At 68.8% G+C, this 56,381-nt stretch carries 56 protein-coding genes and 1 pseudogene (1 of these 57 running past the window's edge); 28 read left to right on the top strand and 29 right to left on the bottom strand.

Translation table 11 applies throughout. The features are described from left to right. Positions 1-297: the start of an AfsR/SARP family transcriptional regulator gene (locus D0D37_RS06225; RefSeq protein WP_116199556.1), read on the bottom strand. 2,829 nt of this gene lie to the left of the window's left edge; the window shows 297 of its 3,126 coding nt (coding positions 1-297); the start codon lies at positions 295-297; the stop codon falls past the left edge of the window. A 123-nt stretch (positions 298-420) separates the two neighbouring features. Here D0D37_RS06225 and D0D37_RS06220 point away from each other — a divergent pair, with 123 nt between their 5' ends. Then, the gene (locus D0D37_RS06220; RefSeq protein ID WP_116199555.1) at positions 421-1,902 is read left to right on the top strand and encodes an FAD-dependent monooxygenase; all 1,482 of its coding nucleotides are present in this window, start codon (positions 421-423) and stop codon (positions 1,900-1,902) included. A gap of 8 nt (positions 1,903-1,910) precedes the next feature. Next, positions 1,911-2,573 (top strand): SGNH/GDSL hydrolase family protein, encoded by a 663-nt coding sequence (locus D0D37_RS06215; RefSeq protein WP_116199554.1) that lies wholly within the window; start codon positions 1,911-1,913, stop codon positions 2,571-2,573. On the opposite strand, the gene D0D37_RS06210 is transcribed toward D0D37_RS06215, so the two are convergent. The 4 genes from D0D37_RS06210 to D0D37_RS06195 form a co-directional block, all read right to left on the bottom strand. Further along, positions 2,574-3,413 (bottom strand): SDR family oxidoreductase, encoded by an 840-nt coding sequence (locus D0D37_RS06210; RefSeq protein ID WP_116199553.1) that lies wholly within the window; start codon positions 3,411-3,413, stop codon positions 2,574-2,576. Continuing rightward, complete coding sequence (locus D0D37_RS06205; RefSeq protein WP_116199552.1) at positions 3,410-4,342, bottom strand: patatin-like phospholipase family protein; 933 nt, start codon at positions 4,340-4,342, stop codon at positions 3,410-3,412. Before D0D37_RS06205 ends, D0D37_RS06210 begins: the two co-directional genes overlap by 4 nt. A gap of 69 nt (positions 4,343-4,411) precedes the next feature. Beyond that, positions 4,412-4,753 (bottom strand): GGDEF domain-containing protein, encoded by a 342-nt coding sequence (locus D0D37_RS47790; protein WP_279630259.1) that lies wholly within the window; start codon positions 4,751-4,753, stop codon positions 4,412-4,414. 59 nt (positions 4,754-4,812) lie between these two features. Next, complete coding sequence (locus tag D0D37_RS06195; protein WP_116199551.1) at positions 4,813-5,718, bottom strand: LysR family transcriptional regulator; 906 nt, start codon at positions 5,716-5,718, stop codon at positions 4,813-4,815. Between the two features lie 126 nt (positions 5,719-5,844). Between D0D37_RS06195 and D0D37_RS06190 the strand changes: the two genes are divergently transcribed. Further along, complete coding sequence (locus D0D37_RS06190) at positions 5,845-6,834, top strand: NADP-dependent oxidoreductase (protein WP_116199550.1); 990 nt, start codon at positions 5,845-5,847, stop codon at positions 6,832-6,834. Between the two features lie 225 nt (positions 6,835-7,059). Here D0D37_RS06190 and D0D37_RS06185 read toward each other — a convergent pair whose 3' ends face one another. The 7 genes from D0D37_RS06185 to D0D37_RS06155 all read right to left on the bottom strand — a co-directional run bounded on the left by D0D37_RS06185 (position 7,060) and on the right by D0D37_RS06155 (position 14,712). Further along, complete coding sequence (locus D0D37_RS06185; RefSeq protein WP_116199549.1) at positions 7,060-7,464, bottom strand: hypothetical protein; 405 nt, start codon at positions 7,462-7,464, stop codon at positions 7,060-7,062. A gap of 9 nt (positions 7,465-7,473) precedes the next feature. Beyond that, positions 7,474-10,863, bottom strand: a complete 3,390-nt coding sequence (locus D0D37_RS46465) for an ICP22 family protein (RefSeq protein WP_162834098.1) — start codon at positions 10,861-10,863, stop codon at positions 7,474-7,476. Then, a complete protein-coding gene (locus tag D0D37_RS06175; protein ID WP_116199548.1) occupies positions 10,863-11,195 on the bottom strand; it encodes a hypothetical protein in 333 nt (110 codons plus the stop codon). Before D0D37_RS06175 ends, D0D37_RS46465 begins: the two co-directional genes overlap by 1 nt. A gap of 1 nt (position 11,196) precedes the next feature. Then, positions 11,197-11,454, bottom strand: coding sequence for an acyl carrier protein (locus D0D37_RS06170; protein WP_116199627.1), 258 nt, complete (start codon positions 11,452-11,454; stop codon positions 11,197-11,199). Next, positions 11,447-13,054, bottom strand: a complete 1,608-nt coding sequence (locus tag D0D37_RS06165) for a fatty acyl-AMP ligase (protein WP_116199547.1) — start codon at positions 13,052-13,054, stop codon at positions 11,447-11,449. Before D0D37_RS06165 ends, D0D37_RS06170 begins: the two co-directional genes overlap by 8 nt. 90 nt (positions 13,055-13,144) lie before the next feature. Then, a complete protein-coding gene (locus D0D37_RS06160) occupies positions 13,145-14,344 on the bottom strand; it encodes an RNA polymerase sigma factor (protein ID WP_116199546.1) in 1,200 nt (399 codons plus the stop codon). Beyond that, positions 14,341-14,712, bottom strand: a complete 372-nt coding sequence (locus D0D37_RS06155) for a YciI family protein (RefSeq protein ID WP_116199545.1) — start codon at positions 14,710-14,712, stop codon at positions 14,341-14,343. The genes D0D37_RS06160 and D0D37_RS06155 overlap by 4 nt, the downstream gene beginning before the upstream one ends. A gap of 117 nt (positions 14,713-14,829) precedes the next feature. Here D0D37_RS06155 and D0D37_RS06150 point away from each other — a divergent pair, with 117 nt between their 5' ends. Then, positions 14,830-15,597, top strand: a complete 768-nt coding sequence (locus D0D37_RS06150; protein ID WP_116199544.1) for a methyltransferase — start codon at positions 14,830-14,832, stop codon at positions 15,595-15,597. A gap of 6 nt (positions 15,598-15,603) precedes the next feature. Here the strand turns inward: D0D37_RS06150 and D0D37_RS06145 are convergent, their stop codons facing one another. Continuing rightward, entirely contained in the window at positions 15,604-16,350 is a 747-nt protein-coding gene (locus tag D0D37_RS06145; RefSeq protein WP_116199543.1) for an alpha/beta fold hydrolase, read from the bottom strand. 79 nt (positions 16,351-16,429) lie between these two features. On the opposite strand from D0D37_RS06145, the gene D0D37_RS06140 reads away from it, so the two are divergent. The 5 genes from D0D37_RS06140 to D0D37_RS06120 all read left to right on the top strand — a co-directional run bounded on the left by D0D37_RS06140 (position 16,430) and on the right by D0D37_RS06120 (position 19,857). After that, the gene (locus tag D0D37_RS06140) at positions 16,430-17,023 is read left to right on the top strand and encodes a TetR/AcrR family transcriptional regulator (protein WP_116199542.1); all 594 of its coding nucleotides are present in this window, start codon (positions 16,430-16,432) and stop codon (positions 17,021-17,023) included. Between the two features lie 113 nt (positions 17,024-17,136). After that, positions 17,137-17,427 carry a hypothetical protein gene (locus tag D0D37_RS06135; protein ID WP_116199541.1) on the top strand — a complete coding sequence of 97 codons (291 nt, stop codon included), beginning with the start codon at positions 17,137-17,139 and terminating at the stop codon, positions 17,425-17,427. A gap of 153 nt (positions 17,428-17,580) precedes the next feature. After that, on the top strand, positions 17,581-17,991 hold the full coding sequence (locus tag D0D37_RS06130) for a hypothetical protein (protein WP_116199540.1): 411 nt from the start codon (positions 17,581-17,583) through the stop codon (positions 17,989-17,991). After that, positions 17,988-18,584, top strand: coding sequence for a DUF3558 domain-containing protein (locus tag D0D37_RS06125; protein WP_244223405.1), 597 nt, complete (start codon positions 17,988-17,990; stop codon positions 18,582-18,584). Before D0D37_RS06130 ends, D0D37_RS06125 begins: the two co-directional genes overlap by 4 nt. A gap of 1 nt (position 18,585) precedes the next feature. Next, positions 18,586-19,857: a hypothetical protein gene (locus D0D37_RS06120; RefSeq protein ID WP_116199539.1), complete on the top strand. Its 1,272-nt coding sequence runs from the start codon at positions 18,586-18,588 to the stop codon at positions 19,855-19,857. 790 nt (positions 19,858-20,647) lie between these two features. Here the strand turns inward: D0D37_RS06120 and D0D37_RS06115 are convergent. Continuing rightward, entirely contained in the window at positions 20,648-21,181 is a 534-nt protein-coding gene (locus D0D37_RS06115; RefSeq protein WP_208719820.1) for a hypothetical protein, read from the bottom strand. A gap of 183 nt (positions 21,182-21,364) precedes the next feature. Here D0D37_RS06115 and D0D37_RS06110 point away from each other — a divergent pair, with 183 nt between their 5' ends. After that, positions 21,365-22,411 (top strand): LysR family transcriptional regulator, encoded by a 1,047-nt coding sequence (locus D0D37_RS06110; protein ID WP_116199537.1) that lies wholly within the window; start codon positions 21,365-21,367, stop codon positions 22,409-22,411. 791 nt (positions 22,412-23,202) lie between these two features. Here D0D37_RS06110 and D0D37_RS06105 read toward each other — a convergent pair. The 4 genes from D0D37_RS06105 to D0D37_RS06090 all read right to left on the bottom strand — a co-directional run bounded on the left by D0D37_RS06105 (position 23,203) and on the right by D0D37_RS06090 (position 25,297). Continuing rightward, complete coding sequence (locus D0D37_RS06105) at positions 23,203-23,568, bottom strand: DUF427 domain-containing protein (RefSeq protein ID WP_116199536.1); 366 nt, start codon at positions 23,566-23,568, stop codon at positions 23,203-23,205. A gap of 94 nt (positions 23,569-23,662) precedes the next feature. Beyond that, positions 23,663-24,379, bottom strand: a complete 717-nt coding sequence (locus D0D37_RS06100) for a S1 family peptidase (RefSeq protein WP_116199625.1) — start codon at positions 24,377-24,379, stop codon at positions 23,663-23,665. Positions 24,380-24,549: 170 nt separating this feature from the next. Then, a complete protein-coding gene (locus D0D37_RS06095) occupies positions 24,550-24,909 on the bottom strand; it encodes a hypothetical protein (protein WP_116199624.1) in 360 nt (119 codons plus the stop codon). Between the two features lie 22 nt (positions 24,910-24,931). After that, entirely contained in the window at positions 24,932-25,297 is a 366-nt protein-coding gene (locus D0D37_RS06090; protein WP_116199535.1) for a hypothetical protein, read from the bottom strand. Between the two features lie 317 nt (positions 25,298-25,614). Between D0D37_RS06090 and D0D37_RS06085 the strand changes: the two genes are divergently transcribed. The 5 genes from D0D37_RS06085 to D0D37_RS06065 all read left to right on the top strand — a co-directional run bounded on the left by D0D37_RS06085 (position 25,615) and on the right by D0D37_RS06065 (position 32,151). Beyond that, a complete protein-coding gene (locus D0D37_RS06085) occupies positions 25,615-27,999 on the top strand; it encodes a class III lanthionine synthetase LanKC N-terminal domain-containing protein (RefSeq protein WP_116199534.1) in 2,385 nt (794 codons plus the stop codon). A gap of 387 nt (positions 28,000-28,386) precedes the next feature. Beyond that, on the top strand, positions 28,387-30,753 hold the full coding sequence (locus D0D37_RS06080; RefSeq protein ID WP_116199533.1) for a sensor histidine kinase: 2,367 nt from the start codon (positions 28,387-28,389) through the stop codon (positions 30,751-30,753). Between the two features lie 42 nt (positions 30,754-30,795). Then, the gene (locus D0D37_RS06075) at positions 30,796-31,221 is read left to right on the top strand and encodes a roadblock/LC7 domain-containing protein (protein WP_116199532.1); all 426 of its coding nucleotides are present in this window, start codon (positions 30,796-30,798) and stop codon (positions 31,219-31,221) included. Next, a complete protein-coding gene (locus tag D0D37_RS06070; RefSeq protein WP_009071595.1) occupies positions 31,218-31,583 on the top strand; it encodes a DUF742 domain-containing protein in 366 nt (121 codons plus the stop codon). The genes D0D37_RS06075 and D0D37_RS06070 overlap by 4 nt, the downstream gene beginning before the upstream one ends. Further along, positions 31,564-32,151, top strand: a complete 588-nt coding sequence (locus D0D37_RS06065) for a GTP-binding protein (protein WP_067583957.1) — start codon at positions 31,564-31,566, stop codon at positions 32,149-32,151. The genes D0D37_RS06070 and D0D37_RS06065 overlap by 20 nt, the downstream gene beginning before the upstream one ends. An 88-nt stretch (positions 32,152-32,239) precedes the next feature. Here D0D37_RS06065 and D0D37_RS06060 read toward each other — a convergent pair whose 3' ends face one another. Continuing rightward, a complete protein-coding gene (locus tag D0D37_RS06060) occupies positions 32,240-33,613 on the bottom strand; it encodes a tryptophanase (protein WP_116199531.1) in 1,374 nt (457 codons plus the stop codon). A 45-nt stretch (positions 33,614-33,658) separates the two neighbouring features. Continuing rightward, positions 33,659-34,756, bottom strand: coding sequence for a tryptophan dimethylallyltransferase family protein (locus D0D37_RS06055; protein ID WP_244223404.1), 1,098 nt, complete (start codon positions 34,754-34,756; stop codon positions 33,659-33,661). Between the two features lie 332 nt (positions 34,757-35,088). Here D0D37_RS06055 and D0D37_RS06050 point away from each other — a divergent pair, with 332 nt between their 5' ends. Together D0D37_RS06050 and pcaB are read left to right on the top strand one after the other, a co-directional pair. Further along, entirely contained in the window at positions 35,089-35,628 is a 540-nt protein-coding gene (locus tag D0D37_RS06050) for a DinB family protein (RefSeq protein ID WP_116199530.1), read from the top strand. 308 nt (positions 35,629-35,936) lie between these two features. After that, complete coding sequence (gene pcaB / locus D0D37_RS06045) at positions 35,937-37,292, top strand: 3-carboxy-cis,cis-muconate cycloisomerase (protein WP_116199622.1); 1,356 nt, start codon at positions 35,937-35,939, stop codon at positions 37,290-37,292. Between the two features lie 78 nt (positions 37,293-37,370). Here the strand turns inward: pcaB and D0D37_RS06040 are convergent, their stop codons facing one another. Both D0D37_RS06040 and D0D37_RS06035 read right to left on the bottom strand, forming a co-directional pair. Continuing rightward, positions 37,371-37,904, bottom strand: coding sequence for a DUF4383 domain-containing protein (locus D0D37_RS06040; RefSeq protein WP_116199529.1), 534 nt, complete (start codon positions 37,902-37,904; stop codon positions 37,371-37,373). Between the two features lie 172 nt (positions 37,905-38,076). Continuing rightward, on the bottom strand, positions 38,077-38,523 hold the full coding sequence (locus tag D0D37_RS06035; RefSeq protein ID WP_116199528.1) for an anthrone oxygenase family protein: 447 nt from the start codon (positions 38,521-38,523) through the stop codon (positions 38,077-38,079). Between the two features lie 91 nt (positions 38,524-38,614). Between D0D37_RS06035 and D0D37_RS06030 the strand changes: the two genes are divergently transcribed. Together D0D37_RS06030 and D0D37_RS06025 are read left to right on the top strand one after the other, a co-directional pair. Next, positions 38,615-39,193 (top strand): TetR/AcrR family transcriptional regulator, encoded by a 579-nt coding sequence (locus D0D37_RS06030; protein ID WP_116199527.1) that lies wholly within the window; start codon positions 38,615-38,617, stop codon positions 39,191-39,193. A 119-nt stretch (positions 39,194-39,312) separates the two neighbouring features. Continuing rightward, complete coding sequence (locus tag D0D37_RS06025) at positions 39,313-40,197, top strand: serine hydrolase (protein WP_116199526.1); 885 nt, start codon at positions 39,313-39,315, stop codon at positions 40,195-40,197. A 3-nt stretch (positions 40,198-40,200) separates the two neighbouring features. Here D0D37_RS06025 and D0D37_RS06020 read toward each other — a convergent pair whose 3' ends face one another. After that, positions 40,201-41,418: an alpha/beta hydrolase gene (locus D0D37_RS06020; protein ID WP_116199525.1), complete on the bottom strand. Its 1,218-nt coding sequence runs from the start codon at positions 41,416-41,418 to the stop codon at positions 40,201-40,203. 155 nt (positions 41,419-41,573) lie between these two features. After that, positions 41,574-42,536 carry an alpha/beta hydrolase gene (locus D0D37_RS06015; RefSeq protein ID WP_116199524.1) on the bottom strand — a complete coding sequence of 321 codons (963 nt, stop codon included), beginning with the start codon at positions 42,534-42,536 and terminating at the stop codon, positions 41,574-41,576. A 165-nt stretch (positions 42,537-42,701) separates the two neighbouring features. Here D0D37_RS06015 and D0D37_RS06010 point away from each other — a divergent pair, with 165 nt between their 5' ends. From D0D37_RS06010 to D0D37_RS06000, 3 genes are all read left to right on the top strand, one after another. Next, positions 42,702-43,175 (top strand): MarR family winged helix-turn-helix transcriptional regulator, encoded by a 474-nt coding sequence (locus tag D0D37_RS06010; RefSeq protein ID WP_116199523.1) that lies wholly within the window; start codon positions 42,702-42,704, stop codon positions 43,173-43,175. 49 nt (positions 43,176-43,224) lie between these two features. Further along, entirely contained in the window at positions 43,225-44,073 is an 849-nt protein-coding gene (locus tag D0D37_RS06005) for an SAM-dependent methyltransferase (protein WP_116199522.1), read from the top strand. A 73-nt stretch (positions 44,074-44,146) separates the two neighbouring features. Continuing rightward, a complete protein-coding gene (locus tag D0D37_RS06000; RefSeq protein WP_208719818.1) occupies positions 44,147-44,629 on the top strand; it encodes a hypothetical protein in 483 nt (160 codons plus the stop codon). On the opposite strand, the gene D0D37_RS05995 is transcribed toward D0D37_RS06000, so the two are convergent. Continuing rightward, positions 44,593-45,522, bottom strand: coding sequence for a patatin-like phospholipase family protein (locus tag D0D37_RS05995; protein ID WP_116199521.1), 930 nt, complete (start codon positions 45,520-45,522; stop codon positions 44,593-44,595). The genes D0D37_RS06000 and D0D37_RS05995 overlap by 37 nt on opposite strands. 112 nt (positions 45,523-45,634) lie before the next feature. Here D0D37_RS05995 and D0D37_RS05990 point away from each other — a divergent pair, with 112 nt between their 5' ends. The 4 genes from D0D37_RS05990 (at position 45,635) to D0D37_RS05975 (ending at position 49,495) form a co-directional block, all read left to right on the top strand. Further along, positions 45,635-46,177 (top strand): PadR family transcriptional regulator, encoded by a 543-nt coding sequence (locus D0D37_RS05990; RefSeq protein WP_116199520.1) that lies wholly within the window; start codon positions 45,635-45,637, stop codon positions 46,175-46,177. Between the two features lie 2 nt (positions 46,178-46,179). Next, positions 46,180-48,186 (top strand): NADPH-dependent 2,4-dienoyl-CoA reductase, encoded by a 2,007-nt coding sequence (locus tag D0D37_RS05985; RefSeq protein WP_116199519.1) that lies wholly within the window; start codon positions 46,180-46,182, stop codon positions 48,184-48,186. 29 nt (positions 48,187-48,215) lie between these two features. Further along, complete coding sequence (locus D0D37_RS05980) at positions 48,216-49,184, top strand: prephenate dehydrogenase (RefSeq protein WP_116199518.1); 969 nt, start codon at positions 48,216-48,218, stop codon at positions 49,182-49,184. Positions 49,185-49,249: 65 nt separating this feature from the next. Beyond that, positions 49,250-49,495 (top strand): antitoxin, encoded by a 246-nt coding sequence (locus D0D37_RS05975; RefSeq protein WP_116199517.1) that lies wholly within the window; start codon positions 49,250-49,252, stop codon positions 49,493-49,495. Between the two features lie 119 nt (positions 49,496-49,614). Here the strand turns inward: D0D37_RS05975 and D0D37_RS05970 are convergent, their stop codons facing one another. Then, a complete protein-coding gene (locus D0D37_RS05970) occupies positions 49,615-51,573 on the bottom strand; it encodes an FUSC family protein (protein ID WP_116199516.1) in 1,959 nt (652 codons plus the stop codon). Between the two features lie 74 nt (positions 51,574-51,647). Here D0D37_RS05970 and D0D37_RS05965 point away from each other — a divergent pair, with 74 nt between their 5' ends. Next, positions 51,648-52,094, top strand: a complete 447-nt coding sequence (locus D0D37_RS05965; RefSeq protein ID WP_116199515.1) for an SRPBCC family protein — start codon at positions 51,648-51,650, stop codon at positions 52,092-52,094. An 85-nt stretch (positions 52,095-52,179) separates the two neighbouring features. Beyond that, a complete protein-coding gene (locus D0D37_RS05960) occupies positions 52,180-52,938 on the top strand; it encodes a polysaccharide deacetylase family protein (protein WP_116199514.1) in 759 nt (252 codons plus the stop codon). 175 nt (positions 52,939-53,113) lie between these two features. Here the strand turns inward: D0D37_RS05960 and D0D37_RS05955 are convergent, their stop codons facing one another. From D0D37_RS05955 to D0D37_RS47785, 3 genes and pseudogenes are all read right to left on the bottom strand, one after another. Beyond that, positions 53,114-55,702, bottom strand: a complete 2,589-nt coding sequence (locus tag D0D37_RS05955; protein WP_116199513.1) for a CHAT domain-containing protein — start codon at positions 55,700-55,702, stop codon at positions 53,114-53,116. Between the two features lie 53 nt (positions 55,703-55,755). After that, a complete protein-coding gene (locus D0D37_RS05950) occupies positions 55,756-56,241 on the bottom strand; it encodes a carboxypeptidase regulatory-like domain-containing protein (RefSeq protein WP_116199512.1) in 486 nt (161 codons plus the stop codon). Further along, positions 56,238-56,381, bottom strand: a pseudogene (locus D0D37_RS47785) (RNA polymerase sigma factor); the annotation flags it as partial. The pseudogene D0D37_RS47785 and the gene D0D37_RS05950, both read right to left, overlap by 4 nt.

Genomic DNA, 56,381 nt, shown 5'->3' with positions numbered 1-56,381 from the left:
AGCGGCGTCCACGGTCAGCCGGTAACCACCTCCGACCTGCGTGACTTCGCCGGGCGAACCGAGGGCTCGACGTAACCGGGAGACGAGAGCCTGCAGGGCGTGCACGGGATCGCCGGGCAGGTCCGCTCCCCAGATCGCGTCGACCAGGACGCTCTGTTCGACCGTTCGCCCGCCAGCCAGCGCCAGCCGCGCGACCAGGCGCTGCAACCGGGCGCCGGGGACAGCCAGTACGGCCTCGCCCCGCATCACCTGAAACGCCCCGAGCAGCGTGACTCGAAGCCGCGCGCTCCCGTCCATTCGACGATCTTCGCGCGAACACCCGCGTCAGCGCCATGTGCCCTCGGGTGAGCGCCGTGTGCGGGCCGTGTGAGCGGCCGTCGGCAGGGTGGCCGTATCGAACGCGAACACAGGGGGTTTGCCATGCATGACGCAGTGATAGTCGGGGCCGGGCCGGTCGGTCTGTTCCTGGCCTGCGAGCTTGGTCTCGCGGGCAGTTCGGTCCTGGTACTCGAACGGGAGCCCGAGCCCGGTTCCCAGTGGCGGACGGCACCGCTCGGGATGCGCGGTCTGTCGGCCACGTCGATCGAGGCGTTCCACCGCCGCGGGATGCTGCCTCCGCTGATGGCGGCGTCGGACCTCCACGACCCGCCCGGCGAGGAGCGGGCGCGCACGGTGGGCCATTTCGCCGGAATGGTGCTCGACCCGGCCAAGGTCGATCTCGATGCGTTTCCCTACCGGCTGCCCAGCTCGCTGCCCGGAGGCATGATGACCAACCTCGACGCGATCGAGGCGGTGCTGTCCGAACAGGCGGGCAAGCTCGGGGTCGAAATCCGGCGTGGGGCCGAGGTTTCCGCTGTTGCGCAGGACGAAAACGGCGTGATCGTGCGGGCTGGCGAGCAGGAGTACGCGGCGCGCTGGGCGATCGGCTGCGACGGCGGGCGCAGTGTCGTGCGCGGGCTGGCGGGTTTCGAGTTCGTCGGCACCGAACCGCAGTTCACCGGCTACACCATGTTCGTCGACCTCGCCGATCCCGAGAAGCTGAGCCCGGGATTCAGCCTGACGCCGACCGGCATGTACGTCCAGATGCCCACGCCGGGGCACCTCGGCGTCCTGGACTTCGACCGTGGTGCGTTCGACCGCACGCAGCAGCCGAGCCTGGAGCACCTCCAGACCGTGCTGCGCCGGGTGTCCGGCACCGACGTCACGCTGACCGGCGTCCGTCTCGTCTCGACGTTCACCGATCGCGCGATGCAGACCACGACGTATCGGCGCGGCCGCGTGCTGCTCGCTGGCGACGCCGCGCACATCCACTCCCCGCTGGGCGGTCAGGGACTGAACACCGGCATCAGCGACGCTTTGAATCTCGGTTGGAAGCTCGCGGCGGTAATCCGCGGGCAGGCGCCGGAAACGCTGCTGGACAGCTACACCCGCGAGCGCCATCCGATCGGTGCCTGGGTGCTCGACTGGACTCGGGCTCAGGCAGCGGCGATGCGGCCGGACGCGCACGGGCAGGCGGTGCAAGGCGTCCTCCGCGACTTGCTCGACACCCGCGACGGCACGACCTATGTGTACGGGAAGATGTCCGGCTCTTCGCTCCGCTACGACCTCAGCGGCGAGCATCCGCTGATCGGCCGTTATGCCCCGTATTTCCAGCTGACAGGCGGAATTCGTCTCGGCGACCTGATGCAGGACGGTCGCGGCGTCGTGCTCGACTTCAGCGCCGACCAGCAGCTGCGCGAGGCGGCGGGCCAGTTGCGTTATGCGGCCGGTACGGCGAAGGACGATCTCGGATTAGGCGCCGTGCTTGTCCGGCCGGACGGCATTGTCGCGTGGGCGGGCGACGGCGACTTTGTCCGGGAATCTTTTGAGCAGGCCAAAAATCAGTGGTTCGGCGAAAACTAGGAGCGGACATGACCATCACTCTTCGCCCGGGAAGCACCGTGCTGTTCACCGGCGATTCGATCACCGACTGCCAGCGAAACGAGAGCGAAGACGGTCTCGGATTCGGCTACCCGCTGCGGATCGCGGGCGAATGGGGACTCCGTCACCCGAAGCGTCCGGTGACCTGGCTGAACTCCGCGATCGCGGACAACAAGGTAATGGATCTCGAATCCCGTTGGCAGACCGACGTTCTCGACGCGCGTCCGGATGTGGTGTCGATCCTTGTCGGTATCAACGACGTCGGCTGGCATTCGTACGATCCGGACGGTTACGTGATTACCGCCGAGGATTACGCGGCCGGTTACGACCGGCTGCTCGCGCCGCTGGCCGAATCCGGAGCCGAGTTGATCCTCATCGAACCGTTCCTGTTGCCGATCAGCGGGGACATCGAGGTCGGCGATATGCACCTCGGTGTCGCGGAACGGAAGAAGTGGCGCGTCGACCTGGACCCGAAAATCCAGGCGGTGCGCGAACTCGCCCGCAAATACAGCGCGCATCTACTGGCTGCGGACGGCATGTTCGCCGAACTTTCCGCGACGACCGGCCCTGAGTACTGGGCCGCGGACGGCGTCCATCCGACTCCGGCCGGGCACGCGGCGCTCACCGCGGCTTGGCTGCGCCTGGTCGCCTGACTATCGCCGAGATCCTTGCTGTGCCTCGAGATTCGCCCGGTACGCCGTCCGCTCCGGACGGTCCGACTGCAGCGCGCGGTCGTCGCGGACCAGCCGCCGGATGCGGTTGAGGACCGGCTCGGGCGTGACTCCCGCAGCCGCCGCGAGTACGCCGACGTAGCCGGGAACGGCGATTTCGGCGCGGCGGTTGTGCACCGAATCGACGACCGCCCTGGCGACGTCTTCCGGCTGCACCTTCGGGATCGGCCGCATGTCCAGGCCCGAGGCGAGCGCGGTGTCGACGGCCGAGGGCAGCACGGCGCTGATGCTGACGCCCGCGTCCGCGAACTCCAGGCGGATCGCGGCCGTCAGCCCCACGACGGCGAACTTGGTGGCGTTGTAGACGGCCAATCCCTTGACCGGGAACTTGCCCGCCAGCGACGCGACGTTGACGACGTGACCGAAACCGCGCTCGACCATGCCGGGCAACGCCAGTTTCAGGCCGTTGAGGACACCGCCGAGGTTGACGTCGATCTGCAGCCGGTCGGTGGCGCCGGAGAGTTCGAGGAATCCGCCGTTCGGCATCAGGCCAGCGTTGTTTACCAGCACGTGCAACGGTCCGTGGGCTTTCTCAGCCGCGGCGAGGAAGGACGCGAACGAGTCGCGGTCGGCGACGTCGAGGTGATGAGCGGTGCCGCCGATCGTCCCGGCAGTCTCCTCGGCGGCCGCCTTGTTGAGGTCGCCGATCGCGACGCGCGCGCCCTTGCTCGCGAACAACTTGGCGACGGCGCGGCCGATCCCGGCACCGCCGCCGGTGATCGCGACGGACGCGCCGTCGAGGTCGATCTTGGGGTAGTTCATCGGGTCGCTCCTTGCTCGATGGCTGCGCGCACGCGCGCCGGGGTCAGGGTGCGGCAGGCGCGGAGCACGTCGGCGCGACGGCGCAGGTCCATGAAATTCGGGCCCATGACGTCGAGTTCAGCCTGGCCGGGTTCGATCCGGAGCACGCGGATGCCGGCGGCGCGGAGCTGTTTGACCTCGGCGTCGACGCGCCGGGTCATCGCGCGCCGAGCGAGTCGTTCGACGCGAGCGAAGCCGCGCCCGCGTGCGCCGCCGGAGGTGGACATCGGCGGGATGAGCACCACCTCCTCGACGCCGGCCGGGAGGACGAGGTCGGCGGAGGTCGGCGAGACGGTGCCGCCGTCGACGTACTTGCGGCCATTGACGGCGACCGGCGGGAACCATCCCGGAATGGCCCAGGACGCGGCGATGGCGGTGCCGAGGCTCGTGCGTTGCGAATTCCCGAACGCGACCCGCTCCCCCGTGCGGATGTCGGCTCCGACAAGCCAGGTCCGCGGATGGTCGACCCAGCCGTCGGCGTTGGCCAATGCGGTGCCGAGATCGCGCAGCCATCCGGCGTCGCCACGGCCTCTCGGCAGCACTCCGGCGAGCCCGGCCAACAGGTCGGCCCGGCCGCGCAGCGCCGCAGCGGTGAGGCCGAGACCAGGCCAAACCGGCGTCGGCACCGGGGGCAGCATGCCCGGATGCTGGGCGAGGTGGTGCACGACGCGCTCGTCGGCAGGCTCCCCGCGCAGGGCAGCCAGGATCTCGCCGACCCCGATGCCCGAGCCGAGAAACACCGCCATCTCCGCGCCCGCCGACGTCCCGACCAGGACATCGGCGCCGCGCGCGTCCCACCCCAGCCGATCCTCGACCGCCGCGAGGGCGGCCGCGGTCCAGGCGAAGCCGAGCGTGCCGCCACACCCGAGCACCAGTGCGCGTTTGGTCATCGGCCACCTCTGCGGAATCACGTGTCAGTGGCGGAACCGTATGTCATTTTCGCGGCGAAGGCAATGCGGTCAGGCGAGGTCGGCGCTGCTGACGACCTTGTTGCGGCCGGTGTTCTTCGCGTTGCAGAGCGCCTGGTCGGCCGCGTGGACGAGGCGATCGACGACGGAACCGGCCTCGGGGTAGGTCGCGATGCCGATTGAGGCCGAGAGCCCGTCGATCGCCTTCGTGCCGTTCAGGTCGGGCACCTCCACGATGAGCCGCTCGATGGCTTCGCGGACGCGTTCGGCGACGACCCGGACGCGTGCTTGGCGGGTGTCGGGCAGCAGAACCACGAACTCCTCGCCACCGAACCGGCCGACGGAGTCGAGTCCCGCGTCCCTGCAGTCTGACCGCCGCGCGGAGGGGCACAACCTCCGTTCGGGCGCGCGGGAACTGTCAAATTCCCGGGGACGATGGTCTTTGTCAGGGATCAGCCCGGACGCACGTTTTCCTTGCCCGCATGCACCTCGGCGACCGCCCGCAATTCGCGTACCAATTCGCGTACCGCGAGGGATTGTGCACCGGCGTAGGTGGCGACGTACCCGATCCGCCGCGTGGGCGGGTCGGCGATCGGCGTCACGGCGACGCCCGGCGGGATGGCGGCGAGGGTGAGCTTCGGCAGCACAGCCATGCCGATCCCTTGCGCCACCATGGAAAGCACCACCCCGTCGTCGGCGACCTCCATTTTCGCCGAAGGCAGCCAGTCCTGCCGAGCCCACCAGGACCGCGTGTAGGAGGAGCAGTTTTCCGGCCAGTCGAGCAGCGGCAGACCGCGCGGATCGGGTTGGTTGCCCGGGTTTACCAGGAAGTACGGCTCCCGGAACAGTTCTCCGGCGACCAGCCCGGCAGGCGGGGTTTCGTCCTCGCCGAGGGTGGCGATGGCGACGTCCGCGCGTCCGTCGGCTACCTCGCCCGCGGTGCCGCGGCCCAGTTCGGGGACGATCAGGACCTGCGGGTTCAGGCCGGAATGCTTGGCAGTCAAGCGTTCCAGCGCGGCGGGCAGGAGGTGTGCGGCGGCGCTGCGGAAAGCGGCGATCCGCAGCGGGCCGGTGAGGGTTCCGGCTGCCGCGCCCCGGGCTTCGGCGCGGAGAACGTCGAGTTGGCGCAGGACCAGCCGGGCGTGCACGAGCGCGCGGGCACCGGCCGCGGTGGGGCGGGCACCGGTGCGGCCGCGGTCGAAGAGGATGGCGCCGACCTTGCGTTCGCAGGTTCGGACTGCGTGCGAGACCGCGGACTGGGTAAGACTCAGTTCGGCGGCAGCGGCGGTGAAGCTGCCGGTCCGCTCCACCGCGAGCAGCAGGCGCAGCTCGCCGGGCGTGAGGTCGACAGCATCCATGCGGCCAGCCTAGCCGCGGCCATGAGCGAGATTCATGGATTGGCGCGGTCCATCGATCCAGCGGTCTGCCGCGACGGTTTCCGGCAGCCTAAGTTGCTGGTCAGCGCCGTTTACTAAGGAGATCCCGTGTCCCTGACCGCCGTCCGCCAGGTCCGCCGCCCCGAGGATGCGCCGAGCGCCGCCGACTTCGAGTTCGTCACCCAGCCGCTGCCGGACCTCGCCGACGGCCAGGTACTGGTCGAAAACCGCTACCTGTCCGTCGATCCGTACATGCGCGAGTTCATGGAATGGGGCGGCTGGGAGCTGGGCGCGGGTTTGGAGGGACGCACGATCGGTGAGGTCGTCGAGTCGAAGGAACCGACGCTGCCGATCGGCACGACAGTGTTCCATCGGCACGGCTGGGCTACCCACGCCGTCCTCACCAGCGCCGACGTCCGGACGATCACCCCGGCGGATGGCGTTCCCCTGAGCGCCTACCTCGGCGTTCTCGGCGGGACTGGGCTCACCGCGTACGTCGGACTGACCCGGATCGCGCAGGTCCGCCCTGGGGACGACGTGTTCATCTCCGCGGCGGCTGGCGCGGTGGGCAGCGCGGCCGGGCAGATCGCGCGGTTGCTCGGCGCGGGACGGATCGTCGGCAGTGCGGGATCCGCCGCGAAGGTCGAGCACCTGACCCGCGACCTCGGTTTCGACGCCGCCTTCGACTACCACGACGGTCCGGTCGCCGACCTGCTCGCTGCGGCGGCACCGGATGGAATCGACGTCTATTTCGACAACGTCGGCGGCGATCACCTGGCCGCCGCGATCGACGCCCTGCGCGAACGCGGCCGGGTCGCTTGGTGCGGTTCGGTCGCGCAGTACAACAGCCTGCGCACGCCGCCGAGTGCGCCGCACAACTTGTTCGACGTCGTCGGGAAAAGCCTTCGGATCGAAGGGTTTCTGGTGCGCAATCACCTGGATGCGCGCGAGGAGTTCGAGGAATTCCTGGTCCCGCACGTCCGCAGCGGGCGGGTGCTCGTGAATGAGACTGTGACAGAAGGGTTTTCCAGCATCGTGGACGCGTTCACCGGGATGCTGCACGGAGAGAACATCGGGAAGATGCTCGTTCGGATCTGACCGCCGGACCAAGCCGCCACGCTCGACGTCCCGCGCGCGCTGCACAATATGTTCGACGTCAGCCGCGGAAGCCTTGGCATCGAAGGATTTCTCGTCCACGACCACCTCGACGCGCGCAAGAAATCCGAGGAACAACTGACCCCGACACACCCGCAGCGGGCAGGTGCTCGTGAACGAGTCCGACCGCCGGGAGGGAGCCGCGAAGCCCCCTCCCGGGTCAGGACCTCAGTCGCGCCAACGGTTGTTGAGGAAGGCGTCGTCGTCCTCGTCGTCTTCCGCCGGGCGCGGGCGGCGCGTCGGGCGGCGCGGGGTCTCGCTCCGCGGGGCGGGCTGGTTCGGAGTCACCGCGAACGGGGACGCCGAACCGGGCTCGTTGCCGAACTCGTCCGAATCGAAGGCCGACGGCGGTTCGGTGCTCGGCCGGTCCGTGCTCCACCCGGACTTGGTCTTGCGCTTCCCCAATTCCCGCCGGTGCTGGACGTACCGTTCGGCCGCCTGCGCCTGCTTCGTCATGTACTCCTGGGACTGCGCCTTGACCTCCTCGGCCTTCTGCTCGCGCAGCGCCCGGCGATCAGCCTGCTCCCGGACCAGCGCGTCCAGTTCTGCCTTCATCGCGGCGGATTCGCTCATGCGTCTCTCCTACCTGGTCCGGATGATCGGCGCGTCGTCGTCATCGTCGAGTGAACCAGTGATCCGGCTGGCGGGCTCCACGAGGTTGTCGAAGACCGCGCCCTCCACCCGGTACGCCGCTCGCCGTTCGGTCTCGCCACCGCCGCCACCGCCGCCGTGGCCGCCGCCCATTCCGCCCATGCCGGGCATCCCGCTGCCGCCGGAACCCGGCTGGCCCGAGCCGCCGGGGTGGTCGCCCGCCGGTTGCGCGAAACCGCCGCCGGTTTGGGTGCCGGCTACCGGCGTGCTGTCGACCCCGACCATGGGCCCGCCGTGCAGCGGAGCACTCGGGGCGCCGGCCGGCACGCCTGGACCGCCGGTGTGCGAAATCTCCGGACCGGGGCCGCCCTGGATCGGGTGGCCCGGCGCCCCGCTCGGGACGCCGTGGTGCAGCGGCTGGGCCGGACCGTCCCCGGGATGTCCTGGGGCGTCCGAATTCGAGATCCCCGGGCCGCCGCCGGCCGGATGCGCCGGATCGCCTGCCGGATGCCCGCCGAACGGGTCGCCGGTGTGCGAGATCTCCGGGCCCGGCCCGCCCTCCACCGGGTGCACCGGGTGGCTGCTGCTGGGCGAGGCGCCGCCGTGGCCGTTGCCGTCGGGTCCCTTGTGGCCGCCGGGTCCGTCGCCGCTGTGCTGACCGGGACCGTCGCCCGCGTGGTGCCTGCCGGTGGTGCCGTCGGGCATCTGCGGGCCGTGGTCGATCTCGTGCACGCCCTGCTTCTTGTCCTCTTCGCCGAGCGTGTAGGTCGTCGGGTTGCCCTTGCCGTCGTCGACCGTGACGACGGTCGGCCCGTTCGGCCCGTCCGGACGCTCGGCGGTGATCTTCGTGTCGCCGTCCCGCAGGTGGACCTTGCCGTCCGCGCCGGGGTGGTGGACCTCGTCGCCGTGCTGCTGGCCGTCCCCGCCGTCGTGCGCGGACTTGTCGTCGGACCAGTCGATCTTGAAGTCCTTGGCGGGCCCGGAACCCTCGCCGATCTTGATGTCCATCTTGCCGTCGTGGTCCGGCTCGGACATTTCGAAGGTCTTGTCGCCCTGCTTGACCTTCAGGACATCCCGGTCGTCATCGTCGTCCGGTTTGCCGTCGTGGCCCTTGTCCTCGCCGGGCTTGCCGTCGTGACCCTTGCCGTCCTCGTCCGGTTTGCCGTCGTGGTCCTTGTCCTCGCCCGGCTTGCCGTCATGGCCCTGGCCGTCGTCGGGCTTTCCGTCGTGATCCTTGTCTTCGCCCGGCTTCCCGTCGCCGGGCTTGCCGTCTTCGCCGCCGGGGCCGCCGTCGGCGGGATCGGTCTTGATCGGCGGGCCGTCGACCGGACCGCCGCCGCCGGGGGCACCGCCGCCGCCCTTGTCGCCGGGAACCTTGTCGCCAGGGCTCTTGTCGTCCGGGCCCTTGCCGTCGGGACCCTTGCCGTCGCCGCCGGTCGAACCGGGTTCGCTGCCGCCGGGTCCGCCGAGCGGGCCGCCGCCGTGGCTGCCCTGCGAGTCCTTCTTCAGCGCGTCCATCGCGGCCTCGGCCTTTTGCTTGGCCTCGGCCTGAGCCTTTTGCTTGGCTTCTTGCTCGGCCCGCTGCTTGGCCTCTTCGTCGGACTGGGTGTGGTCCTGTCCGCCGCCGGAACCCGAACCGCCGCCCGAGTCCGAACCTCCCGGACCGGAACCGGAGCCGCCGCTGGAACCGCCGCCGGGGTCGGTCTTGATCGGCGGGCCGTCCACCGGACCGCCGCCGCCGGTCCCGCCGCCCGGGCCCCCGCCGAGCGGGCCGCCGCCAGGAGAATCGGACGGAACGTCGAGGTCGGGAACTTTCCCGCCGCCACCGCCCGAGCCGGATCCGCTGCCGGACCCGGACCCGCCGCCGGTACCGCCTCCAGTGCCTCCGCCGATGCCGCCGATCCCGCCTCCGCTGCCACCGCCAGTGCCACCGGAGTGATCGCCCTGCGGCGTGTCCGAACCGGACCCGCCACCGGTTCCCCCACCGGTACCGTCACCGGGACCGTTGCCCTGGCCACCGCCATAGCCGTTGCCCTGACCGCCGCCGTAGCCGTTGCCGTTGCCCTGACCGTTGCCGTTGCCGCCGCCAGGACCCTGACCGCCGCCCTGGCCGCCACCGCCGGGACCCCCGCCGCCAGGACCCCCGGGACCACCAGAACCGCCCGAGCCACCGGAACCGCCGGCCCCGCCGTCCTTGGCGCCCTGGAACTTGTTCTTGATCTTGCCCATCTCTTTGTCAAGAGCGTCGTAGGCCTTGTCGACGAGGTCCTTGGCGTCCTTGCAGGCCTTCTCGAAGCCCTTGTAGACGTTGTCCCACATGTCGGGGTTGAACTGGTTCATGATCCACTGCTTGGCGAGGTCCTTGCCGTGGCTCTGGATCTCGTCGTCGTCGCAGCAGCCCTGGTCGTTGAGGGTGTTGACCAGGTTGGTGCCGAAGTTGTAGTCCATCCAGCCGGCGATCTGGGCCAGGTCGTTGACGCTGCCGTGCTCGCCGTTGGCGACCGCGATGACCTTCTGCGCCATCGTGTAGTCGGCCTTGCCGACCTGGTCGCGGTACAGGGCGATGACCTGGTCGGCCTTCCCCTTGCACAGGTCGAACAGCGTCTTCGTGGTGTGCAGCGTCACTTCGCTCGCGTGGCTGAGGTCTTCCCCCAGCTTCGCGGCCTTCTTCTGGATGCTCTCGTTGTACTTGTCCGACGCCGCGTCGGCTCCGGCTCCAGTCCAGGTCCCGAACAGGGTGCCCAGTTCGGTGCCGGTATCGGTCAGCGTCGCCTTCACGGTTTCCGAGCCGTGCTTGAAATGCATGGCGTCGTTGACGAAACCCTCGAAGCTGATCCCGCGCTGCTCGTCGAACGGACCGCGGATGTCCTTGTCGAGGTCGAGCTTGCGGGTGTTTCCCTTGCAGTCGTCGGGGATCTTCTCGAGCAGCCCGCCGAAGGTCTCGAACACCCTCAGCGCGGCCGCCGCCGGGTCGAAGAGTTCATCCGACGTCTTCGTGCCGGTGGCCCCGGCGTCCTCGCCCTCGCCGGGTGCGGGCGGCTGCTTCTTGCCGAGGTCGTCCTTGCCCTGGTCGACCGCCTTTTTCTTCTCGTCCTGGTTGTAGCTGTTCTGCTGGCCCTTCTGCCTGGCCTCTTCGTAGACCTGCTCGAGCGGCGGAGCGCCGCCCGGCGCCGCGAACGGGTTCTTCGGGATGGGGATGAACGTGCGCCCGTACGACTGGATGTACTTCGCGACGTCCTTGCCCTCATCGCCTTCGGGATGCGGGTGCTCGTGCACCCACGCCCGGAGCAGGCTGTCCTTCAGCTCAGGCGGCACCGCCGAGTTGTCGAGAAGCTTCTTGACATCCGGCCACGTCTTCGGCTGCTGCTTGTCGTCCGCCATCAGAGGATCCCGTCGACGCCGTTGCCGGTCTTGTTAATGGCGCCGGACTGGTCGTCCTCGTTCTTGCCGTAGGCAGAACCGGCGGTGCTGATGTTCGTGCCGAACGAGCCGAGCGCGGTGCTGTAGCCGGAGAGCGCCCCCCACAGCTGCTTGGTCCCCTCGAGGTACTTGTCGGCGTGCGCTTGGTGCACCCGGCCGAATTTCTCCTTGGTCAGCTCGGAGTTCTCCAGGTCCGGATTGTCGTCAAGCAGCTTCTCCGCCAGGTCGCCGATCTTCTTCGACGCCTTCGACAACGCTTCGGTTGTCGCGGTGTACCCGCCCCCACCGCTCATTTCAGTGCTTCTCCTCAGCTCGGCTTACTGCCAGGGCCTCCGCGAGCACGGCCGCCACGGATTCCACGTCGGTGAACCGATCGAGCTGGTCCAGATCGATCGACACGTCGTAGTAGACCTCCAGCGCCGCGAGAAGCCGGATCCGGCCCTTCGAGTCGATGCCGAGTTCCTCCAGGGGAGCGTCGGGCACGACGAGGGCCGGGTCGAGCCGGAAGGTGTCGCTGACGACCTTCGTGACCTCGGCGCAGTGATCACCCACGGACGCCACCGTAACGCGCCTTGGCGGCCGACCGGGCGACCTTCCCGCTGGAAGTGCGCGGAAGTCCGCCAGAAGGGACCAGGTGTACCGCACGGAGCGTGAGATCGTGCTCTCTCGACACCGCTCGCAGCACGGCCCGGGTCACGTCTTTGACCTCGGCTTCCGCGCCGCGGGCCCATTCCGCGACCACCATCGCGCCCTCGCCCTGTTCGTCGGCGACGCCGAACGCGGCGACCCGGTCGCGGCGGATCGCCGGATGCGCCTCGCCCGCCGCCGCCTCGAGGTCCTGCGGGTGGAAGTTGCGGCCGTCGACGACGATCAGGTCTTTGAGCCTGCCGGTGATGTAGAGGTCGCCGCGGTGCATCACCCCGAGGTCGCCGGTGCGGAGCCAGCCGTCGAGCCCGTCGAGAACGCCGCCGAACGAGTCCGCGTCACCGCGCCCCCAGTAGCCGCTCGCGACGTTCGGGCCGTGCACCCAGATCTCGCCGACCTCGTCCTCGGGCTGCTCGTGTCCGTCGTGGACGATCCGGACAAGCTGCCCGACCGGCCGTCCCACCGACATCACCGGCTGGCCGTCCGCCGTTTCGACGGCCCGGCCCTGAGCCAGGGCTTCCCGGTCGAGCACCGCGCCGCGCGGCCCTTCGTCTCCCGCGCTCGCGACGTACACCGTTGCCTCAGCCAGCCCGTAAGACGGACGGTGTGCCTCCGGACGGAACCCGCGCGGACCGAACACCTCGTGGAAACGTTCAACCGTGCGCGGCCGGACAGGCTCGGCGCCGTTGAGCGCGACCCGGACGTCCGAGAGATCGAGGTCGTCCTCCGCGCCGGCGTCGGCCGCCAGGTCGTAGGCGAAATTCGGGGCCGCGGTGAAGACGGCCGGGTAGTCCGAGAGCTGGCGCAGCCACCGTTGCGGCCGGTGCACGAACTCCGCCGGGGACATGAACACCGACCGTCCGCCAACGTAAACGGGCAGGCACAGCAGCTGGATCAGGCCCATGTCGTGGAAGAACGGGATCCAGCCCGCGCAGGTCGTCTGCTCATCCGAGGCGTAGGCCTGGCTGGCCTGCCAGCACGCCGCGACGATCGCCCGGTGCGGGATCACCGCGCCCGCCGGTTCGCGCGTCGACCCCGAGGTGTACTGCAGGTAGGCCGGGCTTTCCGGGTCCACGCGGACCGGATCGACGCCCGGTCCGGACAGCTCGTCCACCACCACGAGGTCGCCGGGATCGCTGAACTCGCGCACCTTCGCCGCGACGGCGGACGACGTCGCCCACACTCGCGCGCCGGAGTCGGCGAGGACGCCGGAGAGCCGGTCGGCCTGCGCGCGGTTGCCGGGCAGCATCAGCGGAACGGCGACCATTCCGGCGGCAAGAGCGCCGAAAAACGCCAGCGGATAAGCGAGTTCCTGCCCGGCGAGGATCGCGACGCGCTCGCCCGGTTCCGCGACGCGGCGCAATTCCCCGGCCACGATCCGGACTTTCGCGGCGAACTCCGCCCACGTCAGCGCGTGCTCGACGCCGCGAGTGTGATTTTGGTGGGTGAACAACGGCCGTTCGTCGTCCGCGCGGGCGAACAGCCGGTCCACGATCGAGACGCGCATGACCTCGTCAGGCACGCTCGCAGACGTCCGGGACACGCAGCGCAACCTACTCGAACTCGAGACCGGGTCGCGAGCCCGGTCGCGGAGAATTCATTCACGTACCTGGGCGGCCCGGGACTCCAGATAGCGCTTCTCCGCGATACTCGCCGTCGCCTTGGCGGCCAGCCGGTAGTTTTCGTACGCCCCAGGCAGATCCCCGGCTTTCTCCAGCAAATGCGCCCGCACCGACAGCAACCGGTGATGCCGCGCCATTCGCTCTTCACCGTCTAATGTGGACAAGAGCGCGAGCCCGGCCCGCGGCCCCTCGGTCTCGGCGAGCGCGATCGCACGGTTCAGCGTGACGACCGGGTTGGGCGCGATCCGTTCCAGGATCAGGTAAAGCGCGTGCACCTGCCGCCAGTTGGTCTCCTCCGCCGTCTCCGCGTCGGCGTGCGTCGCGGCGATGGCCGCCTGCAGCTGATACGGGCCAAGGTCCGAACCGGCGAGCGACGCTTTCGCCAGCTCAGTGCCCTCGTCGAGCATGGCGCGATCCCACGTCGAACGGTCCTGGTCGGCCAGCGGCACCAGGTCTCCGGACGGCGTCGTGCGGGCGGTGCGGCGGGCGTGGGTCAGCAGCATCAACGCGAGCAGACCGGTCACTTCGCTGTCGTCCGGCAGCCGCGCGTGCACCATCCTGGCCAGGCGAATCGCCTCGGACGCCAGGTCGGCGCGATGCAGGTCGCTGCCGGACGACGCGGTGTAACCCTCGTTGAAAATCAGGTAAAGCACCTGCAGCACGACATTCAGCCGCTCCGGGCTTTCCGTCCCCGGGAACGAGCTGCCCGCCGCCTTGATCCGCTGTTTGGCACGGCTGATCCGGGCAGCCATCGTGCCCTCCGGTACCAAAAACGCGCGGGCGATCTCGGCGGTGGTCAGCCCGCCGACCGCCCGCAGGGTCAACGCGGTCTGCGACGCCGGGGTCAGCGTCGGATGGCAGCACAGGAACAGCAGGAGCAGCGTGTCGTCGGTGTCCGGCACCTCGGGCGCGTCCTCGACGGCGTTCGCCAGCTCCCGCTCGCGGCGTGCCTGGTCGCTGCGCAACTGGTCGACATAGCGCCGGGACGCGACCGTCGACAGCCAGCCGCGCGGATTGTTCGGCACGCCTTCGACCGGCCACTGCTGAGAAGCGGCGAGGACGGCCTCCTGCACCGCGTCCTCGCAGCCCTCGAACTGGCCGTATCGGCGCACCAACACGCCAAGGACCTGCGGCACGAGTTCGCGCAGCAGGTCCTCGACGGCGGGAGGCTTCACGCGTCCAATTGTCCTTCCGAGAACATCACCTGGCGGACCTCGACCCCGAGCCCTTCGATCGCGGCGTCCGGGATCTGCGCGGCCAGCTCGATCGCGCGCTCCTTGGTCTCGACGTCGAGCAGGTAGTAGCCGCCGAGGAATTCCTTGGACTCCAGGAACGGCCCGTCGGTGACCACCGGCTGCCCGCCGCGCACCGAGACCACCACGGCCTGTGACGGATCGGCCAGTGCCTGCGCGGCGATCAGCTCGCCGGACTTCTTCGTCGACTCCATGAACGCGGTGACGCCGTCGCCGAGGGCTTCCTTCTCCTCGTCGGTCAGCGCGTCGAGGACGGACTGGTTGATGTGCAGGCTGATCAGGAACTTCATCGTCGTGCTCCTCGTGGTTTCGGGGTCTTTCGGGGAGTAGTCGGAGGCGCGGGCGGGTTCTGGACATGCACTTTATGTGACGCGCGTCACTGCCGGGTCGGGCGCAGGATGAACGGCATGGAGACCGACGCCTGGGCCGCGCTGGCGAGTCCGTTCGTGGAAGGCGCGTACGCGACCGTCAAAGGCCGAGTTCGCACGTACGTCCTGCATCAGCAGCTCTTGGCGCACCTGCCCCCGCCGCCCGCCACGGTGCTCGACGTCGGCGGCGGGGCCGGGCATCAGTCGTTTCCGTTGGCGCGCCTGGGTTACGACATCGTCCTGCTGGATTCGTCCGACGCGATGCTGTCGAAGGCTGAGGAACGGCTCGCGGCCGAAACGGCTGAGGTTCGCGAGCGAGTCCGGCTGATCCGCAGCCGCGGCGAGGACGCCGTCGGGGCGGTCGCTGGCCAGAAGTTCGACGCGGTGCTGTGCCATGGCGTGCTGATGTATGTGGACGATCCCGTGCCGATGATCGACGCGCTGTGCGCCTGCGCGGCGCCGGGCGGGATCGTCTCGGTGATGGCGCTCAATGCCGAGACGCTGGCCGTCCTCCCCGCGCTGGAAGGGCGGTGGAGCGACGCGCTGACCGCGTTCGACGCACGCGGCGAGCGAGGCGTCCTCGGCGTGGACACGCGCGCCGACACGGTGGCGGGACTGTCGCAGCTGCTCGTCGGGCAAGGAGCTGAACCGCTTGCCTGGTACGGGGTTTGGCTGTTCGCCGACTGGATGGACCTGGCCCCGGAAGAGAGCCGGATCGCCGAGATCGCGGAGGTAGAGCTGGAGGCGGCGCGACGAGATCCGTACCGGCGGATGAGCCGGGTGTTCCATCTCGTCGCGCGCACCTGAACTGTCCTATTCGGACGCTTCCCAGAACTCGGTGAGGATTCGCGCGCCCTGGACCGGGTCCTGCGTCATCCACCAGTGCCCGAGGCCCTCCAGCACCGCGACCTTCGCCCCGGCCCGCTCGGCCGCGCGGCGGCGCTGCTCGTCCGTCCCGACGAAGTGGTCCTCGGTCGCCAGCACGACGAGCCCCGGACGCTCCGCCGCGCGTTCGAGATTCCGGCCGAACTCCGCGATCGCCGGCTGCGCCGCGGACCGGTACAGCGGGAGCACCGCGCGCGCCATGCTGTCGTTCATCCCCTCGGCGACCTTGGCGGCCACCGACTCGTGCATTCCGCCGCTGACCAGGCGTTCAGCCCGCTTGTCCACCGGCGCACCGAACATCGCCGCGACGGCTTCCTCGCCGACGCCCGGTTTCTGCCACCCCTGCGCGAGGTCGTGCCAGACGTAATCCGGATCGAACGCGCCCGCCGTGTCGCTGGCCCAGCTGCGCACCAGCTCGGGGCGCGCCATGACGGCGTTGAGCACGTGCGCGCCGCCCCAGTCGTGGCCGACGAGGTCGACCGGTTCGGGGAACTTCTCCAGCTCGGCGATCAGCCAGTCGCGGTACTCGATGGCGGTCGCGCCGAACCCGTCGGGCCACGGCGCGCCGAATCCGGGCGGGGACAGGCACACGACCGGCCGGTCGCCCAGTTCGGCGAGCAGACGCTCCCACACCGCGGCGGTTTCCGGATTGCCGTGGACGAAAACTGCGGTCATCGGATTTCCTCCCTCTCGTCGCTCCCACTCTACGCATACTTGCTTGTCAGCTGGCAAGTATGTTGTAGAGTTTCTTCCCGTGACCACACGCCGCACTCAACAGGAACGCCGCGACCAGGCGGCGGCCGCTTTGCTGGAAGCCGCCGCCGAACTGGTCGTCGAGGAAGGCGTGCGCGCCGTGACGCTGGCGCGCGTCGGCGAACGCGCCGGGTACAGCCGCGGCCTGGTCACCCACCATTTCGGCGGCAAACAGGCGTTGCTGGAACAACTCGCCCGCACCACGCAGACCGGTTTCGTCCCCGGACTGGACTCGCTGCCGCCCGGCCTGGACCGGCTGTTGCGGCTGATCGACGGCTACCTCGCCCAGCTCAGCGAGCCGGACGTGCTGAGCCGGGCGTTCCTGGTGCTGTGGGCGGAATCCATGACCGCACCGGAGCTGGCCCCGATCTTCCGCGAGCGTGACCAGGCCTTCCGCGCCGACCTGCGGCAGGAGATCTCCGCAGGCATCGCCGAGGGCGCCATCCGGGCGGAGGTCGACCCTGAGCAGATCGCCGTGGCCATCGTCGGACAGCTCCGCGGCATCGCCCTGCAGTGCCTGCTCGACCCGGCCGCGGTGAAACCCGCCGAACTGCACCACTGCGCCGCCGAAGTGTGGAAACGAGCGCTGTCCTAGCCCACTGTCCGTGAGGGGAACCCTGAGGGACTCTGATTCCCTCAGGGTTCCCCTCACGGCACTTCAGAGCTGCGGCGCGCCTACTGTTCCCCGCGGACGACCTGCGCGTCACCGTGCTCCGCGACGAACCGCACGTGCTCGCGGTTTCGACGGAACATCCCTTGCCTGCCAAGGATTCCGTCGGAGCAGCTGATCCCGCAGACAAACTGAAAATGGTCGCCGAGGGCCAGGCCGTGGCGGTCCCGCCCCTGACCGACCGCCGAATCCGCGCCCGACCCGACCTGACGGCGGTCGCGATCGACGGGATCGACCCGTGCCAGATCGTGGTAGCCAGCCGAGCCGCCGACGAAAACCCGCTGCTCCCGGACGTCCACCGGGCCGCGGTACGGCATTTGTCGGCCTGAACTGCGCATTCTTGGATTACCATAGAAATTGCGTCTAGAGCATTAATGTCTAGCCGCGTTCCGCATTTCGGAGAACGTCACACAGGCAGTGAGTGATCAGCTACTTTGTTAGCTGTCTGCATTTGATGACACCGAACATGGGGAGGGCTTCGCGTGTGGGAGGACGTCGAGTTCTCGGTCTTTCACCCGTGGGAATCCCAGCCCCGCCAGGGCGGGTTCTCGCTGGACGTCGGTGCGGCGAAGGGGATCCTTCAGGATCTGCTGGAGTACCAGGACCGGCTTCTTTCCATGAAGCGCAAAGTCACCGCCCTGTGCGCGATGAAGCCGCCGTCGAAGGACCCGTCGACCACGGCGATGCACGTCGCGATGGTCGGTGACGGCAACGGAAAGCAAGGTGCGTTCTCCTACGGAGGCGGGCACATCGACTTGCAATTGCGCTACGTCAACGAGCTAGCCGACCGGATCCGGAAAGCACTGGCTGCGATCGACCAGAACGAGCAGGACCAGACCAAGACCGTCCAGAACGTCAACCCCGGTGCTCACTCTCCAGGAAAAATCGGATGAAACTGCGCACGACAGTCGCGATGCTCGGCATCGCGGTCCTCGCCGCCGGCTGCTCCACGCCCAAGGACGGCACCGCGACCCCTTCGGCACCGGCGACACAGAGTTTGCCCTACGGCGGCGCGCCGAAGGTCGAAAACCCGCTGCCGGACAACGCGCTCTCCGGCGATCCGTGCCAGGCGCTCACCCCGCAGCAACTGACCGGCCAACTCGGTTCCGCAGTGCCAGGGAAACCCGACACTTCCCCAGTCCGCGCCTGTGACTGGATCAGCCCCGACACCCACGGGTTCATCGGCCTGTCGTTCTTCGACAAGCACAACGACGGCCTCAGCAACGTCTACGTGAACGTCCGTCCGCAGATGAAGCGCTTCGACGTGCTCCAGCCCATCCAAGGCTTCCCCGCCGTCGCCTACAGCACCCAGCCCGGCCCGAATTCCCAGACCTGCGACGTCAACGTCGGTGTCACTGACCAACTGTCCTTCGCGGTCGAGGTCACCCCAGGCGGCACCAAATTCGGGAACGTCGACCCGTGCCCGCTCGCCGCCGACGTCGCCAACGACGTCATCACCACGTTGAAGCAGAAGGCCGGGCGGTGACATGAAATTCTGGGAGCCGATCAAGCAGTACCTCGACCAGCACCAGGAACTGACGGTGCCGATCGAGGACATCGTCCAGCAAGTGCAGGCTTCAGAACCCAGCGGCTGGCATGAAGGCGTGACCATGGCTCGCGAGCTGGCCACCGAGCAGGAAGCGCTGAGCCAGGATCTCTCCGGAACGCTGACGAAGCTGGAATCGTGCTGGAGCGGCGAGGGCGCGGATCTGGTCAGCGAACGGCTGCGCAAGGTCCGAGCCTCGGCGATCGACGCGCACCAGGCGTTCGCGGCCAACGAAAACACCCACGCCACCGGTATCGCGATGCACGAGAACCTGCGGAATCAGCTGACGCCGATCCCGCCCGCGCCCAAGGGCAGCCCGACGCCCGCGGCGGGTCTGATGAACGCGGACGTCATGTCCAAGCTCCTCGAGCACGACAGCGCGCAGCAGAAAAACGTTGAGACGTATGAGAAATACACGTTGGAGAGCCAGGGGAATACACAGCAGCTGAAGGTCGACTACGGCAAGATCGGCGCTTACGACGGCGGCGACGTGACCATCCAGCAGCACCCCTCCACCGAGGCAAAACCCCAGCCCGGTCCGGCTGCTCCCGAGCAGCATGCACGAGGCGGAACTGGCTCGACGTTCGATCCGGGAACTGCGCACAGCAGCACTTCCCAGCACAGCTCCTCGACCGCGAATGGCTTGCCTGGCAGGGAAAACGACCACACAAGCACCTCTGGATACACTCCGCCACCGGTCTCCAGCCCGAACGTGGACAACCCGTGGCACGGCGGAACGAGGACCCCGTCGGCACCCGGCCCGGTGAACGAATTCGGCATCACGCCCATCAACGGCCCCAGCGACGGCCGTCTAGGCGACATCTCAGAACGCCTAGGCGGCGGTCCCGGAAGCTCCGGTCGCACTGGCGGCGGTTCCGGCAGACTCGGCGGCTCCGGACGTCCCGGCAGCGAAGGCGGCCCCGGCCGTCCAGGCCCTGGCGGCGGTTCCGGTCGACTGGGCGGTGAAGCAGGCCCCCGATTCGGAGCCGGTGCGAGCGAAAGCGCGGCTTCCCGACTCAGCGCGGAACGTGGCGCCCCCGGCGGAAAGGGGTTGTCCGGCGCGGCAGCACCCGGCGCCCAACGCGGCAAGAACGAAGAAGACGAAGAGCATGAACGCAAGTACGTTCTAGATGTAGACCTCTTTGCCGATGATGGCACCGCAGTCGATCCGGAAACCGGTATGCGCCCGACGCCGCCGACTCTCGGGGCGTAAACCCGTTGCCTCGGCGGGCCTAGATCGGCTCGCCGGGTCAACTCGCGGCGGTCAATGGAGTGCGATCGCCGCTGGTCAGCAGATGGCGTACCTCGACGGCCCGCTCTCGCCTCGCTGCCGGATGGACTGGTACCGCCTGGTCGCCCGACGACCTGATCCTGCCTCGCCTGGCCAGGTCCCGCGGCCAGGTCCCGCGGCCAGGTCCCGCGGCCAGGTCCCGCGGCCAGGTCCCGCGGCCAGGTCCCGCGGCCAGGTCCCGCGGCCAGGTCCCGCGGCCAGGTCCCGCGGCCAGGTCCCGCGGCCAGGTCCCGCGGCCAGGTCCCGCGGCCAGGTCCCGCGGCCAGGTCCCGCGGCCAGGTCCCGCCTCGCCGCCCGGCAGGCGGCGAGGCGGGCCTCCCCCTCAAACGGCACTCCCTCCATCGCTTCCCTCTAAGCGATGCCCCGACGGTTGCCCCTCGAGCGTCTCCTCACGCGTTCCCTCTTGAGCGTCGCCCGTCCGGCGTCGGCGCTCGACCGTTGTCACTCAAGCGGTCGTGCTCAGCGGTGTCCGGCTTCGGAATCCGTCCCCTCAAACGGACCCGCCCCGAACACCCCCGCCTCGCGAAGCGCCGCCCCTCCGGCAACGTCCTTGCGCGAGCCCTCGAAACGCTCTCCTCACATAGCTGCCGCTGAGGCAGTCATCGCCCTCAAGCACGGCCCCTCGACACACGGCAGCTCGGCTTCCGCAAGCGGCACGACCCCTCAGACGTGCCGACCGCAAAACACCGCGTTTATCGAGCGTCCGAGAACTTCAGACCGCGAAAGCCGCGGCCTTCCGCGCGACAACCGCGTTCTTCCGCGCCCGGACTGCCCGGTTGGCCCCGGGCAGCCACTGCACTACGAGCACCGCCAGCAGGCTCAGTGCCGCGACGGCGTCGAAGGCGTTCAGCAGCGCTGGGTTCAGGTCGATCAGGTCACGCAGGCCGAGACCGATGCCGAAGACCGCAAACACGGTCAGCACCACTCGTGCCCAGTTGTGCGCGGCGAGGACCATCACGGCCGACACCAGGGTTACCAGGCCGATGACCAGCCAGATCGCCGCGCGGCTGTTGAATGACGACATGGCGATTCCGGTCAGGTCGTCGGCCGTCAGCAGGCCGCTTGAGGCCAGCTCTTTGCCTTCGGCCTGCAGGTATTCCTGCACGGCGGGGCGAATCAGGCCCTCGCCTTGCACCAGCACCATCGCGCCCCACGCCAGCCCGCTGAGCGCGCCGATCAACCCCAACCCCCCGCCGAGGAGCAGGGTGCGGGAACGGCGCGCACCGGTGGAACTGTACGAACTCACTTCTGTCGAACTCCTTGGATCAGATATCGAATCAAGCGTCACGCAGTTTCTCGCCGACTGCTTGCGCCGTCCACTGGTTCACGGATAAAATCTGTAGATTTTTTGAACTGGCCGCGAGATCAGAAGAGCCGGGTTAGGCTCTCTGTCGTCCTCGAAGAGAATGCAGAAGGCGAGTCCTGCCAGATGTCCGCTCCCAGCCCGTTCCGGTCGCCGTCGTTCAACGTGCTCAGCAGGCTCCTGCGCTCGTCACCTGCCCTGCTCGACACGACGTTCGACCAGCTGCGCACGCTGATCACGGTCGCGGAAACCGGAACCGCCCTCGCCGCCGCCCGTACGCTCGGCCGCGACCAGTCCAGTGTGCAAAAACAGCTCGACACTCTCAACCGCAATTTCTCGGAATTGTGCGGAGAACCATTATTGCACCGTCAAGGCCGCGGCCGCGACGTTCTTTTTACCGACACTGGGCGCGCGGTCGCGCAACAGGCTCGCCGCACCCTCACCGAATGGCTGGACACCATTCACGAATGCCGTCGCGAACTCGGCGGAACGCTCACCGTCGGCGCGACTCGTTACACCCTCGGGAGCCTGGCGCACGCCGGCGATCTCGTGGCAGAGCAGTTCCGCGCTCGCGACATCGAACTGAACGTGGTGCACGTGCGCACCAAAGACCTGATCGACCGGCTGCTGGCCAAGGATGTGGACCTGGTCTGCGGCAGCGTCGTCACGACCAACGCGCTCGACTCCGTCGACGTGCTGGAATGGCGGCGCAGCGGCCTCGGCATCCTGACCAATATGGACACTCCGAAGCCCGGCGAGTCCGTGCACACCAGCGAATTGCCGACGTTGCCGCTCGTCGTCCCCAGCGGCGGCGTGATCAACGACTTCATGCGCGGCTGGTTCGGCTCCGACTACCGCAACCGGCTCGACATCGTGGCCGAGATCGACTCCGCGCAATACGGATTCGAACTGCTCCGCTCCGGCCTGATCCGCGGCTGCATGCTCGTCACCCAAGGGCTCGGCGAAGCCGCGGGCGAAAACCGCCTGCACGCCGCCTCCGGATTGCGCACAATCACCCTCGTCGACGACATCGAGCCGAAACTCGAACTGCTCGTCGGCGTGTTCGCCCGGCGCGGCGAGCGCTCCTCGTACCCGGACAGCCATCCGCTCAACCTGCTGTGGAACGCGCTGCACCAGGCTGGGGAAGCCTCCTGGCTCGAAGTCGACCGCTGACCTGACTCCGGGCCAGGGGCATCGGCCAGCCGAGAACGGCACCGAAGCAGAAGCAGCTCCGAACCGGGACGGGCGATCAATCGGAGTTGACCCCGGGCCACGGGCGGCACTGAACCAGGGCAGCCACGGGGCAAGCAAATGAGCCCCGCAACCGCGATCGGCACCAGGCCAGGAACAACTCCGAATCCGGACGGGCAACCCGCCGGAATCAGCACCGAACCAGCGGCGGCCACGAGCCAGGATCAGCAGCGAGCAGAGATCAGCACGGAACCAAGACCAACTCCAAATCGGGCGGGCAACCAGTCGGAGTCGAGCCCGAACCACGCTCAGCCACGAACCGAGATCAGCAGCCAGCCGAGATCAGCGCGAAACCAGGAACGACTCCGAACCGGGACCGCAACCAATCGAAGTTGGCACCGGACCGCGGTCGGCACTAGACCAGGGGCAGCCAAGCAAATGAGCCCCTCAACCGAGATCAGCACCAGGCCAGGAACAAATCCGAACCCGGACGGACAACCCGCCGGAGTCGGCACCGAACCAGCGGCAGCCACGAGCCAGGATCAACAGCCAGCCAAGAACGGCACCGAACCGCGATCAGCTCCGAACCCCAACGGGAAAACCCGCCGGAGACGGCACCGAACCAGCGGCAGCCACGAACCAGGATCAACAGCCAGCCAAGATCGACACCGAGCCAGAATCAGCCCCCAACCGGGAAGCGCAACCAACCGGAGTCAGCACCGAACCAGCGGCAGCCACGAACCGGGATCAGTCACCGGCCAAAAAGGAACCCCTCAGCCGACCTCCTCGATTTCCACCCGGTCCGGATAGAACGCGACGTGCCCCTTGATCGAAGCCACCGCGTCGTGCGGAGCCTCGTAAACCCACACGGCGTTCTCGCCGTCCGGTACCGCGGCGAGGCTGTAGTACGAAGCGTCGCCCTTGTATGGGCAATGTGTCTTGTGCTCGGTCGGCGACAGCATCGCCAAGTCGACATCCTCCAGCGGGATGTACTGCACCGGCGGGTAGCTGGCCTCCCGCAGCACCTGCGCGCGGATGGTGTCGGCGATCGTCTTCTCGCCTGCCTTGACCACCACCCGCGCGGGGTTGGGCTCGACGGTGATCGGGTGGTCCGGCCCAGGGATCAGCTTGTCGGGCATCGTTCTCCTCCTCCGCGCAACGGAAGCGGTGCGCACTCCCAACACTAGGCCGGACCACCGACAAAATCAGGCGTCGGCGTTGTCCCTCAACCGATCAGACCCCGGCGACCTGCGAGATCCAGCTGCGGTACCGCGTGATGTTCGTATACGCCGTGCTGCTCTGCCGGTCGCTGGTCGACGCGACGCCGACCTGTCGTCCGGACGCGAACATCGGGCCGCCCGAGTCGCCGCCTGCGGTAATGCCGTCGCCGTAGGTCGCGCAGACCGCGACGCCGCCCTCGTAATCGCTGCACGACGGCGTCGTGACGCGCACATTAGCCACCTTCAGGTACCGCGACTGGCAGTTGATCTCCGAACCGCACCGGCTCGTCGCGCCCCAGCCATACACCTGCACGGTCTGCCCGGCGCGGACGTCGGTCGACGTGCCGAGCGGCGAGTACGTCGCGTTCACCGAGCTGGACAGCCGCACGATGGCCAGGTCAGCGGCACCCGGATAGCGCGTGATCGCGGCGCCGGTGGCCATCGTGCCGCCGCTGCTCTGGTCGAGGCTGCCGATGCGGAAGGTGTACGTCCCGCTGGAGGCGACGCAGTGCTTCGCGGTGAGGATGTACTGCGGGGCGATGATCGTGGCCGTGCAGTTCTGCTGCCCGTTCACGAACAGCCGCGCCGCCCACGGGGCGTTGGACGCGTAGCCGCCGCCGATGATCGCCGGACCGGGAGTCGGGGTAGCAACAGTGGCGCCGGCCTGACCGGCGAATCCGGCTAGGCCAAGCGCGGTAGCGAGCACGAGGAAACAGGTGCGCAAACGCATGGTCTCTCGTTTCTGCGGCTTCGTCGCCGCGGTTCCGGTGGGGACGGGAACCACGATCATCTTCCGCCGCGCCCACGAACCAGAACCGGCGAAAGTAGCCGGGGACCACCTGTTCTTCTGCCGTCACCGCCGCTACGGACAGTTCCGCGTACTGTTCCCCGACCAGCGACTCAAGCGGGCCGCGTCCGGCGCAGCCAGTACAGCCCGATCACCGGGAGCACCAGCGGAATGAACAGATACCCCTGCCCGTACACCGACCACACCGTGGCGTCCGGGAACGCCTGCCGGTCGAAAATGCTCAGGGTGCCCACGGTCAGCACGCCCAGCAGCTCGACCGTGCACGCCGCCAGCGCGATCCGCCACCACGTCCGGCCGCCGCGCGCGAGCGCGATCGTGGCCAGGATGTAGACCAGCGCGGCGAAGGCCGACAGTACGTACGCCAGCGGCGCCTCGTGGAATTTCGTGCCGATCTGGACGCCCGCCCGCGACGTCGCGGCGAGCGCGAAGATGGCGTACACCGCGACCAGGATCCGGCCGGGGCCGGTGGCCGTCTTACGCGCTTGCTCCACTCCACACCTCGTTCAGTCGCAGCACCATCACCGGAATGGCCACGCAGGCGATGCCGAGCACGACCGTGCTCGACCGGCTCTGCTCGGCAAGCGCCCACGCCGCGCCGACCGGCAGCACGACGAGGCAGCCGATCAGGTAGGCGAGGTAGGTCGCGAGGCTGCCCGGACGGTGCCCGCTGACGAGCAGCACGATCCCGATCACGAGCTGGGCGACCAGCAGCACCTCGATCACGCCGAGCGCGACGAGCAGCGGGGTGTCCGGCAGCCGCTTGCGCGCCGCCTGGACGAAACTCCACAGCGCGACGAGCGCCGCGCATCCAGCGACCGCTATCGCGAACCCGACGATCACCCGTTCCTCCTTTTGCCCGCCGGGCTCAACGTACCTGCCTCGCCCACCACCCCGTACGGGCGAGGGTCGACGGCGTGGCCGGGCCCACGTTCACCGGAACGGGTTCCTGGCATTCCGTCAATTCCCGAATGCCACGGAAATCCCGCTCGACCGGGCGACGGGGAATCACGCTCGGTTCGCCAGTGCTGGTTTTATCCTCGCCCCTCTCGGGTCCGCCGAACGCTGAATTGGCGGATTGGCGCGACGCCGAAGCTGTGCGGGAATGGTTTCCGTCGCCGGAGCACCGGAGAAGCGCAGACGCGGAAGGATTCACTTTTATGAACGTCCGGCACGAGGCATTCTGCCTCGCCGATCCGTGGTTCTTCGACCGCCGACGGGAAATATCCGCCGATGACCTGGCCACGCCGCCGCCGAGTCCATTGTGGACCGCAGAGGAAAGCGAGCACTGGCGCTACCTCCGCCCGCCCGGCGCCGGATTGTCGGAACAGGGCTGGACCGTAGAGATTTCCGCCGCTCCCGGCAACGCCGACCGGGTACTGGACCGAGTCCGCGAGTACTGCCGGATCCGCGGGCTGCACCACCGGCACCTGCGTTCCCGGTCGATTTTCCTGGATCAGAATGCCGAATATCCGACAACCGGAGGAACCGGCTCCCTCGCAACTATTTATCCGCCGGACAATAACACGCTGGAGCAGATCCTCGACGATCTTTCCGAACTCCTCACCGGCGAGCCCGGACCGGATATCGACGGCGCGCTCCGCTGCGGAGAATGCCCGATTCACGTGCGTTATGGCGGATTCACCGAACTGTGGACCGAGCACGGCGGCGCTCGCGTGCCGGCGCTGCGCAGGCCGAGCAGCGCGCTCGAACCGGAGCACCAGGGCCCGGACTTCTCCGTGCCGAGCTGGGTCCGGATTCCCGACTGCGTCGCGGAGTACACCGACGCCCCGGAGCCGCCGCATCCGGTCTCCGAGGTCCTCCGCCAAGCCCACGGAACCGCCGTCTACCTGGCCGAACGCGGCGGCGAGCAGGTGCTCGTCGAGGAAGCCTGGCCCTACACCGGGCTGGACGGCGACGGCGTCGACGCGGTCGCCCGCCTGGAGCACAAGCACGACCTCTTCGAACGGCTCGCCGGGATCCCCGGCATCCCGAAGACCCACGCGTACCTCGCCGGGCAGCGCCACTACCTGGTGCGGGAATACCGGCCCGGCCTGCCGCTGGACGTATGGCTCACCCGCCATTACCCGCTGACCCGCCGCGACTGCCCGGAAAACGACCTGGCCGTCTACCGCAAGCAGGCGTTGTCCGTACTGGCCCAAGTGGACCGCATCGTCGCCGAGGCCCGCGAACGCGACGTCGTCCTCGAAAACCCGCACAACATCCTGGTCGACAGCTCCGGAAAGGTGTCGCTGACCGGCTTCGACCGCGACGAAACCGCCCTGCGGCTGCGCCTCTTCCTTCCGCTGGCCCCGCTCTATCACCTGGTGCCGGAACGCCTCCGCTGGGCCGCTGAGCTCACCGAACGCCGTTTCTCGCTGCCCGCCGGTTACGCCGACGGCATCGCTGCGCACACCGAGCCCGCGCACACCGAACTCGACGAACCACGCCCGGATTGGACCTTGGTGCGCAAGCAGATCTCCGAAGCACTGCTAGCGTGCGCGACCCCGAACCGTCCGGATCGCCTGTTCCCCGGCGACATCGAGCAGTTCCGCGTCGGCGGCGCGACTTTCGGCACCGGCGCGGCAGGCGTGCTGCACTCGCTGCACGTCGCGGGCGTCGGCCGCTTCCCCGAACACGAGCAGTGGCTCCTCGACGCGATCGAGGGAAAACAGCCCAGCCGCGCGGGTTTCTACGACGGCAGCCACGGAATTGCTTACGTGCTGGAGGAATTCGGCTACCGGAAGGCCGCGGCCAACCTCCTCGCCGCCTCCCGCGCGCTGGTGGACCGTACCGTCGGCCACGATCTGGCGAGCGGTTTGGCCGGGATCGGCCTGACCCGGCTGCATTTCGCCGCGACCCGCGGGGACAACGAGTTCGGCAGGCAGGCGCTGAACATCGGCATCCGGCTCGCCGAGGCGCTGGACACCGCGGAACCGCCGGGCGCGACGGCGCGGGCCGGCCTGCTGTACGGCTGGTCCGGCCCGGCCTTGCTGTTCCTGCGCCTCTACGAACGCACTGGCGAACCCGCCTGGCTGTCGTTCGCCGACCAGGCGCTCGAACGCGATCTGGAGGAATGCGTCCCCGCACTCGACGGCTCGCTCCCGGTCCGCGACGGCAACCGAGGTTCGCGACGTGGAGCCGGAATCGGCAGCGCCGGAATCCTGATCGTCACCGAACAGCTGGCGCGCTACCGCCTCGAAGCGAAGGCCGCGCGCAGCCTGCCCGCACTGCGCGTCGCGTGCCGCGGCGAATTCGCGCTCCATCCCGGCCTGCTGAACGGCCGTTGCGGGCTCGCCGCCGGGCTGGCGTTCAGCAGCACCCCGGACCGGCGCACCCAGGACGCGATCGACCGGCACCTGACCCGGCTTTCGTGGTACGCGGTCCCGTTCCGCGGCGGCCTTGCCTTCCCCGGCCACCGCCTGCTACGACTGTCCGCCGACGTCGCCACCGGCGGCGCCGGAGTCCTGCGCACCCTCTCCGCGCTCCAGGACGGCACCGAACTGCTCCCGTTCCTCGGAGCGACCCCGCGGGTCAGTCATTAGTCCACAGTGGACACAGTTGTCGACATATCACTTAGTCGGCAGTTCCACCACGCGGAACCTCGACTGAGTGTCCGGACACTTTTTGAATCACTCATTCAGCCCAGCCCGTTGGTCCGAAATCCGCAGCCGGGGCCAGGGCCTCGGAAAACGCCGGGGGAACTCGGCGCTACCGTGGGTAACCGCCGTCAAGACGGCGTTCGGCTGCTCGTTCAGCGGAACCACGAGGCCCCCGTTCGTGATAGAAACCGGGGCTGTTCCGTTCGGTGGGCCTACGAAGGGTGTATCCGAGATTTCCGTGACGAGGACCACTCGCACCCACTGGCGTGTCCGCTTCCCCGGCCGTGTCCGCACTCTCGCCGAGGGTGACCCAGGAGTTCGTGAATCATCGTGGAGACCAAGGACGATCCCGGCAAGGCGTACGACAAGTCGATCCGGAAGAGGCTGACCCGGACGGTCCTGATCCCGAGCATCACCCTGCTCGTGCTGTGGGCGGTGCTGGCGACGGCCTTCTTCATCAACGGCTTGTACGTGCGGCTCGTCGCGGGCTCGGTGCGTGACGTTTCGATCCCCGCGCTCACCGCGCTGTCGTCGCTGCAGCAGGAACGTCAGCTCGCCCTGCAGTACCTCGACAGCCCCAGTTCCGGCCCGCAGCAGCTGCAGCAACAGGAGCAGGACGCCGACGGCAAGCTGAAGGGCCTGCAGGACGCCTTCGCCGCCACCATTTCCAGCGCCCCGGACGAGATCGCCGGCAAGGTCACCGCGCTGAAGGCGCAGCTCGACCAGCTGCCGGTGCTGCGCTCGCAGGTCAACTTCCGCAGCATCAACCGCTCTCAGGTCAACGCCTACTACAACGGCGTCCTCGACTCCGCGGCGACGCTGTTCGACACGCAGGCGCGCATCGTCCCCGACGCGACCGCGGTGCAGGGCGCGATCTCCGCGACCTCGCTGTTCCGGGCGGGCGACCTGATGTCGCGCGAAACGTCGCTGGTGTCGGCGGCGTTCTCCGGCAACAGCTTCGCGCCGGACGACTTCGTCCAGTTCTCCCAGCTGGTCGGCTACTACCGCACACAGCTCGCGCAGATCTCGCCGTTCCTCGAACCGGCAGTTCGCCAGCACTACCAGCAACTCTCGACCAGCGACGCCTGGAAACGGCTCAATGCGGCCGAGGACTCGCTGATCAAGCACGGTCCGTGGACCAGCAGCGACCAGAGCAACGTGCCGGTGTCGACGGGCGATTGGCACGCGCTGACCGCACAGGTCGCCCAAGGTCTGAACCAGCTCACCATCGAGCAGGCCGACCAGGTTTCCGCGGCCGCGATCGACTCCGGAAACGCGCAGCTCCGCAACGCCATCATCGGCAGCATCGTGGCCCTGCTCGCCTCGCTGGCCGCGATCATCGTCGCGGTGCGGGTGTCGCGTTCGCTCGTGGACCGGACCCTGATGACGCGTCTGGAGCGGCTGCGCAACGACTCGCTCGACCTGGCACGCAACCGGCTGCCGAACATCGTCGGCAGGCTCAAGAGCGGCGACCCGGTGGACATCGAGGCGGAGCTGCCGCAGCTGGACCACGGCCGCGACGAGATCGGCCAGGTGGCCGAAGCGTTCAACACCGCGCAGCTCACCGCGGTCAACGCGGCGGCGAGCGAGGCGAAGGCGCGCAGCGGGGTGCACAACGTGTTCCTCGGCATCGCGCACCGCAACCAGGTCCTGGTGCACCGGCAGCTGCAGATCTTGGACGAAATGGAAAGCCGCGAAGAGAACTCGACCCAGCTGGCGTCGCTGTTCCAGCTCGACCACCTCGCCGCCCGCGCCCGGCGGACCACGGAGAACCTGATCATCCTCGGCGGCAAGCAGCCCGGACGGCGCTGGCGCAAACCGGTTTCGCTGATGGAGGTGCTGCGCGCGGCCGTCTCGGAAACCGAGCAGTACTCCCGGGTGCAGGTCGAGCAGGTGCCGGACGTCGCGATCGTCGGCACCGCGGTCGCCGACACCATTCACCTCGTCGCCGAGCTGGTCGACAACGCGACGTCGTTCTCCCCGCCCGGTTCGCAGGTCGAGGTGACCAGCCGGATGGTCGCGCGCGGCGTCGTGGTCGACGTGTCCGACCAGGGGCTGGGCATGAAGGAAGGCGTGCGCGAGTGGGCCAACGCGATGATGGCTGACGCGCCCGAGTTCGACGCGATGGCACTGCGCGCGGACTCCAGCCTCGGCCTGTTCGTGGTCGCGCGGCTGGCTTCGCGGCTCGGCATCACGGTCACCTTCGACCCGTCGCGCTACGGCGGCACCCGGGCGACCGTGCTGATCCCGTCGAACCACCTGGCCGACGCGAACGCGCCCGAACCCGCGGACGAGACCCCGGCGCTCGCTCAGGTCGGCGCGCCAGCACTGGAGAGCGCACACCGGTCGGCCCCGGAGGCCCCTCAGCCGTCGCCGCGCCCGTATCCGGCTCGCCCGCTTCCCACGCCGGCCCCGCGGACTCCGGAGCCGTATCCCCCGTCCGCAGGCCAGATCCCGGACGTCCCGGCCGCGCCGCGCGCGTCCGTCGCCGAGCCGGACCTCAGCGGCCTGCAGGGCGACGAGCGGCCCCGGCTCCCGCGCCGGCAGCCGCAGCAGAACCTCGTCGCCCAGCTGCACGACGACCCGGACGCCGCCGCCGAAGCGGACGTCACCAACGCGGGCGAGACCACCGCGCGGACGCTGATGGCGTTCCACAAGGGCACCCGCCGGGCGCGAGGCGGGCAAAATGACTCATAACGACCGAACACCTCACGAAACCGAAAGTCAGGGTCTGTCCGCATGAACGAGTACGGGAACTCCACCCCTGATCTCAATTGGCTGCTCGACGACGTCGTCAACCGCGTCGTCGGCGCGCAGAACGCCATCGTGCTGTCCGCCGACGGCCTGCTGCTCGGCAAGTCGTCCGGGATGAGCAAGGACGACTCGGACCAGCTCTCGGCCATCGCCTCGAGCCTACAGAGCCTCGCCAAAGGGGTGAGCAGGCAGTTCCACCGCGGTCCGGTGCTGCAGAACATGATCGAGATGGAACGCGGGTACCTCTTCGTCTCGGCCGCCGGGCAGGGCGCGTGCCTCGCCGTGCTCGCCGGCGCGGACATCGACGTCGAAATGATCGCCTACGAGATGAACCGGCTGGTCAAGCGCGTCGGCGACTATCTGGCCTCGGCGCCGCGCGAGGCCGCGAACCTGCTGCGGGAGGCGACATGAGCGACGACGGCTGGTACGACGAGGCCGCCGGGCCGCTGGTCCGGCCCTACACGATCACCAGCGGGCGGACCCCGTCCGAACACCAGCTCGACCTCTCCACCCAGGTGATGACCCTGCAGCAGGGATCGGACCCGGTCGGGCTCGGCCCGGAGCACCTGGCGATCACGCAGCTGTGCCGCAGACCCTTGTCGGTGGCCGAGATCGCGGTGTACGTGAAGCTGCCGCTCGGCGTCGTGCGCGTGCTGTGCGGGGACCTGATCGACCGCGGCCTCGTCATCACCCGCGCCCCGTCCCGTCAGCCGGCCCAGGCGCCGGACCACGAAACTCTCCAGGCGGTTCTCGATGGCCTCATCAAGCTCTGAAGACGCCGCGGCGTCGGTGCCGACCCCGGTCAAGATCATCGTCGCCGGCGGGTTCGGCGCCGGGAAGACCACCATGGTCGCCTCGGTCAGCGAAATCCCGCCGCTGTCCACCGAGGAGGTGCTGACCGAGGCGAGCACCGGCGTCGACGACCTGTCCGGCGTGGAGCAGAAGAAGACCACCACGGTCGCGCTCGACTTCGGCCGGATCACCATCTCGCCGCGGCACGTGCTCTACCTGTTCGGCACCCCGGGCCAGGAACGGTTCTGGTTCATGTGGGACGACCTGGCGCGCGGCGCGATCGGCACCGTCGTGCTGGTCGACACGCGGCGCCTGGAGACCAGCTTCGCGGCGGTCGATTTCTTCGAGCGGCGGAAGATCCCGTTCGTCGTGGCGGTGAACTGCTTCGACAACGCGCCGCGCTACACCCCCGACGAGATCCGCGAGGCGCTCGTGGTGCCCGACGGCGTGCCGATCGTGATGTGCGACGCGCGACAGCGGGATTCGAGCAAGATCGCGCTGATCCGGCTGGTGAAGCACGCGATGACGGTGGTTCCGCAGCCCGCCTGAGGCGGGCTTACAGACCAGCGAGGGGGCTCCCGGCGCGGGGAGCCCCCTCGTTCGCTTTGTCTGTCCTTAGTGGACTCTTAGTGGACTCTCAGTGCACCGGGGCCATCCGGAGATTGAAGTGCCGCAGGATCTTCGGCGCTTCGACGATCCGGTACCCCGGCACCTGCTCTGGGTTTTTCGCGATGTCGCCGAGGATCTCGGCCACGTAGTCGTAGTGGCCCTGGGTGTACACGCGCCGCGGCAGCGCCATCCGCACCAGCTCGAACGGGGCCGGGGCGACCAGCTCGTTCTGCTCGTCGAGCGTGCCGAGGTAGAGCGAACCCAGCTCCACACAACGAATTCCGCCCGCCAGGTACAGCTCGCAGGCCAGCGAGTGGCCGGGGAACCGGGAGGCGGGCAGATGCGGCAGCAGACGGGCCGCGTTGAGATAGAGCGCGTGAATGCCCGGCGGCTGCACGATGTCCACCCCGGCTGCGTTGGCCTGCTCCGCGAGCCGGGCCGCTTCGCCCGCCCGCGCGGCGAGATAGTGCGGGTCAACGACTTCTTGCAGGCCCTTGGCGACGCGGTCGAGGTCGTGCGCCGCGAGCCCGCCGTAGGTGCGGAAGCCCTCGGTGGCGATCAGGTTGGTTTCGCAGCGCTGCGCCAGTTCCGGGTCGGTCAGGCCGATGAACGCGCCCATCGGCGAGATGCCGTCCTTCTTCAGGCTCGCCACACAGCCGTCGACCAGGCCGAACGCCTCTCGCGCGACCTCGCGCGGCGTCTTGTCCGCGTAGCCCGCCTCGCGCTGGATGACCAGCCACGCGTTCTCCGCGAACCGTGCCGCGTCAAGGAAAACCGGCACGCCGTGTGCCCGCGCGAGCTTCGCCGCCGCGGTCAGGTTGGCCATCGAGACCGGCTGTCCGCCGCCGCCGTTGTTGGTGATGGTGAGCAGCACCTGGCCGACGCGAGCGCCGTCCGGGCCGGACAGCAGGCGTTCGAGCGCGTCGAGGTCGATGTTGCCCTTGAACGGCTCGAGGCTGTCGAGGTCGCCGAACTCCGCGCAGGGCAGGTCGATCGCCTCGGCGCCGAGCAGTTCGACGTTCGCGCGGGTGGTGTCGAAATGCGTGTTGCTGACCGAGATCCGGCCGCTCTCCAGCACGCTGGAGAACAGCACGCGCTCGGCCGCGCGGCCCTGGTGCACCGGCAGGAGGTGCGGGTATCCGGTGAGGTCGCTCAGCGCGTCGCGGAAGCGGTAGAACGAATCCGACCCGGCGTACGAGCGGTCCGCGGCGGCCGCGGCGGCCTCCTGTGCGGTCGAGACCGCGCCGGTGCCGGAGTCGGTGAGCAGGTCGATGCTGACCTTGTTCGCGGGCAGGTTGAAGGCGTTGTAGCCCGCCGCGGCGAGCGCCTGTTCCCGTTCGGCACGGGTGGTGACCGGGATTTCGGCGACTACTTGGGCGCGGTACGGCGGGAAGGTCCGCATCAGGGTATTTCCTCCAGTTGTGGGTGACAGCCGTAAACTACCGCGTCAGGTCGTCCGGCCGAGCACCGGACGTTTTCTCGGCGGCGCTACCGCATAAGCTTCGGAGGACAGGTAGACCGTGATTCCGGAACCGAACTCGCCCATTCTCAGCGACACGTGCGCGATCAGTCCGACGCCGTCGCGCAGGGGCCGTCCCGAAACCGCTGCCAGCGCTTTGTCCAGTTGTGTCGGGTCGAAGTCGTACTGCGCGAGAATGGCGTGCACCCGCGCCCGGGCGATCTCGTCGTCCGGCACGTAGCTGCGAATAGGAAGGTAAAGACTGTAGTTTCCGGGAGTCCCGCCCATACCCTCGACAAATGAATAACTGGAAACCAGCGGACGGCCTTCGAACGGACCTTTCCCGCCGCCGAGCACGGCGAGGAATTCCCGGATCAGCATCGGGTCCGCGCCCGGAACCAGCTCCGCCGCGCGCACCGCGTCCTCGGCCTCGGCGGCGTCGTGCGAGACGTAGACCTTGACCCGGGACAGCGGGTCGTCGTCGAGGTCGAGCGCGAAGAAGGTGAAGTTGTCGTTCTCGCCGCGGCGCAGCGCGTGCTCGACGACCGGATCGAACGCCTCGCCGAGGTTCAGCCGCCGGAACCCCTCGCTGACCAGGGAATCCGCCATGGTCGGCCCGCTGATCTGCGGGTTCAGGTAGACCTTGATCTTCGGCGCTTTGCCGTTGCGGAAGATCAGCGAGTACCACAGCGTGAACGGCCCGCGACGCTCCTCGTGCGGGAGGAAGAGGTCGGCCACCGCGTCGAGCCGGTCGGTGACCAGGCCGTACTCGCCGGCCACCCGGCCGAGGAACTCGCGCGGGTCCGGAGCCCCGACGGTCTCGCCGAGAACCCTTACCACACATTCGCCATTGGCGTCGAAGGCGACCGAGAATTCAACCGGCGTGGTGTCGTCCGCCACATTGCACGGGAACTGCGCCGGAGCGTCGGCGGTCAATTCACCGGACTCGCCGAGCAACAACCGGAGAAGATCCAGGTGGCGGCGTTCTTCGGGATCGAATCCCACTGCCCGGCACAGCCGGTCGAGTTGACCGCCGGCGTGGGTGTACATCGACAACTCGACCATCGGCACACTCGCTCCGACCATGGCGCTTTATTCACCGTTTCATTCGTGCGTTCAGTCCCGCGAAGCATCCGCTGTTCGGCGGAGCGGGTGTTTCACGGGCCGCTGAGGAGATTAATCCCCGGAATGCCGATCACGATACCTCTGACGGAGCGACAACACCGTACGGAAACCATGCCTGAGTGTGCTGATCGACACCGGAATTCACCTGAATTCCGCATCGACAGAACCGGAATCTGCGGCTACCCGGGACCGCCGTGTGGCCTAGCCCACTGCGGTGCGCGGACGGTTTCCCGTGCACCCGATGCGGCGGCTGCGTGCCGAAAATTGTCGGTGGCGGGTGAGACGCTCGTCTCATGACACAGACTCCGAAGCATCTGTCCAAAGTCGCCGAGAGCGACCGCCCGCCGATCCCCCGCGTCGCCGACGAACGCGAGACCCTCCTCGCCTACCTGGAGTGGCATCGCGAAACCCTCGCACTGAAGTGCTCCGGCCTGAGCCAGGAAGCCGCGTCGGCGCGGGCGGTGCCACCGTCCACAATGTCGCTGCACGGGCTGGTCCGGCACCTGGCGGGCGTCGAACGATGGTGGTTCCGCATCCAGTTCGCCGGCGAGGACATCCCGCTGCTGCACTATTCGGACGACGACCCGGACCAGGACTTCGACCGGCTGGACGGCGATTTCGGCGAGGCACTGGCTTTGTGGCGCGCGGAGTGCGACCGCAGCCGGGAGATCGTGGCCGCGGCGTCCTCGCTGGACGCGCAGGGAGTCGGGAAGATCACCGGAGAGCCGTTCTCGCTGCGGTGGATGCTGCTGTCGATGATCGCGGAGTACGCCCGCCACAACGGACACGCGGACCTGCTGCGGGAGGTGACGGACGGGGCTACCGGACGGTGAGGGGCTGCCGAGCGAGTCCTGTTTGGCGGTGAGTCACCAACGTTTTTGCTCAGGTGATCGACAACCGTTGCCACCGCACTCTCCGCCGACAGCTGCGCCTGAGTCGCACTGCCGGAGCGTTTCCGCGCCCCGCGGTAGCCAACGACAGCCTGGCCGAACCGAACCGGACCGCCCGCTTCGCCGCGCGCCACGCCGCGTCGCCGGCGCTGGTCAGCGAAGCTCGTGCCCGGCTAGGTCGACGCCGCTCACGCCGTGGGTGACCGGCGACCTTCCCGCCCTGAACCGCCTGGCGTGCGATGCTGGACGGCATGACCGCCGATCCTGACTCCGGCCTGCTCTCCCCGGTGCGCGCCGGGACTCCAGCCGAAGCGGTGACTGGGGACCGGGCGTTCGCGGACGCCCTGCTGGACGCGGAGGCCGCACTCGCGCGGGCGCAGGCGCGGCTCGGCACGGTGCCGTCCGAGGCGGCCGAGCGGATCAGTGCTGCCGCGCGGCAGTTGGGCGAGGGCGAACTCGACGTCGTCCAGCTGGCCCGCGACGCGCGTGGGACCGGTAACCCGGTGGTCAGCCTGGTGCGCACGCTGTCCGCCAAGGTGCCGGACGTCGCCGACTACGTGCACCGCGGCTCGACCAGCCAGGACATCGTCGACACGGCGATGATGCTCGTCGCGCGCAATGTCCTGCGGTTGATCAGCGCGGACCTGACGGCGATCGCGGACGCCCTCGCCGCGGTGGCGCGCGCCCATCGCGACACAGTCATGCCCGGACGAACCCTCACCGCGCACGCGGTTCCGACGACCTTCGGCTTGAAGGCCGCGATCTGGCGGCAGGGTGTCCAGGAGTCCGCCCGCCGGATCGCAGAGCTGCGGCTGCCGGTCTCGCTCGGCGGCGCGGCCGGAACGTTGGCCGCGTACGTCCAGTACGGCGACGGTACCGACGACTATGCGGACCGGCTCGTCGCCGCCTTCGCCGAGGAAACCGGTTTGGCCGCGACGATTCTGCCGTGGCACGCGGATCGCACCCCGGTGGCCGAACTGGTTGCCGCGTTGGCTGGCGTGACGACAGCGTTGGGCAAGATCGCCGTGGACGTTCAGGTGCTGGCCCGCACTGAAATCGGTGAGGTGACCGAAGCGACCGGCGGCGGGTCTTCGGCGATGCCCCACAAGCAAAACCCGGTGCAGTCGGCGTTGATCCGGTCGGCCGCGCTGCAGGTACCGGTGCTGGCGGCGGGAGTCACGCAATCCGGCTTGGCCGAGGACGAACGCTCGGCTGGCGTCTGGCAGGCCGAGTGGCAGTTGCTGCGCGAATGCCTCCGCCTAGCTGGCGGAGCTACGCACACGGCCGTGAATTTGGTGCAGTCCCTGGACGTTCACGCGGACAGCATGCAGGAGAACCTCACCCTGACCAACGGGTTGATCGTCTCGGAACGACTCTCGGCAGCGCTGGCGCCGATCGTGGGCAAGGCACGCGCGAAAGACTTGCTGGGCACCGCTTCCCGCCGTGCGGTCGAGGAAAACCGTCCACTGGCGGAAATCCTGGCGGACACGCCGGAGATCACCGCCGCCATCGACGCCGCGACGCTAGCCGATCTCGAAGACCCGGCACAGTACGTCGGCGCAGCGGGACGCATGGTGGACCGGGCGTTGGAAGACCCCACCGCGTAACCGCGAACGGGATCGCCGCCGGAGGGAATTCCCCGCTGGCAAGCGATCCCGCTGCGCAATTATTCCACTGTGGACTTGCTAGTGGGCCAAACCATGTCCGCCGGGATCGGTGCGACGCGGCGCGACGGCCGGGTCGACCACCTCGACCGGTTCCTCGTCCTCCGGAAGCAGAACCCCGTGGCGTGCCGGGAGAACCGCGGTCAGCAGACCAAGGACCGCGATGCCGAGGTGCAGCCAGTTGTCCGCGTCGGACAGGTTGAGCGGGTTGCCGAGGCCGGACACCGGGTTGACGGCAATCGTCCCGGCGAGCATCAGGCCCCAGACGAACAGCGCGCCGTAGCCGATGAAAAGCAGCCAGCCGAACGTCCGCGCCCGGCCGGAGCCCAAGGCCAGCAGCAGGCCGATCACGCCGGTCACCACGTGGACGACGTTGTTCAGCGGATTGGCGGAGAACCGCCACAAAGTGACACCGTGTCCGGTGAAATCCCCGAACCCGGACTTCACGAGCCCGATGATGCCGTAGGCGAGAAACAGGACTCCGAGCAGAATGGCCAGCACCTGGGCGGGCTGCACCCCTTCCACCCGGACGCGGGCTCGATGCGCACGAACCATGACTCCAGTCCTTCCCGTACCGAGGTGTCGGTGGGTCAACCCTGAACGAATACCCCTGCCCAAACCGGCCCGAAACCCGAATCCGGCCGCGCCGCCGGGCGATAGTCCGGGGTTGCTGGGGCTGCTGAGCCGAACGATGCCCCAGTGGGTCACCGGGAGAACCGGCGCGGGCTCAGACGAGCGCGGCGACCAGCAAAGCGAAAGCGGCGATGAGCACCGCGACCCGCCCGTAGTGGTAGCGGTCCCAGCGGTTCATCTGCTCTTTCCAGTCCGCGGGCCGGTTCTCCGGCGTCCATGTCTTGCCCCGGTTGTTGATCGGGACGAGCAGCAGAATCGACATCACCACGCTCACGATCAGCAGCCCGGCGCCGATCACGACAAGCCCGGTGCCAGGGCGATCCCAAGCAAGGACCGCCCAGATCGCGCTCAGGATGAGCGACCCGATGTACCAGAACGGCATGATCGCTCCGAGCATCCGGCCCCCGTGGGCGCGGCCGAGCTGATTGCTGTCGTCGGGGAGCCCGTTGAGGATCGGGTTGATGACGAAGGCGACGGAGAACTCCACCCCCACCATCACCCCGACGACCACGACGGTGCAGACCTCGAGTGCGCTGAGCATGATGACCTTCCTGAAACCTAGCGTTGCTAGCTGATGAAGCGATGCTAGTACTACTGCCGCTCGGTTGTCTAGCAGTGCTAGACTCCTGCTCATGTCGGTACACGAACGCAAGCAACGCGAACAGGCCGAACGCGAGCGCCTCATCGTGGCGACGGCCCGCGAACTCGCCGAGCAACAGGGCTGGGACGCCGTCACCACCCGCAGGCTCGCCGAGCGCATCGAGTACAGCCAGCCCGTCCTCTACAGCCATTTCCGCGGCAAGCGCGAGATCATCGGCGCGGTCGCGCTCGACGGAGCCGCCGAACTGGCCGCGGCGGTGCGGGCCGCGGCCAGCGCCGAAGACGACCCGCGCGCCCGGGTCACTGCCCTCTCCCGCGCGTACCTCGACTTCGCCGAGCAGCACCCGGCGGTCTACGACGCGATTTTCCAGCTCGACGGTGGTATCGCGTTCGCACAGGAAGACACTCCGGAACCGCTGAAGGACGCCTTTGCCGCACTGATGGAAACCCTCGGCGAAGTCGCCGGTGAAGGCGTCCACCCGGGTCTGTTCACTGAGCTGTTCTGGGCGTCCCTGCACGGAATCGCGACCCTGACCCGCGCGGGACGACAGCCGCGAGAGTTCGCCGAGCAGCGGGTCGACCTGCTCGTGGAACGGCTCGCCGTGGTCTGAACCACCACTGCTTGCCCGCAGCCCGCCCGACCGTCACGCGTACTGGCCGGTACCGAGACCCATCCCACAAACCCGGTCCATTCGGCGAACCCTGATCAGGTGATCGGGGAAATCGGGGCATGCGCAGGGCGAACTCGTTCCTCTTGGCCGGCTTGCTTCTCGGCGCGGTCATCGCGTTCCTGGCCACCGAGGCCCAGCCGTACCGGCAGGTGGTCACCGCGGCCGGTCCTGCGTCCGAGGCCGGCGTCATCTCCGCGGCAGCTGACTCGAGCACCCTCGACGCCAGCCCGAAACAGAGCCCGGGCAGCGCCGCGCCGCAGCGGGGCACCGAACTCAAGACCGAACTCCCCGCGCTCGTCCCGCAAGGGCACGTCAGCGTGGTCGTCTACGACCGCGCCAAAGGCACGACCCCGATCTCCCTCGACGCGCATCGGCACTACACCTCCGCGTCCCTCGTGAAGCTCATGATCGCCTTCGACGCGCTCGACCGCGGCACCAGCCCGGCTACCGTGCAGGAAATGCTGTCCCGCAGCGACGACGAGACCGCCAGCAAGCTGTGGGTCGAGGGCGGCGCGACGCGCATTGTCCAGGAAGCGGTGAGCGAGATGGGCCTCGCCGAAACCACGCCACCCGACGACCCGGGACGCTGGGGCGACACGGAAATCACCGCCGCCGACATCACGCGCGTCTACCGCTACCTGCTGGACCGGGCACCGGCCCAGCAACGCGAGACGATTTTGCGGGCGCTACGCCACGCCACCGAAAACGGAGCCGACGGATTCCGGCAGTACTTCGGCATCCCGGACGCTCTCGGGCACGCTTCCTGGGCTGTCAAACAAGGCTGGTCGTGCTGCAATCCCGGGCGCATCCTGCACACCTCAGGCCTCGTCAAAAACGACCAGTACATCGTCACCGTGCTCACCGAGAACCCTCGCTCGGTCGGCTACGAAACCGCTGAAGCTCAGGTCACCGAAGTGGTCAAGCACCTTCCCGGGATCCGCTGAGCGTCACTGTTCCACCGCGGTCAGCGCGCCTCGCGCGCCGGTGCTCGGCAAGGGCCACGGCTTCACGCCGCCGGTCACGTCGGCCCGCGGCCCGGGCGCGGACGGTCCGGGGATCCGCTGCCCGATCCACGTCAGCACGTCCGGCAGCTGCGCCTTGAACGTGTTCATGTTGTGCCCCGCGTCCGGGATCCGCCACGTCGTGAACTGCACCGGAGCCTGCGCGGCGGCGCGCATCTGGTCGACCGCGCGGCTTTCGTTCTGCTCCTTCTCCCCGGAGATCGCGAGGAGTTCCAGCGGGGCCGGGTGCTCCCGGACGTTGATCATGACGTTGTTCGCGGCCTCGATGTCCTTGCGGCCGCGGAAAAGATTCTCGGTTTCGCCGTCCACTTGCGCCTTTTCGTATCCGCTCACGCTCGCCGCCTGCGCGTACCACTGCGGATGCCGCGTCACGAGGTTCAGCGCGCAATAGCCGCCGGACGACCAGCCCGCGATCGTCCACGCCCGCCGGTCCGGATTGACGCCGAGGCGCTGGATCGCCCATTCCCGGACGTCCGCGGACAGATAGGTGTCATTGGGACTTCCGTTGACCTCGTCGACGCATTCGGTGTCGTGGCCGATTTTCGGCGTTCCGGTCGGATCCGGGATCAGCACGATCACCGGCGGCAGGAGATGCTTCGAGATCGCCGCGTCCAGCTGCTCGGGCAGGTGGTACCCGATCGGGGCGGTGGTGACCTCCGGGCCGGACGGGTAGTTCGGGATCCAGGTGATCGCCGGGAACCGCATCGTCTTGTACGGATGCTGGAAGTATTGCGGCGGAAGGTAAACCGTCACGTCGCGGCTGAGGCCGGTGCGCCGTCCGGTCACCGTCACGTGCGCGATGGTCCCCTTTCCGACTCGCGCGTGCGCCACGCCGAGGTCCCGCGCGCGGCCGAGGTCGACGCCGTTGTCTCCGCCCTCGACGTCGATGCCCTCGGCGGCGAACGCGCCGGTTCCGAGCAGCGAGCCGAGCGTCGGGAAGAATCCGCCGATCATATTGCCGGTCAAGCCAAGCGTGACGATTACGAGGCACAGCGCGACAAGAACCGTGGCACTGCGGCCGATTTGCTTGCGCTTGCGCCATTTGTCCCAAAACCACGGGACCGAGATGACCGCGAGAAGCGCGAGCACGCCGATCACCGCGAGCATGACGGGCGAATCCAACCTGATTGCGCTCAGGTGCACGGAAACCTCCAGGACCGATCGCGCGCCCGGAAGGCGGGACCCGCTGCTCTAGATACGTTTGAGGGGCCATCCTCGTTGTGATCACGTGACGTCGATCACGCCAGGATGGCCCCGGCAAACTCAGCGGAACCTCAGGATTGCCCGTTAGTCCCTGATTAGTTGCCGAATGCGCCTCGCAACACCGTGATCGCCTGTGTGATCGCCGCTTCCGCCGCGTGCGTTTCACGAAGCGCGTTCACCATCACGAAGTCGTGGATCACGCCCTGGTACCGCACCGCCGTCACCGGCACGCCCGCCTGACGCAGCTTCGCTGCGTACGCCTCGCCTTCGTCGCGAAGAACGTCCGCTTCACCGGTGATCACGAGCGCCGGCGGCAGTCCGGCGAGCTGGTCCACAGTGGCTCGAAGCGGCGAAGCGGTGATCTCGGCGCGCTGCGCTTCATCGGTCGTGTACTGGTCCCAGAACCACTTCATGCCTTCGCGGCTGAGGAAGTAGCCGTCGGCGAACTTGGTGTACGACTCGGTGTCGAAGGACGCGTCGGTGACCGGGTAGAACAGCACCTGCTGCAGGAACTTCACGTCCCCGCGCTCCTTCGCCATCAGCGTCAGCGCGGCGGTCATGTTTCCGCCGACGGAGTCGCCCGCGATCGCGATGCGCGTGGTGTCGAGCCCCTTCTCCGCACCGTTCTGAACGACCCACTTCACGGCGGCGTAGTTCTCTTCGATCGCGACGGGGTAGCGAACCTCCGGCGAACGGCTGTATTCCGGGAAAATGACTGCCGCACCGGTTCCGGCGGCGAGTTCGCGGACGAGCCGCTCGTGGGTGTGGAAATCGCCGAAGACCCAGCCAGCGCCGTGGATGTAGACGAGCACCGGCAGCGGTCCGGTGACGCCCTGCGGCTTGACGATCCGGACCTCGACGTCGCCGTTCGGTCCACCTGGGACGGTCAGCGTCTCGATGTCGGCGGGCGCCAGTGCGACGTCGCCGTCCTGCACGCCGTCGACCGCCTTGCGGCCCTCGGCGGGCGGGAGCTGGAAGAGGTATGGCGGCTGGTCGGTGGCCTCGGCGAACGCCTGGGCGGCCGGCTCGAGGACGAGGTTCTGCGGGTTCGCGGTCATGGCTTCCTCCGGTTGCGGATCGATCGGACCGCACGAACATAACTCCACAACTTAGTTGTGCACAACTAGATAACACACAATGAGATCTAGAGCACTTGAGTTGCCCTTCCCGGCCTGGCGAGAGAGGATGGAGAGCTGGCGGTAGAAATCCGAAGGAGGCCACCGATGACCAGCCCAGACACCGGAGAAACCGGCTCGCTGCTGCTTGACGACCAGCTGTGCTTCGGCCTGTACTCGGCCTCCCGGGCGGTCACCGCGCTCTACCGCGCACTGCTCGAACCGCTCGACCTGACTTATCCGCAGTACCTGGTGATGCTCGCGCTGTGGCAACAGGACGAGCAGCAGGTCAAGGAACTCGGCTCCGCGCTCAACCTCGACTCCGGCACGCTGTCGCCGCTGCTGAAGCGGCTGGAGAAGGCCGGGCTGATCAAGCGCGAACGCCAATCCGACGACGAGCGTTCGGTCCGGATCCGACTCACCGACGAAGGAACCGCGTTGCGCGCCAAGGCGGAACGGATCCCGCCGCATGTCGGAGCGGCGATGAACCTGGACAACGCCGAACTCGGCCGGATGCGCGCGGCGATGGATCAGCTGACGGCTTCGGTCAACGCCTACCGGGAGTCCTACCGGCCGAACTGAACGCGGCGCCACGGTTAGCATGAGCGCCAGGGCGAGCGTGAGGACGGCGATGAGCACACAGGACGAAGCACTGCGCGCGGTGGAAGCCAGTCTGGACCGGCCGTCGGCGGCCCGCGTCTACGACTACTTCATCGGCGGCACCACCAACTACGCGATCGACCGCATTTTCGCCGAGAAGGTGCGCGAACGGCTCCCGCTGATGGGCGAGTACTGCCGCACCAGCAGGCAGTTCCTCGGCCGCGCGGTGCGCCAAAGCGTGCGCGAGGGCATCCGGCAGTTCGTCGACATCGGCTCCGGCCTTCCCACCGCGGGCAACGTGCACGAGGTGGCCGACGACGAACGCCCGGAACACGACACTTCCGTGCTGTACCTGGACAACGAGCCGGTGGCGCTCGCGCACTCGCAGGTGCTGCTCGCCGACACCGCGGACGAGGACCGGCACCAGGCGATGGCCGCCGACCTCCTGCAGCCGGCCGAATTGTGGGACCGGGTCGCCGATTCGCACGTGATCGACGTCCGGAAGCCGGTGGCGCTGATCGTCAACGCGGTGCTGCACTTCATCAAGGACGACCAGGACCCGGACGGCATCCTCGCCTTCTACCGCAAGCAGCTCGCGCCGGGCTCGTTGCTCATCCTTTCCCAGATGACCAACGAAAACCCGGTGGACGACAACGAACGCCAGGCGCTCGTCGACATCATCAAGTACTACGAGTCGACCACCAACCCGGGCATCCTGCGCACGAAGGCGGAGTTCGAACGGTTCTTCGGCGGCTGGCCGCTGCTCGAACCGGGCCTGGTGTACGCACCGGCGTGGCATCCGGACGCGGACACGGTGTTCGCGAAGGTCCCGTCAGAGTCGCGGGTGATCGGCGGCGTCGCCCGCAAACCGCAGGCCTGACAGGGGTTTTCCCACCCGGCCTCCACCCTCGGGTGGAGGCGAGGGGCGGCCCGGCCCGGGCATTGTTGCCGATGTGCCGAACACTTTCGACAACATCCTGATCGGCCTAGTCGTCCTGACCTGGCTGATGTGGCGACAACTTCAAGTCCGCCGCGCCGACCGTCCGCCAGTGGTTCTGCTCGTCATCAGCGCGCTCGGGGTCGCCTCGCTCGGAGTCGCCATCGCGAAAACCGCACCGACCACCGCGGCGATCCTATTGCTCACTGGCAGTTTCGTGGTCGCTGGCGGCTTCGGCGTGGCCCGCGGATACACCATGCGGATCTGGCGCGCCGACGGAAACCTGTGGCGGCAAGGAAATTGGCGAACCGCCGTCTTATGGCTCGTTTCCTTCGGTATCCACTTAGGACTTGACTTCGCCATCGACGCGGCCAACGAAGCGAAAGGCCTCGGCGGCGCGTCAATCCTGCTCTACCTCGCGGTTTCCCTTGTCACCCAACGACTCACCGTTCGCAACCGCTCTCACGATGCCCTGCGCAGGACTTCCAACGCCTCGTAAACCGCGTCCCGTCCCAGCTCCACCGCAAGTCGCAGCACCGCCGGATCCCGTTCCAGCACAGTGACATCCGGTGCCCCGGCCGGCGGCCGGACGCTCGCCAGCCGCGGATCTTCCCGCAGCTGGCGTTCGTCCTCCAGATCCCGGTGGTACTGCGTGCGCCAAGCGTCGATGGTGCCCGGCGCGTGGCGGCGGAGAAACCGCGGCACGACCACGTCCTGCACGCGCGGCGGCCGCATCGGAAGTTCGTCCTCGCGCCGGGTCCGCAGCACCAGCACGTCCGTCGCGCCCTGCGCCAACGCGGTGCGGAACGGCAGCGGTTCGGCGATCCCCGCGTCCACGAACCGCCGCCCGCCCATCGCGATCGGCGGCCCGGCCAGCACCGGCATGCACGACGACGCCGCGAGCGCGATCTTGATCCCGTCCACGTCCTCGATGAACGGATGCAGATCGGTCGACGCGCCGGTGTCGGCGTCGGTGGCGAGCGGGTGGAAACCGACCGGACTCGCCAGGATCGCCGGGAAATCCATCGGTTCGAGCACCGAATACACCTGGTGCACGAGATACTCAAGATCGATCACCGCCCGACCGCGCAAGGTGTGCAGCGGGTTGATGATCCGCCGCATGACCGCCGGATTCCACCAGGTCCGCACGCCGGTCCGCGATCGCCCGCACAACAGCCACGCGGCGTTGAGCGCACCGGCCGAAGCTCCGTAGACGTCGTCGAACGCCAGCGCCGCCCCGAGTTCTTCAAGCGCGAGCACCATCCCGCTCGAATACGTGCCGCGACTGCTGCCACCCTCAACAGCGAGCGCGAGACGCCGACCGTCCGTCCGCTGCCCGGGCACGCTTCCTTCGGCAATTCGCGCGGCGAGCAGTTCCATAACCGGATCCACCCCTCCATCTTGATCCTCTTCGCCGAGCCGATCGACCCGTTTTGTCCCCGCCGCGGGTGACCTGCCTTGCACTCAGTTGCACTGCACCTAGTTGCATATGACACTGTCCGGCATGGCACTGGAGCACGCGATCCTCGTCTCGCTGTCGGAGCGTTCCGGCTCGGGATACGAGCTGGCGCGCCGGTTCGAGAAGTCCATCGGGTTGTTCTGGAGCGCCTCCCACCAGCAGATTTACCGCGTGCTGAAGCGGATGGAGGAGGCCGGCCAGGTCGCCGTCGACGTGGTGGCTCAGGACGGCCGGCCGGACAAGAAGGTCTACACCGTCAGCGAGCCGGGCCGGGTCGAACTGCGCCGTTGGCTCGCGGAACCGTCGCCGTCAGCCGGGCCGCAGGAGCTGGCGGTGAAGCTGCGCGGAGCGTCGTTCGGCGACCCCGAGGCGGTCGCCGCCGAGATCACCCGGCATCGCGACGCGCACGCCGAGCGGCTGGAGCTGTACCGGCAGATCGAGAAGCGCGACTTTCCCGCCCCAGACCGGCTCCGCGGCCGTCCGCTGCACCAATACCTCGTGCTGCGCGGCGGAATCCGGGTCGAAGAAGGCCAGGTCGAGTGGCTGGAAGAAATCCTGACCGCGTTGCAGGCCGACGAGAAGGACTGACGATGACCGAGTACCCGAACCTGCTGTCCCCGCTCGATCTCGGCTTCACGACGCTGCGCAACCGCGTCCTGATGGGCTCGATGCACACCGGCCTGGAGGACCGCGCGTCCCGCTTTCCGCAGCTGGCCGAGTACTACGCCGAACGCGCGCGCGGCGGGGTCGGCCTGATCGTCACCGGCGGGTTCGCGCCGAATCGCACCGGCTGGCTGTTGCCGTTGGCCTCCAAGCTGTCCACGCCCGCCGAGGCGAAAAATCACCAGTTGCTGACCAGCGCAGTGCACGCCGAGGGCGGCAAGATCGCGCTGCAGATCCTGCATGCCGGCCGCTACGCCTACCACCCGCTGAGCGTTTCCGCGTCGAGCCGCAAAGCGCCGATCAACCCGTTCCGCCCGCGCGCGCTCACCGCGTACGGCGTGCACCGCACCATCCGCGCGTTCGCCGACTGCGCCGCGCTGGCCCGCGACGCCGGGTACGACGGCGTCGAGATCATGGGTTCCGAGGGCTATCTGATCAACCAATTCCTCGCCGAGCGCACCAACCGGCGCACCGACGCCTGGGGCGGCACCGCGGAGAAGCGCCGCCGGTTCGCGGTCGAGATCGTCCGCCGCACCAGGGAAAAAGTCGGGCCGGACTTCATCATCATCTACCGGCTGTCCATGCTCGACCTCGTCGAAGGCGGGCAGAGCTGGGACGACGTCGTCGCACTTGCCCGCGACGTCGAGGCGGCCGGGGCCACGATCATCAACACCGGCATCGGCTGGCACGAAGCACGCGTGCCGACGATCGTCACGTCCGTTCCGCGCGGCGCGTTCACCTGGGTCACCGGCAAGCTGAAGCCGCACGTGTCGGTTCCGGTGGTGACCTCCAACCGGATCAATCTGCCGCACGTCGCGGAACAAGCGCTCGCCGACGGCGACGCGGACCTGGTCTCGATGGCCCGGCCGCTGCTCGCCGACCCGGACTGGATCCGCAAGACCGGGACCGGCCGCGCGGACGAGATCAACACCTGCATCGCCTGCAACCAGGCCTGCCTCGACCACGCGTTCAGCCGGAAACCGGTGTCCTGCATGGTGAATCCGCGTGCCGGGCACGAAACGACCCTGAACCTGCTGCCGACGCGGAAGGTCAAGCGCGTCGCCGTCGTCGGGGCCGGGCCTGCTGGGCTCGCCACCGCGACCGCGCTCGGCGAACGCGGCCACGACGTCGAGCTGTTCGAGGCAGGCGACGAAATCGGCGGCCAGTTCGGGATCGCGCGGCGGATTCCGGGCAAGGAGGAATTCGCCGAGACCATCCGGTACTACACCAGCCGGCTGGAGGTCACCGGCGTGAAGGTGCACCTCGGCACCCGGGTGACCGCCGCGGAGCTGACCGGCTTCGACGAGGTCGTGCTGGCCACCGGCGTCACGCCGCGGGTTCCGGCGCTGCCCGGGATCGACCATCCGAAGGTACTGTCGTACGTCGACGTCGTGCGGCACGGCAAGCCGGTCGGCGAACGGGTCGCGGTGATCGGTGCGGGCGGCATCGGCGTGGACGTCAGCGAATTCCTCACGCACAGCTCGTCGCCCGCGTTGGATCGCGACGCCTGGATGGCCGAATGGGGTGTCACCGACCCCGCGCTCGCGCCCGGCGGACTGGCGAAGCCGAAGCCGGAACCGTCGCCGCGGCAGGTCTACCTGCTGCAGCGCAAGAAGTCGCCGATCGGGGCCGGGCTCGGCAAGACGTCCGGCTGGGTGCACCGCGCGGCCTTGCGCGCCAAGGGCGTGGAAAAGATCAGCGGTGTTTCCTACGACCGGATCGACGACGCCGGTCTGCACGTCACGGTCGACGGGAAACCGCGGCTGCTGGAGGTCGACACCGTGGTGGTCTGCGCAGGCCAGGAATCGGTACGGGATCTCGCCGGCGCACTCGGCGAGGTGCCGGTGCATCTCGTCGGCGGGGCGGATGAAGCACGGGAACTCGACGCCAAACGGGCCATCGACCAGGGCACCCGGTTGGCCGCCGTCCTGTAGCCGCTTGCGCGCACTGGCAGGATGGCCCCGTGCGAGACGTATGCGTAATCGGGCTCGGGCTCATCGGCGGTTCCCTGCTGCGAGCCGCCGCGGCGAGCGGCAGGACCGTCTGGGGAACCACAGTGTCCGAAGTGGACGCTGACGCGGCGAGCCGCGGCGGCTACGACGTCACCACCGACGCCGAAGCCGCACTACAGCGGGCTGCGGCCGCGGACGCGATCGTGGTCCTCGCGGTGCCGCTGCCCGCCGTGGAGAACCTGCTGCGGCAGGTCGCGCAACACGCGTCGCACTGCATCCTCACCGACGTGGTCAGCGTGAAGGGCCCGATGCTCGACGCGGTCCGCAGGCGCGCGCCGTACACGCGCTACGTCGGCGGGCACCCGATGGCGGGCACCTCGCACTCCGGCTGGCTGGCCGGGGACACCATGCTGTTCCGTCAGGCGGCGTGGGTCGTCGGCGTCGAAGAGGAAACCGACCTGACGGCTTGGTCCGAGGTCGCCCGACTTGTCCTGGACGTCGGCGCGCACGCCATTCCGCTGCCCGCCGATTCGCACGACGAGACAGTCGCCCGGATCTCGCACCTGCCGCACCTGTTCGCCGCGATCCTCGCCTCGGTCGGCGCACAGGGCGGCCCGCTCGCGATGTCGCTGGCCGCCGGCTCGTTCCGCGACGGCACCCGCGTGGCCGGGTCGTCGCCGGACCTCGTGCGCGCCATGACCGAAGGCAACCGCGACGCCCTGCTCCCGATCGTCGACGACGCCCTCGGCCGGTTGGGAGCCGCTCGCGGTTCGCTCGCGTCCACCGGCGGCCTGGCCGCGACGATCAACGCAGGTCACGAAGGCGCGTTGGCCTTGGAAGCGGCGCGCGACGCGGCGCGGTCCGGCGTCCGCATCGACCTCACTGCCGCCGACGCCCGCGAAGGACTCGTCGCGCTCGGCGAACGCGGCGGCCGGATCACCGGACTGGACGGAGCGGTCGCACTCGGTGAAGTGTCTTGACTTGCCTGGAACGCCTGGTGTGTGACGATTGAAGCCTCTCAAACCCAACCCCGGGGAGGCATTCGATGGGCATCAACTTCGACGAGATCAAGAACAAGGCGACCGAGGCGCTGCGCGAGAACAGCGGCAAGCTCGAGCAGGGTCTCGAGAAGGCCGCTGAATTCGCGAAGTCCAAGGTCAGCGGCCACGACTCGCAGATCGACGGCGGCGTGGACAAGGCGAAGGACCTGCTCGGCAAGGTCACCGGCAAGAACGAAGAGGGCGGCGAGAAGCCCGAAGACGGCCCGAAGCCCGAGGGCGGCCAGCAGTAACCGCTCCGCCTCCAGGTTGGGCCCGGGTGCGCCATGCCAAGGTTCGTGAGGGCCACCCTGAGGGACTCTGATTCCCTCAGGGTTCCCCTCACGGACTTCCGCTACCGCAGGGTCGCGGCTCAGGTGCGCCGGTGATACGGCAGGAACCGGCGCACCAGCCGCAGCGGCGACCGTTCCACCAGGTCCGGGCCGCGCACCGCGTCGAAGGTCGACCCGAGCTGGTCCACCACCCCGGCGAGCCGCGGGTTGTCCGGCATCGGCACCGAATCCGGGTCCCGCTGCTCGCGGACCGCGGAAGCCAGCTCCGCCAACGCATCCGTGAGCAACTCGATGTCCGCTGGCGACGGAGCCGGCGCGCCCTCCCCGATCGTCACGCCGACCTCGGTCACCGCGTCGGTCACCCGCTCCAGCCCCGCGATCACCGGCCACCACGCCACCGCCTGCCGACCCGCCGGGGACGGCTCCACGATCACCTGCTGAAACGCCGTCCGCAGGTCCGCGAGCGCGCGGTACGCCCCGCGCCGGGCGCGTGAACGGGCGAGCCGCGATTCACCGGTCGAGTTCAGCACCATCGCGGTGCGGACGTACTTGGCGACCGAGTCGAAACTGTCCGCCAGCCGTCCGCCGACGGTCGGCCGCCGCGAACCCGGCCACAGCAGATAGCCGACGACGAGCACGATCACACAGCCGATCACGGTGTCGACCAGCCGAGCCAGCACGACGGTCCAGCTGCCGGTGTTGGCGAGGTCCATCTGCAGGATGATCAGCGGCGTCACGAAGGTGCCGAGCATCCCGTAATTGCGCACCTTCCCCACCGCGGCCCCGCCGGCGAACACCGCGATCAGCACCACCAATACCCAGCCGCGCGCGCCGAAGGCGAGCACCACCGCACCGATCCCGACTCCCGCGACCGTGCCCATTCCGCGCAGCACCGCGCGGCCGAACACCGAGCCGAAGTCCGGTTTCAGCACCACGCCGACGGTGAGCGTGATCCAGTACGACCGCTCGAACGGCACCATCAGCGCCACCACTTCGGCGACCGCGACGCACACCGTGAGCCGCAGCGTCGCCAGCCAGGTAAGCGGTCCGGAGAGCCCGCTCGCCCACTCGCGCACGCGGCGCAGCAGCGAGACCTTCTTGCGGCGCTTGCGGTCGTCGAGCTTCCCGATCCGCGCCAGCCCGGCGTACAGCGCGCTGGCCACCGCGTCGGCATTCTCGTCCGCCAGCTCCGGTGCGGGCGGCAGCGGCTGGCTCGCGAGCACCGACGCCGCCACCCGCGTCAGGTAGTCGATGACCTCGTCCGGCGCGCGCTGTCCGGCGTTGACCATCGCGACCGACGCCTCGACCGCGGGAGTCGTCGCGGACAGCCGGTTCAGCAGCCGTCGATACGTCGCGTCTCGGCCGGACAGCCAGGAGCGCGCGACCAGCAGCCGGTCGTACGCCGTGCTCATCGCGGTGGTCAGCTGATGGCGCGCGACCCGCGAAGTCGGTTCGTCCTCAGCCGACAGCATCGCCGCGAGTTCGATGTAGACCTGCGCGACGGCAGTGCGTTCCGGGCTCGTCGCGCGGAGCGTCCAGGTGCCGAGCGCGACCAGCAGGCCCCAGCCAGCGCCCGCGCAGAAGAGGCCGAAGAGCACTTCGGTGCGTACGCCGGTCGCGTGCTGCGCGGTGCCGAGCACGCAGAAGACGAACATCTGCAATCCGGCCACCGACGCGTTGCTGCCCGCCGCGCTGATGAGCGCGGAAACCGCCGCTACGACCACGATCGCCGGGATCGACCAGGCGGGCATGCCGCCGGTCAGCAGCCCGACGAGGTACCCGACCGCGGCCGCGAACGTCGCCCCGCCCAGCCGGCGCGCGCGGTAGCGGTAGGCCCCGGCGGCCTCGGACAGCACGGTCGGCAGCGCGCCGGTGGAGATCAGCGCGCCCACCGCGATGTCGCCCGCCGCGTACGCGACCGCCAGCGGAGTAGCCAAGGCGACCACCGCGCGAGCGACCATGTTCCACGGAATGGGAACAGGTTTGGAACGCAGAAGCTGCGTCAGCCAGTGCGGCGCGGCGAAGTCGGGGCGGCTCACCGCACCATCTTGACCTACCGGGGCCGTCCGGGATTGATTTGTCGCACGGTCAACAACGTGTGCGAGGAGCTTTCATGCCGGGTCGCAGGTACTCGTTCGAGGTCAACCGGGTCAGCAGTGCGCCGCCACCAGTGCTGTTCCGGCTGGAAAGCGACGGGACGCTCTGGTCGACGTGGGCGCGCCCGCTGGTGTGGCAATCCCGGTGGGCGACGCTCGGCGACGACGGCCGCGTCGGCGCTGTCCGGGAAGTCGGATTGTGGCCGGTTCTGGCCCGCGAGCGGACGCTCGAATACGTACCGGATCGACGGCACGTCTACACATTCGACGGTTTCAGCCCGGTCCGCGACTATCGTGCGGAAGTAACCTTTACCCCGAACGCCGACGGCGGCACGGACCTCAGGTGGGCGGGTTCGTTCACCGAACGCACCCCCGGAACGGGTCCCCTCGCCCTCGCGACATTGCGCAGCGTGATCGGATTTTTGGCCACACATCTGGCCAAAGCGGGCGATCGCGCTGCCTGACGGGGGTGGGTTGCACCACAACGATCAACTCAGGCCGGAGCACGGACGTCATCCCCTCAGGTGACCCCGAGGGAAAGGAAGCAGCATGGCGAAGCGGTGGCTGGCGGCGGCATTGGCCGGTTTGCTCGTGCTGTCGGCGTGCTCCAGTCCTGACTCGAGTCAACCCCCGGAACAGGCGAACCCCGCGCCCGGTGCCGCGAAGCCGGGCCCGCCGCCCGGGCCGTACCCGTTCGGCACCGTGCAGCAGAAGGCCCCGCCGATCCAGGACGGCAAGGTCGGCCAGGTCCGCCGCATCCAGACCGACAAACCGTACGTCTTCATCACCATGGACGACGGCGCGGTGAAGGACCCGTCGGCGCAGAGCCTGATCCAGCAGTCCGGCGGGCATCCGGTGCTGTTCCTGAACAACCGGTACGTGAAGGGCCACGAGGCGTACTTCAAGGCCATCCTGGACTCGACCGGCGCCGTGCTCGGCGACCACACGGTCAACCACCCGAACCTCAAGGGCAAACCGCTGGACTTCCAGAAGAAGGAAATCTGCGACGACGCCGACGACTTCCAGAAGTCGCTCGGCATCCGCCCGACGCTGTTCCGCCCGCCGTTCGGCAACTACGACCAGAACACGCTGAAGGCCGCCGCGGAGTGCGGGATGCGCGCGTCGGTGCTGTGGACCGCGTCGGTCAACGACGGAGTCGTCCAGTTCCAGTCGGGCGACAAGCTCCGGCCGGGCGACATCGTGCTGATGCACTTCCGCAAGACGTTCAAGGAAGACTACGAAGCGTTCATCGCCCAGGCCAAGAAGGACGGTTTGACGCCAGTCCCGCTGGCCGACTTCCTGGGCTGACCCGCCACGCCGCCCGCCCGCTCGTGAGTGGCAATCCCGGTTCTAACCGGCGCCGCCACTCACGACACCCAGCCGCGCACCGCAAGCTGGCCGCCGCGCGCCTTCCGTACCAACCTCGTGCGCGGCAATCCCGGTTCTAACCGCGATTGCCACTCACGACGCCCAGCCGCACCGCTCAGCCAGCTCCGAGGCATACGAACGGCCGCCGCATCGGGTCCACTGCCACCGCTTCGGCCAGTGCCAGCGCGGGTGACGTCCCCTCGGCGAGCCGCCGGTGCAGGTCCGCCATCGTGTCCGCCGCGGCCCGGTCGCCGACTCGTGCCACCGCGCCGATGACCGTCTTCGAACCGCTCGCCAGCAGCGTCCCGGCGAAGCCCAGCGCTTCCTCGCCCGGCCGGATGTGGCTCATCGCCAGCTCGCACGCGGCCAGCACCACGCGCTCCGGCGGGTTCACCAGCCGCGTCGTCTCGTGTGCGAACAGCGGGCCGTCCACCAGCTCCACGCGGGAGAACAGCGCGTTCGCCGGCTCGTGCGCGCCGTGTGCGACCAGGTGCGCCAGGCTGGTTCCGTCCAGCGCGGTCAGGACCGTGGCGCTCGTCGCGGCGTCGCCCTCGACCAGTTGCGCGTCCGGGTAAACCGAGCGCAGCTTGCTCACCTCGCCGACCGCGCCCGGCACGCCAGGCCCGCCCGCGAGCAGCACGGGTCCGTCCTCCGCCGGACGTTTCGCGGTGATCCACGCGGTCGCCGACGGAGCGATCGACACCGGATGCCCGCGCAACGACGGCAACGCGCCCCACGGCATCGCGTACAACTGTCCGATCGGGACGATCACCAGCTCGCGATCGTCGAGAGTCTTCACCAGCGAGGCGGAAATCAGCGCGTCGAGCTTCTCCGCCCGGCGGCGCGCGGACGCGGACACCGTCTCGGCCAGCATCGGCGGCAGGTGGTCCGGCGCGAGTGCGTCGAGGTCGGCGTGCAGCTGGGTCGCGGTCTCGACGATGTCGTCCAGCGGACCCAGTTTGAGAAGCCGGAACGTGCCGCGGTCGACGACCACCGAGTACAGCTGATTTTTGTACGGCACCAAACTCACCAGCACGCGTTCGCCAAGCGCGGCGACGACCTCGTCGGGCGTCGCGACCGGACGAGGGCGGCCCCACTGGCTCGTGTACCAGCCGAGCCTGCTCGCCTCGCGCTGCAGTTCGGCGTACCGCTGCTCCAGCACCTTCACCGGCTCGCCCTCCAGCCGGGTGCGCTGAATGGTGCGCTGGACGTGCCGCATTTCGTTGATGTGCTTGGCCAGCACCGGATCCTCGATCACCGGCAGCGGTTCGTACCGGTAAACCTGCGCCCGGGTGCGTTCGAGCCACGCGAACATCCGCCGCGCGCCCGCCGCGTTCCGCCGCGCGCGCCGCAGCACGAGCCGCATCGCCAGCCTGCCGAGTTCCTCGCCGTGCACGGCCGTGCCGCACAACAGGTCCAGGCCGCCCATCCGGTCGCGGATCGTGCCGAGTTCGCGCAGTCCGGCGCGGGCCTGCGCGAGTGCGGCGCGCGGCCGGTCCTCGGCGACGGCCAGTTCCGCCCGGCACAACCGGAACAGCATCCGATGGTCGACCGGCGACGTCACGCGCGGGGCGGGCACGTGCTTGAGAACGAGCGAGGCTTCGGCGATTTCCTTGCGGCGGATCAGCAATCGGACCGCGAAGAGCCGGGCGACCGCTGCCTCGTCGCGCAGCCCGAGCGCGGCCAGCCGTTCGGCGATGGAGACGAGTTCGGCGGGCAACCGCGAGGTAGACCGGCCTTCGCGGGCCGACAGCACCTGTTGTGCTTCCGCGCGAAACCGGGCCAGACCGGCGATCTCGGCCCATGTCCGGTTGCCGCGGCGAAGAAATCGGCGGCGCGCGTCGGAAGCGGACTTTCGCGCCAACGCGAAATCGCCTTCCAGCAACGCGGCCGCGGCGCGCGTGACCTCCGCTTCCGCGATGTGCTGGCCGGATCCGTTGGCGCGCAACGCCGGCAGCGCTTCGTCGAGGTGCCTGCCCGCCTCGTCGGCGAGGCCTGCGGTAAGCAGCGCGCGGGCCTGGTCGAGCCGGATCAGCGGGATCGAACCGGGCGATTCGGTGACGAGGATCCGCGCGGCTTGTTCGTAGCTGGACAGCGCCTGCGGAACGTCGCCGATGAGCTGCGCGTGGTCGCCGAGGTTCTGCCGGATCTTGCCTTCGAGCCGGGTGTGCCCGTTTTCGCGGGCGAAACCGAGCGCGCGCTCGAGATCGGCCTGCGCCGCGTTCGGCTGGTTCAGCGCCATGTGCACGAGGGCGCGGTTCAGGAGCATGATCACCAGCGTCCGGCGGGCGTCGTCGAACTCGGCCTCGATTCCGGGCATGACGGCGTCGTACACCGAAAGCGATTCGCTGAACCGGCCGCCGCGCATCAGCACCACCGCGCGTTGGCCGGTGACCAACAACCCCAGTTCGCGGACGGCCTGGTTCTCCGGGAGCCGGTCGCGAAGCTGCCGCGCGGTCTCCAGGTGCGCGAGACCGGCGTCAGTGGAGGCGACCTCGGCCTCGGCCGCGCCAAGGCTCACCAGCACCCGCACCTGCAGTTCCAGGTGCTCGGGCAGCGGTTCGGCGACGCGTGCCAGCCGCGTGAGCGCACTGCGGAACAACCGCACCGCGACGCCGGGCCGTTGGTCGGACGCGGCGGCCCGGCCGCGCGCGTACAGATCGGACGCCGCCGCGATCGTTCGATCATGGACGGGCGCGGACACGGACTCTATGGGAGCACACCTCCGCCACTCTCCATAACGCCCGTCCGGGTTTCTCAGAGCACGACGGTCGGCGTGACGACGGTGCGGCGGTGCGCGCCGGCGCCGAGGTGCACGAGGATCTGCGTGGTTCCGCAGGGGACGCGTTCGAGCACGAACCGGCCGCCCTCGTCGGTCGCCGTCGCGAACGTGCCGTGATCGGCGACCCGGACCTCCACGTCGTACTCGCCCGCGGGCGCGAGCCAGCCGTCGATCCGGTGCACCTTCCCGATTTTGGTCAGGTTGATCATCACGGTCAGGTCGCTGACGGTGAACGTGATCGTGCCGGTCGCCGTGCTGCGCACGCCCGCGAGGTCGTCGAGCCGCTCCCAGCGTGCGACCTCGACGTCGAGGTTCTCGAGTTCGAGCGCGAACTGGACCCGCTGCACCAGGTCGTCCGGCGGCGGGTCCAGCTCGTCGAGAAACCGGCCGATATCCGCCAGAATGGCCTCGTCGTCCGGAATCGCTTGACCGTGTCCCGGCCTGCCGATGTTGTCGCTCACCGGGTGCCCCCTTCTCCTGCGAGCAGATCGCGCATCGAGTCGAGGCAGCGGCCCCTGGTGGGCCCCACGCTGCCGCGCGGCATCTGCATAGCCTCGGCGACCGCGCGGTACTCGGCACGGCCGGCGAGGACGGTCAGCCG

Source organism: Amycolatopsis circi (assembly GCF_003385235.1).
Classification (GTDB): domain Bacteria; phylum Actinomycetota; class Actinomycetes; order Mycobacteriales; family Pseudonocardiaceae; genus Amycolatopsis; species Amycolatopsis circi.
The sequence above is the reverse complement of the archived record's forward strand: the minus strand, read 5'-3'. Positions and strand labels throughout refer to the sequence as shown.

Bases quoted from the DNA above. Each gene is read 5' to 3' on its own strand.
- D0D37_RS06120 (WP_116199539.1), top strand. From the start codon at position 18,586: ATGAAATTCTGGGAGCCGATCAAGCAGTACCTCGACCAGCACCAGGAA.
- D0D37_RS06085 (WP_116199534.1), top strand. From the start codon at position 25,615: ATGAACGTCCGGCACGAGGCATTCTGCCTCGCCGATCCGTGGTTCTTC.
- D0D37_RS06010 (WP_116199523.1), top strand. From the start codon at position 42,702: ATGACCAGCCCAGACACCGGAGAAACCGGCTCGCTGCTGCTTGACGAC.
- D0D37_RS05960 (WP_116199514.1), top strand. From the start codon at position 52,180: ATGGCGAAGCGGTGGCTGGCGGCGGCATTGGCCGGTTTGCTCGTGCTG.
- D0D37_RS06050 (WP_116199530.1), top strand. From the start codon at position 35,089: ATGACACAGACTCCGAAGCATCTGTCCAAAGTCGCCGAGAGCGACCGC.
- D0D37_RS06210 (WP_116199553.1), bottom strand. From the start codon at position 3,413: ATGAACTACCCCAAGATCGACCTCGACGGCGCGTCCGTCGCGATCACC.
- D0D37_RS06110 (WP_116199537.1), top strand. From the start codon at position 21,365: ATGTCCGCTCCCAGCCCGTTCCGGTCGCCGTCGTTCAACGTGCTCAGC.
- D0D37_RS05985 (WP_116199519.1), top strand. From the start codon at position 46,180: ATGACCGAGTACCCGAACCTGCTGTCCCCGCTCGATCTCGGCTTCACG.
- D0D37_RS06040 (WP_116199529.1), bottom strand. From the start codon at position 37,904: ATGGTTCGTGCGCATCGAGCCCGCGTCCGGGTGGAAGGGGTGCAGCCC.
- pcaB (WP_116199622.1), top strand. From the start codon at position 35,937: ATGACCGCCGATCCTGACTCCGGCCTGCTCTCCCCGGTGCGCGCCGGG.
- D0D37_RS06155 (WP_116199545.1), bottom strand. From the start codon at position 14,712: ATGAAGTTCCTGATCAGCCTGCACATCAACCAGTCCGTCCTCGACGCG.
- D0D37_RS06065 (WP_067583957.1), top strand. From the start codon at position 31,564: ATGGCCTCATCAAGCTCTGAAGACGCCGCGGCGTCGGTGCCGACCCCG.
- D0D37_RS06220 (WP_116199555.1), top strand. From the start codon at position 421: ATGCATGACGCAGTGATAGTCGGGGCCGGGCCGGTCGGTCTGTTCCTG.
- D0D37_RS06205 (WP_116199552.1), bottom strand. From the start codon at position 4,342: ATGACCAAACGCGCACTGGTGCTCGGGTGTGGCGGCACGCTCGGCTTC.
- D0D37_RS06025 (WP_116199526.1), top strand. From the start codon at position 39,313: ATGCGCAGGGCGAACTCGTTCCTCTTGGCCGGCTTGCTTCTCGGCGCG.
- D0D37_RS06015 (WP_116199524.1), bottom strand. From the start codon at position 42,536: ATGACCGCGAACCCGCAGAACCTCGTCCTCGAGCCGGCCGCCCAGGCG.
- D0D37_RS06105 (WP_116199536.1), bottom strand. From the start codon at position 23,568: ATGCCCGACAAGCTGATCCCTGGGCCGGACCACCCGATCACCGTCGAG.
- D0D37_RS05965 (WP_116199515.1), top strand. From the start codon at position 51,648: ATGCCGGGTCGCAGGTACTCGTTCGAGGTCAACCGGGTCAGCAGTGCG.
- D0D37_RS06060 (WP_116199531.1), bottom strand. From the start codon at position 33,613: ATGCGGACCTTCCCGCCGTACCGCGCCCAAGTAGTCGCCGAAATCCCG.
- D0D37_RS05975 (WP_116199517.1), top strand. From the start codon at position 49,250: ATGGGCATCAACTTCGACGAGATCAAGAACAAGGCGACCGAGGCGCTG.
- D0D37_RS06165 (WP_116199547.1), bottom strand. From the start codon at position 13,054: ATGCGCGTCTCGATCGTGGACCGGCTGTTCGCCCGCGCGGACGACGAA.
- D0D37_RS46465 (WP_162834098.1), bottom strand. From the start codon at position 10,863: ATGGCGGACGACAAGCAGCAGCCGAAGACGTGGCCGGATGTCAAGAAG.
- D0D37_RS06150 (WP_116199544.1), top strand. From the start codon at position 14,830: ATGGAGACCGACGCCTGGGCCGCGCTGGCGAGTCCGTTCGTGGAAGGC.
- D0D37_RS06145 (WP_116199543.1), bottom strand. From the start codon at position 16,350: ATGACCGCAGTTTTCGTCCACGGCAATCCGGAAACCGCCGCGGTGTGG.
- D0D37_RS06075 (WP_116199532.1), top strand. From the start codon at position 30,796: ATGAACGAGTACGGGAACTCCACCCCTGATCTCAATTGGCTGCTCGAC.
- D0D37_RS06005 (WP_116199522.1), top strand. From the start codon at position 43,225: ATGAGCACACAGGACGAAGCACTGCGCGCGGTGGAAGCCAGTCTGGAC.
- D0D37_RS06215 (WP_116199554.1), top strand. From the start codon at position 1,911: ATGACCATCACTCTTCGCCCGGGAAGCACCGTGCTGTTCACCGGCGAT.
- D0D37_RS06035 (WP_116199528.1), bottom strand. From the start codon at position 38,523: ATGCTCAGCGCACTCGAGGTCTGCACCGTCGTGGTCGTCGGGGTGATG.
- D0D37_RS06185 (WP_116199549.1), bottom strand. From the start codon at position 7,464: ATGAGCGAATCCGCCGCGATGAAGGCAGAACTGGACGCGCTGGTCCGG.
- D0D37_RS06070 (WP_009071595.1), top strand. From the start codon at position 31,218: ATGAGCGACGACGGCTGGTACGACGAGGCCGCCGGGCCGCTGGTCCGG.
- D0D37_RS06125 (WP_244223405.1), top strand. From the start codon at position 17,988: ATGAAACTGCGCACGACAGTCGCGATGCTCGGCATCGCGGTCCTCGCC.
- D0D37_RS06100 (WP_116199625.1), bottom strand. From the start codon at position 24,379: ATGCGTTTGCGCACCTGTTTCCTCGTGCTCGCTACCGCGCTTGGCCTA.
- D0D37_RS06195 (WP_116199551.1), bottom strand. From the start codon at position 5,718: ATGGATGCTGTCGACCTCACGCCCGGCGAGCTGCGCCTGCTGCTCGCG.
- D0D37_RS06055 (WP_244223404.1), bottom strand. From the start codon at position 34,756: ATGGTCGGAGCGAGTGTGCCGATGGTCGAGTTGTCGATGTACACCCAC.
- D0D37_RS05990 (WP_116199520.1), top strand. From the start codon at position 45,635: ATGGCACTGGAGCACGCGATCCTCGTCTCGCTGTCGGAGCGTTCCGGC.
- D0D37_RS06030 (WP_116199527.1), top strand. From the start codon at position 38,615: ATGTCGGTACACGAACGCAAGCAACGCGAACAGGCCGAACGCGAGCGC.
- D0D37_RS06175 (WP_116199548.1), bottom strand. From the start codon at position 11,195: ATGAGCGGTGGGGGCGGGTACACCGCGACAACCGAAGCGTTGTCGAAG.